The 56156-nt window shown below is 61.9% G+C and carries 57 protein-coding genes and 1 pseudogene (2 of these 58 only partly in view); 11 read left to right on the top strand and 47 right to left on the bottom strand.

From position 1 onward, the window contains the following. Positions 1-433, bottom strand: the 5' portion of a protein-coding gene (locus tag BLV09_RS05880; RefSeq protein WP_146686618.1) for a fumarylacetoacetate hydrolase family protein. 359 nt of this gene lie to the left of the window's left edge; 433 of the gene's 792 nt are visible here — the first part of the coding sequence; it begins with the start codon at positions 431-433; its stop codon lies beyond the left edge, outside the window. A gap of 189 nt (positions 434-622) precedes the next feature. After that, positions 623-1054, bottom strand: coding sequence for a DUF3597 domain-containing protein (locus BLV09_RS05875; RefSeq protein ID WP_146686617.1), 432 nt, complete (start codon positions 1052-1054; stop codon positions 623-625). Positions 1055-1431: 377 nt separating this feature from the next. Between BLV09_RS05875 and BLV09_RS05870 the strand changes: the two genes are divergently transcribed. Beyond that, entirely contained in the window at positions 1432-2346 is a 915-nt protein-coding gene (locus BLV09_RS05870) for a DUF2189 domain-containing protein (RefSeq protein ID WP_146686616.1), read from the top strand. 263 nt (positions 2347-2609) lie between these two features. Continuing rightward, positions 2610-3377, top strand: coding sequence for a lytic murein transglycosylase (locus BLV09_RS05865; protein ID WP_146690999.1), 768 nt, complete (start codon positions 2610-2612; stop codon positions 3375-3377). A gap of 72 nt (positions 3378-3449) precedes the next feature. Here BLV09_RS05865 and BLV09_RS37905 read toward each other — a convergent pair whose 3' ends face one another. Then, entirely contained in the window at positions 3450-3611 is a 162-nt protein-coding gene (locus tag BLV09_RS37905) for a hypothetical protein (RefSeq protein WP_244548974.1), read from the bottom strand. 1130 nt (positions 3612-4741) lie between these two features. Between BLV09_RS37905 and BLV09_RS05855 the strand changes: the two genes are divergently transcribed. From BLV09_RS05855 to BLV09_RS05845, 3 genes are all read left to right on the top strand, one after another. Beyond that, entirely contained in the window at positions 4742-4894 is a 153-nt protein-coding gene (locus BLV09_RS05855; protein WP_100381958.1) for a DUF1127 domain-containing protein, read from the top strand. A gap of 108 nt (positions 4895-5002) precedes the next feature. Further along, positions 5003-6436 (top strand): methylenetetrahydrofolate--tRNA-(uracil(54)-C(5))-methyltransferase (FADH(2)-oxidizing) TrmFO, encoded by a 1434-nt coding sequence (trmFO, locus tag BLV09_RS05850; protein ID WP_146686614.1) that lies wholly within the window; start codon positions 5003-5005, stop codon positions 6434-6436. Between the two features lie 7 nt (positions 6437-6443). After that, positions 6444-7547, top strand: a complete 1104-nt coding sequence (locus BLV09_RS05845; protein WP_146686613.1) for a serine/threonine protein kinase — start codon at positions 6444-6446, stop codon at positions 7545-7547. An 8-nt stretch (positions 7548-7555) separates the two neighbouring features. On the opposite strand, the gene BLV09_RS37005 is transcribed toward BLV09_RS05845, so the two are convergent. The 6 genes from BLV09_RS37005 to yajC all read right to left on the bottom strand — a co-directional run bounded on the left by BLV09_RS37005 (position 7556) and on the right by yajC (position 12174). Beyond that, positions 7556-7762, bottom strand: a complete 207-nt coding sequence (locus tag BLV09_RS37005) for a hypothetical protein (RefSeq protein ID WP_167558635.1) — start codon at positions 7760-7762, stop codon at positions 7556-7558. A 20-nt stretch (positions 7763-7782) separates the two neighbouring features. Continuing rightward, on the bottom strand, positions 7783-8646 hold the full coding sequence (locus BLV09_RS05840; protein WP_146686612.1) for a phytoene/squalene synthase family protein: 864 nt from the start codon (positions 8644-8646) through the stop codon (positions 7783-7785). Then, positions 8643-9026, bottom strand: a complete 384-nt coding sequence (locus tag BLV09_RS05835; RefSeq protein ID WP_146686611.1) for an Mth938-like domain-containing protein — start codon at positions 9024-9026, stop codon at positions 8643-8645. The genes BLV09_RS05840 and BLV09_RS05835 overlap by 4 nt, the downstream gene beginning before the upstream one ends. Positions 9027-9028: 2 nt before the next feature. Next, the gene (secF, locus tag BLV09_RS05830; RefSeq protein WP_100381963.1) at positions 9029-10045 is read right to left on the bottom strand and encodes a protein translocase subunit SecF; all 1017 of its coding nucleotides are present in this window, start codon (positions 10043-10045) and stop codon (positions 9029-9031) included. Between the two features lie 115 nt (positions 10046-10160). Further along, a complete protein-coding gene (gene secD, locus BLV09_RS05825) occupies positions 10161-11759 on the bottom strand; it encodes a protein translocase subunit SecD (RefSeq protein ID WP_100381964.1) in 1599 nt (532 codons plus the stop codon). A 55-nt stretch (positions 11760-11814) separates the two neighbouring features. Beyond that, a complete protein-coding gene (gene yajC, locus BLV09_RS05820; protein WP_100381965.1) occupies positions 11815-12174 on the bottom strand; it encodes a preprotein translocase subunit YajC in 360 nt (119 codons plus the stop codon). Between the two features lie 191 nt (positions 12175-12365). Between yajC and BLV09_RS05815 the strand changes: the two genes are divergently transcribed. Further along, entirely contained in the window at positions 12366-13349 is a 984-nt protein-coding gene (locus BLV09_RS05815) for an ATP-binding protein (RefSeq protein ID WP_146686610.1), read from the top strand. 159 nt (positions 13350-13508) lie between these two features. On the opposite strand, the gene BLV09_RS05810 is transcribed toward BLV09_RS05815, so the two are convergent. Both BLV09_RS05810 and BLV09_RS05805 read right to left on the bottom strand, forming a co-directional pair. Continuing rightward, a complete protein-coding gene (locus BLV09_RS05810) occupies positions 13509-14864 on the bottom strand; it encodes a peptidoglycan DD-metalloendopeptidase family protein (RefSeq protein WP_146686609.1) in 1356 nt (451 codons plus the stop codon). A 108-nt stretch (positions 14865-14972) separates the two neighbouring features. After that, on the bottom strand, positions 14973-15623 hold the full coding sequence (locus BLV09_RS05805; RefSeq protein ID WP_146686608.1) for a protein-L-isoaspartate(D-aspartate) O-methyltransferase: 651 nt from the start codon (positions 15621-15623) through the stop codon (positions 14973-14975). Between the two features lie 286 nt (positions 15624-15909). Here BLV09_RS05805 and BLV09_RS05800 point away from each other — a divergent pair, with 286 nt between their 5' ends. Continuing rightward, positions 15910-16287, top strand: a complete 378-nt coding sequence (locus BLV09_RS05800; RefSeq protein WP_146686607.1) for a response regulator — start codon at positions 15910-15912, stop codon at positions 16285-16287. 34 nt (positions 16288-16321) lie between these two features. On the opposite strand, the gene surE is transcribed toward BLV09_RS05800, so the two are convergent. After that, positions 16322-17089: a 5'/3'-nucleotidase SurE gene (gene surE / locus BLV09_RS05795; protein ID WP_146686606.1), complete on the bottom strand. Its 768-nt coding sequence runs from the start codon at positions 17087-17089 to the stop codon at positions 16322-16324. A 139-nt stretch (positions 17090-17228) separates the two neighbouring features. Continuing rightward, positions 17229-17630 carry a hypothetical protein gene (locus BLV09_RS05790; RefSeq protein ID WP_167558634.1) on the bottom strand — a complete coding sequence of 134 codons (402 nt, stop codon included), beginning with the start codon at positions 17628-17630 and terminating at the stop codon, positions 17229-17231. A gap of 254 nt (positions 17631-17884) precedes the next feature. Here BLV09_RS05790 and BLV09_RS37000 point away from each other — a divergent pair, with 254 nt between their 5' ends. Beyond that, the gene (locus BLV09_RS37000; RefSeq protein ID WP_167558633.1) at positions 17885-18277 is read left to right on the top strand and encodes a hypothetical protein; all 393 of its coding nucleotides are present in this window, start codon (positions 17885-17887) and stop codon (positions 18275-18277) included. 59 nt (positions 18278-18336) lie between these two features. Here the strand turns inward: BLV09_RS37000 and serS are convergent, their stop codons facing one another. From serS to BLV09_RS05740, 10 genes are all read right to left on the bottom strand, one after another. Next, positions 18337-19728: a serine--tRNA ligase gene (gene serS, locus BLV09_RS05785; RefSeq protein WP_146686604.1), complete on the bottom strand. Its 1392-nt coding sequence runs from the start codon at positions 19726-19728 to the stop codon at positions 18337-18339. Between the two features lie 249 nt (positions 19729-19977). Then, positions 19978-20799, bottom strand: coding sequence for a twin-arginine translocase subunit TatC (gene tatC / locus BLV09_RS05780; RefSeq protein ID WP_100381973.1), 822 nt, complete (start codon positions 20797-20799; stop codon positions 19978-19980). Then, a complete protein-coding gene (tatB, locus tag BLV09_RS05775) occupies positions 20796-21389 on the bottom strand; it encodes a Sec-independent protein translocase protein TatB (RefSeq protein ID WP_146686603.1) in 594 nt (197 codons plus the stop codon). Before tatB ends, tatC begins: the two co-directional genes overlap by 4 nt. Positions 21390-21448: 59 nt before the next feature. Next, entirely contained in the window at positions 21449-21685 is a 237-nt protein-coding gene (locus BLV09_RS05770) for a twin-arginine translocase TatA/TatE family subunit (RefSeq protein WP_146686602.1), read from the bottom strand. A 159-nt stretch (positions 21686-21844) separates the two neighbouring features. Then, positions 21845-22561 carry an SMC-Scp complex subunit ScpB gene (scpB, locus tag BLV09_RS05765; RefSeq protein WP_167558632.1) on the bottom strand — a complete coding sequence of 239 codons (717 nt, stop codon included), beginning with the start codon at positions 22559-22561 and terminating at the stop codon, positions 21845-21847. 21 nt (positions 22562-22582) lie between these two features. Continuing rightward, the gene (locus tag BLV09_RS05760) at positions 22583-23410 is read right to left on the bottom strand and encodes a segregation and condensation protein A (protein ID WP_100381977.1); all 828 of its coding nucleotides are present in this window, start codon (positions 23408-23410) and stop codon (positions 22583-22585) included. Beyond that, positions 23407-24435, bottom strand: a complete 1029-nt coding sequence (gene nagZ, locus BLV09_RS05755) for a beta-N-acetylhexosaminidase (RefSeq protein ID WP_146686600.1) — start codon at positions 24433-24435, stop codon at positions 23407-23409. Before nagZ ends, BLV09_RS05760 begins: the two co-directional genes overlap by 4 nt. 46 nt (positions 24436-24481) lie before the next feature. Then, positions 24482-26047 carry an SPOR domain-containing protein gene (locus BLV09_RS05750; RefSeq protein WP_146686599.1) on the bottom strand — a complete coding sequence of 522 codons (1566 nt, stop codon included), beginning with the start codon at positions 26045-26047 and terminating at the stop codon, positions 24482-24484. A 104-nt stretch (positions 26048-26151) separates the two neighbouring features. Further along, complete coding sequence (argS, locus tag BLV09_RS05745) at positions 26152-27945, bottom strand: arginine--tRNA ligase (RefSeq protein WP_146686598.1); 1794 nt, start codon at positions 27943-27945, stop codon at positions 26152-26154. Between the two features lie 10 nt (positions 27946-27955). Next, positions 27956-29170, bottom strand: coding sequence for a deoxyguanosinetriphosphate triphosphohydrolase (locus BLV09_RS05740; RefSeq protein ID WP_146686597.1), 1215 nt, complete (start codon positions 29168-29170; stop codon positions 27956-27958). 108 nt (positions 29171-29278) lie between these two features. Between BLV09_RS05740 and erpA the strand changes: the two genes are divergently transcribed. Continuing rightward, on the top strand, positions 29279-29608 hold the full coding sequence (gene erpA, locus BLV09_RS05735) for an iron-sulfur cluster insertion protein ErpA (protein ID WP_100386888.1): 330 nt from the start codon (positions 29279-29281) through the stop codon (positions 29606-29608). Positions 29609-29623: 15 nt separating this feature from the next. Then, complete coding sequence (xth, locus tag BLV09_RS05730) at positions 29624-30415, top strand: exodeoxyribonuclease III (RefSeq protein ID WP_146686596.1); 792 nt, start codon at positions 29624-29626, stop codon at positions 30413-30415. A 49-nt stretch (positions 30416-30464) separates the two neighbouring features. On the opposite strand, the gene BLV09_RS05725 is transcribed toward xth, so the two are convergent. The 18 genes from BLV09_RS05725 to eno form a co-directional block, all read right to left on the bottom strand. Then, positions 30465-31280 carry a tetratricopeptide repeat protein gene (locus BLV09_RS05725; protein ID WP_146686595.1) on the bottom strand — a complete coding sequence of 272 codons (816 nt, stop codon included), beginning with the start codon at positions 31278-31280 and terminating at the stop codon, positions 30465-30467. Continuing rightward, a complete protein-coding gene (gene ilvD, locus BLV09_RS05720; RefSeq protein WP_146686594.1) occupies positions 31267-32991 on the bottom strand; it encodes a dihydroxy-acid dehydratase in 1725 nt (574 codons plus the stop codon). Before ilvD ends, BLV09_RS05725 begins: the two co-directional genes overlap by 14 nt. 256 nt (positions 32992-33247) lie before the next feature. Continuing rightward, positions 33248-34489: a cytochrome P450 gene (locus tag BLV09_RS05715; protein WP_146686593.1), complete on the bottom strand. Its 1242-nt coding sequence runs from the start codon at positions 34487-34489 to the stop codon at positions 33248-33250. A 192-nt stretch (positions 34490-34681) separates the two neighbouring features. After that, a complete protein-coding gene (locus tag BLV09_RS05710; protein WP_146686592.1) occupies positions 34682-35653 on the bottom strand; it encodes a tripartite tricarboxylate transporter substrate binding protein BugD in 972 nt (323 codons plus the stop codon). A gap of 63 nt (positions 35654-35716) precedes the next feature. Beyond that, positions 35717-36958, bottom strand: a complete 1242-nt coding sequence (locus tag BLV09_RS05705; RefSeq protein WP_146686591.1) for a threonine synthase — start codon at positions 36956-36958, stop codon at positions 35717-35719. Positions 36959-37055: 97 nt separating this feature from the next. Then, entirely contained in the window at positions 37056-38477 is a 1422-nt protein-coding gene (gene lpdA / locus BLV09_RS05700; RefSeq protein ID WP_146686590.1) for a dihydrolipoyl dehydrogenase, read from the bottom strand. Positions 38478-38541: 64 nt separating this feature from the next. After that, entirely contained in the window at positions 38542-38970 is a 429-nt protein-coding gene (locus tag BLV09_RS05695; protein ID WP_167558631.1) for a hypothetical protein, read from the bottom strand. Between the two features lie 29 nt (positions 38971-38999). Beyond that, a complete protein-coding gene (locus tag BLV09_RS05690; RefSeq protein ID WP_146686588.1) occupies positions 39000-39380 on the bottom strand; it encodes a tautomerase family protein in 381 nt (126 codons plus the stop codon). Between the two features lie 2 nt (positions 39381-39382). Then, a complete protein-coding gene (locus BLV09_RS05685) occupies positions 39383-40735 on the bottom strand; it encodes a pyruvate dehydrogenase complex dihydrolipoamide acetyltransferase (RefSeq protein ID WP_146686587.1) in 1353 nt (450 codons plus the stop codon). A 2-nt stretch (positions 40736-40737) separates the two neighbouring features. Continuing rightward, entirely contained in the window at positions 40738-41043 is a 306-nt protein-coding gene (locus BLV09_RS05680) for a DUF5076 domain-containing protein (protein ID WP_100381991.1), read from the bottom strand. A 3-nt stretch (positions 41044-41046) separates the two neighbouring features. After that, positions 41047-42459, bottom strand: a complete 1413-nt coding sequence (locus tag BLV09_RS05675) for a pyruvate dehydrogenase complex E1 component subunit beta (protein WP_146686586.1) — start codon at positions 42457-42459, stop codon at positions 41047-41049. 27 nt (positions 42460-42486) lie between these two features. Beyond that, entirely contained in the window at positions 42487-43509 is a 1023-nt protein-coding gene (gene pdhA, locus BLV09_RS05670) for a pyruvate dehydrogenase (acetyl-transferring) E1 component subunit alpha (RefSeq protein WP_100381993.1), read from the bottom strand. A gap of 209 nt (positions 43510-43718) precedes the next feature. Then, the gene (locus BLV09_RS05665) at positions 43719-44033 is read right to left on the bottom strand and encodes an FtsB family cell division protein (RefSeq protein ID WP_100381994.1); all 315 of its coding nucleotides are present in this window, start codon (positions 44031-44033) and stop codon (positions 43719-43721) included. A 108-nt stretch (positions 44034-44141) separates the two neighbouring features. Next, positions 44142-44696 (bottom strand): NADPH-dependent FMN reductase, encoded by a 555-nt coding sequence (locus BLV09_RS05660; protein ID WP_146686585.1) that lies wholly within the window; start codon positions 44694-44696, stop codon positions 44142-44144. 162 nt (positions 44697-44858) lie between these two features. Further along, positions 44859-45854 carry an MBL fold metallo-hydrolase gene (locus BLV09_RS05655; protein WP_146686584.1) on the bottom strand — a complete coding sequence of 332 codons (996 nt, stop codon included), beginning with the start codon at positions 45852-45854 and terminating at the stop codon, positions 44859-44861. 146 nt (positions 45855-46000) lie between these two features. Continuing rightward, positions 46001-47146, bottom strand: a complete 1146-nt coding sequence (locus BLV09_RS05650; protein ID WP_146686583.1) for a zinc-binding dehydrogenase — start codon at positions 47144-47146, stop codon at positions 46001-46003. Between the two features lie 46 nt (positions 47147-47192). Continuing rightward, positions 47193-48374 carry an NADH:flavin oxidoreductase/NADH oxidase gene (locus tag BLV09_RS05645; protein WP_146686582.1) on the bottom strand — a complete coding sequence of 394 codons (1182 nt, stop codon included), beginning with the start codon at positions 48372-48374 and terminating at the stop codon, positions 47193-47195. 44 nt (positions 48375-48418) lie between these two features. Then, positions 48419-49702, bottom strand: coding sequence for a phosphopyruvate hydratase (gene eno, locus BLV09_RS05640; protein WP_146686581.1), 1284 nt, complete (start codon positions 49700-49702; stop codon positions 48419-48421). Between the two features lie 134 nt (positions 49703-49836). Here eno and queF point away from each other — a divergent pair, with 134 nt between their 5' ends. Then, positions 49837-50313, top strand: a complete 477-nt coding sequence (queF, locus tag BLV09_RS05635; RefSeq protein ID WP_146686580.1) for a preQ(1) synthase — start codon at positions 49837-49839, stop codon at positions 50311-50313. A 221-nt stretch (positions 50314-50534) separates the two neighbouring features. Here the strand turns inward: queF and BLV09_RS05630 are convergent. The 6 genes and pseudogenes from BLV09_RS05630 to secG form a co-directional block, all read right to left on the bottom strand. Continuing rightward, a pseudogene (locus BLV09_RS05630) lies at positions 50535-51760 on the bottom strand (MFS transporter). After that, positions 51760-52611 (bottom strand): 3-deoxy-8-phosphooctulonate synthase, encoded by an 852-nt coding sequence (kdsA, locus tag BLV09_RS05625; protein WP_146686579.1) that lies wholly within the window; start codon positions 52609-52611, stop codon positions 51760-51762. Before kdsA ends, BLV09_RS05630 begins: the two are co-directional and overlap by 1 nt. Positions 52612-52759: 148 nt before the next feature. After that, entirely contained in the window at positions 52760-53635 is an 876-nt protein-coding gene (locus BLV09_RS05620) for a VOC family protein (RefSeq protein ID WP_146686578.1), read from the bottom strand. 97 nt (positions 53636-53732) lie between these two features. Beyond that, positions 53733-54059 (bottom strand): NIPSNAP family protein, encoded by a 327-nt coding sequence (locus BLV09_RS05615; protein WP_100382002.1) that lies wholly within the window; start codon positions 54057-54059, stop codon positions 53733-53735. 171 nt (positions 54060-54230) lie between these two features. Further along, on the bottom strand, positions 54231-55862 hold the full coding sequence (locus tag BLV09_RS05610; RefSeq protein WP_100382003.1) for a CTP synthase: 1632 nt from the start codon (positions 55860-55862) through the stop codon (positions 54231-54233). A 165-nt stretch (positions 55863-56027) separates the two neighbouring features. Next, positions 56028-56156 carry the 3' end of a preprotein translocase subunit SecG gene (secG, locus tag BLV09_RS05605; RefSeq protein WP_146686577.1) on the bottom strand. The gene runs 264 nt beyond the window's last position, so only the last 129 of its 393 coding nucleotides appear in the window; its start codon lies beyond the right edge, outside the window; its stop codon occupies positions 56028-56030.

The raw sequence follows: 56156 nt of genomic DNA, 5'->3' as shown, positions 1-56156 counted from the left end.
CGAGCCCAAGCGCATAGCCATAGACGTGATCGAGCGCCTGTTCCGGCGCAATATTGGTGCCGCCTGATTTCAGCGCCGCCACCAGTTCGACTTCATGGTGATAGTTCTTGGTGAGCGAGGGATAGGGATGGTCGGCGACGGCGCCGATCGCGACGTTCTGGATCGCGTCGGTCGGCTTCTGGAAGAAGAACGGCGGCTCGCGGGTCGGATCGGAGCCGCGCTCCAGCGCGTGCGCGGCGTAGTTGCGTCCGATGCAATAGATGCGGCGGACCGGAAACACATCGCTCTCGCCGGCGATCGGGATCGTCGTTGACCGCACGGTAAAGATCGGTTTTGGGCCGGCCTGCGCCTCGGCACGGCCGCTTTGTACGGCGGTGCCGGCCAGCGCCAGCGCGCCGGTTGCGAGAATGGTCCTGCGATCGATCGTATCCATAGGCTGCTTCCTGTCGGCTTTTACGTTCGGCCGCTATCTAGACCGGCGCGCCCCCGACCGGCAAGACGACGATAGGCTAGAGCCTTTCTTGACGCCAGCCGGCACCCACTTGGCTCGAAAACGCGCTGGATCGAAGTCCACAAAAAAGGCCCGCGATCGTGCGGGCCTTTTCTCGCTTGCGGCGCAGGATCAGTGCTTGATTTCCGGCGGCAGCTTGCCGCCATTGGCGGCCAGCTTGGCCATCACCTGCTTGTGCAGCCAGATGTTCATGGTCGCGGAATCATTGGTATCGCCGGTGTAGCCGAGTTCCTTCGCGAGCTCCTTGCGCGCACCGAGGCTGGAATCGATGTCGAGCGCCTTCATCAGGTCGACGATCGAGGTGCGCCATGCCAGCTTTTCGCCCTTGGCTGCGGCTGCCTTGTCCACGATGGCCGCGACATCGACGCTTTGAGCGGGCGCTGCCGGCGCAGAGGACGACGAGCCGGCGGCCGCTCCGGTGCTCGCAGGCGCGCCGCCGCTCGCGGGAGCGCTGCCGCCCGGCGCCGCAGCTCCGCCGCTTGCGGGCGTGGCGCTGGCTTTGGAGCCGAAGATCGCGCCCATGATTTTTCCGAAAATGCTCATCGTTTGCTCCCAATGCAATGAAGACAAAGATCGTGTGAGGATCCGAACGGCTCTCTTGGCGCACGGGCGTGTCGACCCGATCGCTATGAAGCTTAATCGCCTCGAATTTGGTTGCCAATGCGGCACTGAGACACCGGAACGATCTTAACGGATGCGAAATGACTGGGGAATGACAGGCGCGTTTGCACTGCGACAACACCGAAGCGTGAGTGACGGCGGCCGTGATTGGAGAGTACGTTGGAGGTTCAGTTCGCGACATGGCCGGTTTGGTATCCTTGTTTTCGCGTCTGGCTTGATCGTGATCGTTTCCGCAGACGGCCTGCCTGCGCCTTCGTTTGGCGTAAGAATCCGGCCGCTGCCGCAAGGGAGACAACGACATGGCCACATCATACCCAAGCAATGTCACACCACTCGGGCCGGCCGCGCCTGATGTCGCGGCCGGCCCGATCATCCGACGCATCGGCTTGTCCGACCTGCACAGGGCGCTGCAGCTAGGCTGGGAAGACTTCAAGGCAGTTCCAAGCCACGCCATCATCCTCTGCGTCATCTATCCGATACTTGGCCTGGTGCTGGCGCGCACCGTGCTCGGCTATTCCGTACTGCCGCTCTTGTTTCCGCTCGCGGCAGGCTTTGCCCTGATCGGTCCGTTCGCAGCGCTCGGTCTCTACGAACTCAGCCGCCGCCGCGAGAGCGGCGAGCAGGCGTCGGCATGGGACGCCATCGACGTGCTGCGCTCGCCTTCGTTCGGCGCCATGCTCGGACTTGGTGTGCTGTTGCTGGCGCTGTTCGTGACCTGGGTAGCGACCGCGCAGGCGATTTATACCGCCGCATTTGGTTACGAATCTGCGGCGGAAATTCCCGACTTTGCACGACGTGTACTGACGACGTCGCAGGGATGGTGGCTGATCATCGTAGGCTGCGGCGTCGGCTTCCTGTTCGCGATCGTCGCGCTATGCATCAGCGTGGTGGCTTTCCCCCTGATGCTCGATCGTCACGCCGGGGCGGGAGAAGCCATGGTGACCTCGCTTCGGGCCGTTGCAAAAAATCCGGTGCCGATGGCGGCATGGGGATTGATCGTCGCGGTGCTGCTGGTCGCAGGATCGCTGCCGTTCTTCCTGGGCCTTGCCGTCGTCATTCCGCTGCTCGGTCACGCCACCTGGCACCTTTATCGCGCAGTGGTCGCTCCGGATCCCAATCCGCGACCGATTCCCGCCCGCCCGCGGCTTGAGCGTCGCTTTGCGGCAGACTTCCCGGCTGCCTTGTTTTCCTGGCGCCGGAAGGACGACCTATAGCCGGAAGCCAGTTGTCGAGGCCGCACGCCGGGCCCGATGACAGGCTGATCACGGTCCGATGACAAAGCGGAGAAGCAATCCAGCGCACGGATTGCTTCTCCGCGTTGCTCGTTGCAGCGGCATGAGGTAGCCTTGTTTTGGCCGCGGTTGCCGCCGACATTTCGCGGCTCCAGCCGTCATTCTTCAACAGTGAAGCGATCTCCGTGCGCCCCCTGCCGACCCCCCGGTTTCTTTTTGGAGCATTGGCGATAAGCGCCGTGCTGATGACATCTGCCGCACCAGCGATTGCGGCGTCCTGCGGCAGCGGCAGCTTTGACGCATGGCTGGCCGACTTCAAAAATGATGCTGCCGCCAAGGGCATTTCGCAGGCGGCGATCACCTCTGGCTTGAACGGCGTGACGCTGGATAAGGCGGTGATTGCCCGCGATCATTCGCAGGCGGTCTTCAATCAAAGCTTTGAGGAATTTTCCGGCCGCATGATCCCGCCCCGGCTGACGCGCGGCAGCAACATGATGAAGCAGTACGGTTCGGTGCTGGGCCGAATCGAAGAGGCCTATGGCGTGCCGGGCGAAGTGCTGGTCGCGATCTGGGGGCTGGAAACCGACTTCGGCGTCAATATCGGGAAGTTTCCCACCATCCGTTCGCTGGCAACGCTGGCTTACGATTGCCGGCGTTCAGACGAATTCCGCGCCCAGTTGCTGGACGCGCTGCGCATCATCGAGCGTGGCGATCTTGCGGCTTCGGAAATGCATGGCGCGTGGGCGGGCGAAATCGGCCAGACCCAGTTCATGCCGTCGTCCTACTTCAAATTCGCGGTCGATTTCGACGGCAATGGCCGCCGCGACCTTCTGCACAGCGCTCCCGACGTGCTGGCATCGACGGCAAATTACCTGGCCTCTTATGGCTGGCAACGCGGCAAAGGCTGGGAGCCCGGCACCCCGAACTTCAACGTGATCCAGCAATGGAACAAAAGCGAAGTCTACGCGAAAACGATTGCGTCTTTTGCAACCCAGCTCTCGCACGCGCCTTAGGATCTTTTCGGTTCTCGTCACAGGCCTAGGGCCGATCGCGACGCAACCGGCCCCCTGCCCCGGATATTCGGATTACTTCGCCGCGGTCGCCTGCAGCGCCTTGTTCAGGTGCACGGCGCAGACACCCCATTTGTTGTCAAGCAGCGCGGTCTGTGCCGCCGCGACTTCCTTTTCCGCCGCCCACTTGCTGTCACCGTCAGCCATGGTTTCGACAGACGATTCAGTCTTCGCCAAGTTTTCGCCACTGCAGCCACCTAGATGTGCGGCAGATGCGGGAACAACGTACATAACGGCGGCCATTGCGGCCGCTCCGAGTAACTTATTGACCATGTTACTTTCCAGTTCTGTCTAGAACAGATCCAACGCCATTGCCGGAATCTGTAAAATAACTGATCGCCGATTGCGGGAAACTTTCGGAATGAATTTTGCGCGAGCAAATTGTGATCATCGCGCAGCGCAGAGCGTCATGCACAGCGACGCATTTTCATTACGGCTTCGTAACTAATTTGGTTGCACTGCTGGGCTGCCATCACGACGGCTTTGGCGAGCCGGAGAGGCACTCTTCATTCGCTGAAAATTCTCCGTCACGATCGAGGCGCGCGACCTTCGGAAGGTGAAGGTATCTACTCACCCAGACGTTGCACCGGTGCGATTCGAGCGCCGCCGCGCCACTCAGGCGACCCCGACGATCGAGCTGCTTCCCTTCCGCCTCTCGACTCGACGAACCGCGAGCGGATTTTGCCCCTTGCAACCTAGGGTCTGCCTGCCGATCCGCGCTCCCTGGCCATAGGCTGGGTGTGCCAGAGCCGCCTATGGCGATCTGTGGTCCGAATCAGCGCCGTCACACCGAGGGAATAGAGCGACAGGCTTGTCCCCGTCCGGCGAATCGGTCCTTGAGGAGCTTGGGTGTGCTGAGGCTCGGAATCGGAGCGATGGGCCTAGCGAAGTACGGACCGAACTTTAAATCAAAGTGTTGATTTTAAATTCATTTTATAACCTTATGCGGCCAGCGCATGAGGAATTAGGTTTTTGTTACCCTAAAGCGTAGCTCGGAAACGCCGAGAACCCTTGATCTAGACACATAAAATCCCCATTTGGGCTGTCATGGATCGGTGTGTCATTGCGGCGACAATCCAGTGATTTCATGAAGCTTTTTCTGAGATTTGATGGTCGGGACGTTTCCGGCGATCATTGACTGGCTCAGCTATTTCCAGGGGTTAATCACTTCTTACCGTTGCCATGCGTTTTCGGCTTAGCTGCACCGCAGCATTTGAACTCCCGCAGTGCGATATTCTGATCTATATTCATTTCAACGATGAGGCGTTCCTCCAAGCGCTGAATCGTATAGACGAAGGAGAATACCCATGTTGCTCTCGCTCATCCGCATGATCCAGGCGTTCCGGGAATATCAGCGCAATGTTAGCGAACTGGCCCAGCTTAGCGATCGCGAACTGGCTGACATCGGCTTGGATCGCTCGGATATTCCGCGCGTTGCAGCCGGGACCTATAACGGCTGATCCGTTTTTGGCCGACTGAGATACGGATAACGCCCGCCTTGCTGCGGGCGTTGTCGTATCCAGCGTTCGCGCATTCCACTGCGGCTAAAAAAGCGCTAACCCTGCGCGATGACTGGCATCAAATCCTCTACTGAACCCGTGCACATCATCGGCGCGGGCCTCGCCGGCTCGGAAGCTGCCTGGCAGGTTGCCGAGACCGGCGTCCGCGTTGTGCTGCACGAGATGCGCCCCGAACGAATGACCGAAGCCCATCGCACCGATGGGCTCGCGGAGCTCGTCTGCTCCAATTCGTTTCGCTCCGACGACGCCGCCAACAATGCGGTCGGACTGCTGCACGCCGAAATGCGCCGGTTGGGCTCGCTGATCATGCGGGCGGCCGATGCCAATCAGGTTCCAGCCGGGGGCGCGTTGGCGGTCGACCGCGACGGATTTTCCGCCGCCGTCACCAAGGCTCTCTCCGAGCATCCCCTGATCGAGATTGATCGCGCCGAGGTCGGCGGCCTGCCGCCGGCAGAGTGGCGCAACGTCATTGTCGCAACCGGCCCGCTGACTTCCGCAGGCCTCGCGGACGCGATTCGCGGACTGACCGACGAGAACGCGCTGGCATTCTTCGACGCGATCGCTCCGATCGTGCATCGGGATTCCATCGATATGTCGGTGGCGTGGTTTCAGTCACGCTACGACAAGGTAGGTCCTGGTGGGACCGGCGCTGATTACATCAACTGCCCCATGACCAAGGAGCAGTACGACGCTTTCGTCGATGCACTCGTTGCCGGCGAGAAGGTCGATTTCAAGGAGTGGGAAACCAACACGCCCTATTTCGACGGCTGCCTGCCGGTCGAGGTGATGGCGGAGCGCGGCCGCGAGACGCTGCGCCACGGCCCCATGAAGCCGGTCGGGCTCACCAACCCGCACGATCCGACTGTGAAGGCCTATGCGATCGTCCAGTTGCGTCAGGACAACAAGCTCGGCACGCTCTACAACATGGTCGGCTTTCAAACCAAGCTGAAGCACGGCGCCCAGCAACGTGTGTTCCGCACTATCCCCGGGCTTGAGGGCGCCGAATTCGCCCGGCTCGGCGGACTGCACCGGAACACCTTCCTGAATTCACCGAAGCTGCTGGACACGCAGTTGCGGCTGCGTGCGCAACCACGGCTGCGCTTCGCCGGCCAGATGACCGGCTGCGAAGGCTATGTGGAATCCGCTAGCATCGGACTGATCGCCGGCCTCTATGCCGCGGCCGAGGCCTGTTCGCGGTCGCTGGCGCCGCCACCATCGACCACGGCGCTTGGCTCGCTGCTCGGCCACATCACCGGCGGCCATATCGAAACCATCGACGCCGGCCCGCGCTCGTTCCAGCCGATGAACATCAATTTCGGGCTGTTTCCGCCGCTCACCAATCCGCCGGCCAAAAAGGCTGATGGCAGCCGCTTGCGCGGCAACGAAAAGACGGTTGCGAAGAAACAGGCGATCAGTGCCCGTGCGCTGGCCGATCTCGATCGATGGATCGTGGACAACCTCCAGGCCCAGGCCGCGGCGTGAGTCCTTCATGAGCTTGCCCAGAGAGGATGCCGCTGTTCTGGCGGCGCGATGGACCGAAGGCGTGCTGCTGAAGCGCGACGTGTTTTCGACCGTCGAGCGCGGCCGTTTTCGCGAGCGCGACGGCGAAGTCGACGCGGTGCTACGACGCCTCGATCAGGTGCCGTGGTGGTCCTATGTCCTCGCGCGTCATCTGTTCATGCGCGAGCGCCGCGCCTTGGCGCTGGCGCGCGACCTCCACGTCGGGCCGGAACTATTATGGGCCGGCCGGCAGGCTCTGGTGCGCGGGTTCATCAACGGCGTGGCGCTACATCTCGCCAAACCAACCGGCGACGTCGCCTATTTCCGCTCCGCCAAGGTGGCGCTGCGCAAGCTGCATCGCGCCGGCATCTGCCACAACGACCTCGCCAAGGAGCAGAACTGGCTGCGCGGCAGTGACGGATGTGCCTATCTCACCGACTTCCAGCTCGCGGCCTGCTTCCGGAGACGAAGCCGACTGTTTCGTATCGCGGCCTATGAGGATCTCCGGCATCTGCTCAAGCACAAGCGCACCTATGCGCCGGAGGCGCTGACGCCGAAGGAACGCAAGATTCTCGCGCGGAAATCCTTCGTGGCGCGGCTCTGGCTTATGACCGGCAAAAAAGTCTACCGCGCGATTACCCGCGGCGTGTTCAACTTCACCGATCGCGAAGGCGGTGGCCGGAGGCTGGTCAATGACGCGCCAGTGCTGATCGATCTGATCAGGAAAAATCCCGCCGTCCGCGATACCGCCATTGTCGCCTTCGCCGACCGCCGCACCGGCGTCGGGCTTTATGCCTTCGTCGAAGCCGATCAGACCGCGCTCGAAAGCCAACTGCACCAGGAGTTGGCGGCGGCCAAGGGGCCGAAACCGCCCGAGCATATCCAGGTGGTACAAGCCCTGCCGCGCGACGGCGCCGGCAAACCCCGCACCGAAATCCTGCAGCTTGTTGCGATGAACCAGCTCGATCTGATCGAGCCGATGATGACCAATGACACCGATCGGGCGTTCCTGAAGAGCATCCTGGAATCGCGCAAGAATTTGCGGGACCGGTTCAATTTTGAGGCGGCGGATCTGGCGCCGCCGTCATCCTGAACGCTGAGTCAGCGGCCCGGCTTCTTGATACAGACCGGATCGCCCCTGGCCTGGGCCACGCAGTCCCAATCAGGACCAAAACCCGCACTCGCCTTTCGTTGCTGAAAATCAGGAAGATAAATCACAACGACGGCGAAGATGCAGACGATGAAACACAGGGCGAGTATAACGCCCACAATGCCATTTCGATCTGGGGTCCATCGCAGCCATTTCATGGTCGGATGGTAGCACAGCATCACGTTCGAAAAAGTCGCGTTCGCGACGCCCGCCATAGCGTCCATAGGGTCCGAAACCTCGACGGGGTGCGTGGCGTGAAGGGATCGCTGTCCGCGCGCGACATTTGCTCAAGATCGCGGCGAACCATTGCCAGCGGCAGGAATACCGGCCTCACCTCTGGCGGTACGCTCTGCAGCAGCGCGAATGCCGTCTTCAGGTGTTCGCGCGCTTCGCCGATGAGCTGATCAAGCGCCGTCCGCAGCTTCGGCGTCTGCCTGCCCGCAAACATCTCTTCCGTCCCGATACCCTGTTGCTGCAGCAATTGCAGCGGCACAAACAACTGACGCCGCGAAGCGTCGAGCGGAAGTGCCGCAATCACCTGCGCCATGCCCTGCGCCAGTCCCGCATGGCGAGCGAGGTGTTCGATGTCGGGGGATTGCCATCCGGCAATCTGTGCGCCGAGCGAAAACAACACGGAGGAAGTGTCGTCGATATAGCCTTCTAGCGCCGCCATGGTCGGCATCGGATCGTTGTAGAGATCGAACTGATGCTCATCGACCAGGCGCGACAGCCGCTCAACGGGCAGATGCGCGTTGCGGATCGCCAGCAGCAATTCCGCCGCCACCGGACTGCCCTCGACGCCGCCGTGCCCGGCGCCGGCAAGCATGTCGGTCCACCATTGCAGCCGAATTTCCCCAGATAGCGCCTGGCTCACCAGCGTGCGCACGCGGGAAATCTCGACATTGAAGGCGTAGAGCGCCAGCAGCGCGCGCCGCTGGCTAACCGGCACGAACAGCGTGGACGCGTAGCGGGTAAAATCGTGAGCACGGACCAGCTCGGCACAGTAGGCCGGCGAATCCTTGTCTGCGGCGGCGTCAGTCATGGCACCGCGATCAGCGCCGCCGCGACACGCCGCCGCTCGCCCATCATGATGTTGTAGGTGCGGACTGCCGGACCGGTCTGCATCGCGTCCAGCACCACTTTGACCGCACGCAGCGCCTCGCGAAGTTCCGATGGAGGCCGCCAGACGTCGGTGCCGGTACCGATGATCAGGGTATCGATGCCGCCTGCCGCAGCGAACACGCGCGCCAATGAAGCCTTGTCGATCTGCTCGGGTTTGCTGACTGGCCAGGCCCAGATCGCATCCGGCAGGCACAGCAACGAACCGCGATGCGACATGTCGTCAAAGGCAAACCCGCCTTTGCCGTAGGCCTCGATCGGCGCCGATCTCGGAAGATGCGGGGCGTCCGAACGATCAGGCATGGCTACTTCTTCGATGGTTTTCCCGGCGGCTTTTCCGGTGCGTCGGCCCGATGATCGCCGACGCCAAGATAGATCAGGATCGGCGCCGCGATGAAGATCGAGGTGTAGGTGCCGACCAGCACCACGCCGAACATCATGACCGCCGTGAAGCTGTGAATGGCGTTGCCGCCAAATAACAACAACGCCAGCAGCGCCAAGGTCACCGTGACGTGGGTGATGATCGAACGCGACAGTGTCGAATTGATGGATTCATTGAGCAATTCGGGCATCGGCATTTTCTTGTAACGCCGCAGCATTTCGCGAATCCGGTCATAGATCACGACCGTGTCGTTCAAGGAATATCCCAGGATCGTCAGCAGCGCCGCGATGCTGGTCAGATCAAAGTCGACCTGCGAGATCGACATGAAACCGATGGTCAGCACGATGTCGTGGACATTGGCAATCATGGCGCCCAGCGCGAACTGCCATTCGAAACGGAACCAGAGATAGATCAGGATCGAAAAGATCGCGAGCATCAGGCCCAGCATGCCGTAGGCCAGCAATTCGCCGGATACCCGCGGTCCCACCACCTCGACCCGGCGATAGTCGACGGCATCGCCAAGCGCGCCACGGACCTTCTGCACCGCTTCCTGCTGCGCGGCGTCGCCGCCGGGCTGCTCGGCAACCCGGATCAGCACCTCGTCAGGACCGCCGAACTGCTGCATCTGGATATCGCCGAGCCCAAGGGTGGATAGCGTAGCGCGCATCGTGGCGATATCGGCCGTGCCTGATTTGGCCCGGACTTCCATCAGCGTGCCGCCCTTGAAGTCGATGCCGAAATTCAGGCCGTGGGTGAAGAACAGCGTGATGGCGACAATCGAAAGAACGGCCGAAATCGGAAAGCTGATGCGGCGAAAACGCGTGAAGTCGAAATGCGTATTGTCCGGGACGATGCGTAGCGACGGCAGCCAGCCGAAACAGCTGACCACCGTCAGGGCGACGATGAGGGCGCCCAGCCCCAGAAGAACGAGATGTGTCACGACCGGCTCCGCATTCCCTGCAACATGATCCAGCCACGCTGAATCATGTGCATTTCTTTATCTTGTGAGGGCATGATCTCGTCCGAAAACCGGTATTCACTGTTCGCGATCATGCCTAGATCGGCACGCTTTGCGGCCGCTTCCAGCGCACCCAGCCCGCGACGATCAGCCGGGTCAACGTGAACGCGGTAAAGACCGTGGTGATGATGCCGATGCCGAGCGTCACGGCGAAGCCGCGCACCGGACCGGTACCGATGTAGAACAGCACCGCGGCCGCGATGAAGGTGGTGATGTTCGAATCCAGGATCGTCGACAGCGCCCGCTTGAAGCCGGCGTCGATCGCCGAAATCGCGTTGCGTCCGCCGCGCAGTTCTTCGCGGATGCGCTCATAGATCAGCACGTTGGAGTCCACGGCGATGCCGACGGTCAGCACGATGCCGGCGATGCCGGGCAACGTGAGCGTTGCGCTCAAAAGCGACAGCAAGCCGAAGATCATCGCCACGTTGATCGCGACCGCGATATTGGCGAACACGCCGAACAGCCGGTAGGTCAACAGCATGAACACAATGACCATGATCGAGCCGACGTAAGCCGCAAGTTCGCCCTTTTCGATCGAGTCCTGACCGAGGCCGGGACCGACGGTGCGTTCCTCGATGATGGTCAAGGGCGCCGGCAACGCGCCGGCGCGCAGCAGGATGGCGAGATCGTTCGCCGCCTGCACGGTGAAATTGCCGGAAATCTGCCCGGCGCCGCCGGTGATCGGCTCGCGGATCACGGGCGCGGAAATCACCTCATTGTCGAGCACGATGGCGAAGGGCTGGCCGACATTTTCGGAAGTCGCCTGCGCGAACTTGCGGGAGCCGGCGCTGTTGAAGCGGAAGCTGACGATCGGCTCGCTGGTGCGCTGGTCAAAGCCGGGTTGTGCATCGGTCAGGTCGCCGCCGGAGACCAGGACCTGCTTCTTGATGACATAGGGCACTTTCGGCGACGACGAACTCATCAGCACTTCGGAATCAGGCGGCACCCTGCCCTGCAAGGCCTGATCCGGCGGCACCGTGGTGTCGACCATCCGGAATTCCATCTTGGCGGTCTTGCCCAGAATGTTCTTCAGCTGGGTCGGATCCTGCAAGCCCGGCACCTGAACCAGAATGCGATCGGTGCCCTGGCGCTGGATCAGCGGTTCGACGGTGCCAAGTTCGTTGACGCGGCGCTCGACGATCTGGATCGACTGTTCGATCGTCTGCCGGATGCGTTCGGTGACCGCGGCCTGCGGCACGGTCAGCCGGATCAACCCGCCGCCGGCGTCGCTGACTTCCAGGCTGCGCTGGCCGCTGGAGCCAAGCAGGCCGCCGAGCGGCTGCGACAGGTCGCGCAGCTTCGCCAGTGCGTTCGGTAGATCGGTATCCTTGACCCGCACCTCGACGCTGTCGGGGCGCGAGGCAAGGCCGGTATAGCCGATCTTGGCGTCGCGCAATGTCCGGCGGACGTCATCGCGGACCTGGTCGAGCTTCTCTTTCTTGATGTAGTTGGAATCCACCTCAAGCAGCAGATAGGAGCCGCCCTGCAGATCGAGACCGAGCACCAGACGACGCTGCGCCCACGCCGGCCATTTCTTGACGGTGGCCTCCGGGAAGAAATTCGGAACGGCGCAAAGGCACACCACCAGCGCCGTCAGGATGATCGCCAGCGCCTTCCACCGCGTGAAATACAACATCGAGTTGACCCGTCAGATTCTGGCAGATTCTAAATATGCGACGTTCGAAAACGCGCTAACTCGCCGAGCTGTCTTCCTTGGCGGCATCGGCCTTGGCTGGCTCGCCCTTGGCGCGCACGCCGGAGATCATCTGGCGCATCTGCCGAACGCGGACGCCATCGGAGATTTCGAACTCGATCTGGTCGTCATCGACCACCTTGGTGACCTTGCCGACCAGGCCGCCCGTCGTCACCACGGTATCGCCGCGGCGGATGTTCTTCACGAGCTCGTTGTGGTCCTTCACCTTCTTCTGCTGCGGGCGCAGAATCAGGAAATACATGATCACGAAGATCAGCGCGAACGGCAGCAGCGACATCAACATGCTGTTGGTATCGCCAGCACCCGCGGCCTGGGCAAACGCAGGGGTAATCAGCATGCGGACAGTCCTCGTGAGGCGGGAATGAACCGGCAACGCAAAGGCGTCGGGCCGGTCCGGGCAAATTCGCGCGGACTATAGCGGCCGCGTTCCCAATTGCAACGCCGCCAAACCGCTCATTTGCCCCTCTTTTGAGTAACTTGCAGCCCTCCGAAAGGCTCGATATGGGTGCGCCATAAGGAACCGTCAAAATGTCAAAAAAACCCAATAAAACCGCCCATCGCGCCGTCTCCAAGGCAACCTCGAAGGCAGCCTCGCGGAAACCGCTGGCAACAGTGACAAAACGCCCCGCCTCGCCGCCGAAACATGGCTCCGACGATCGGATCGCACGCGCGCTCGAGGCGATCGTGGCGCACCTTGCCGCGGCCTCGCCGGGGCCCGAGGCCGCCGACCCGTTTGACAGCGCCGACGCCTTTGTCTGGCATCCAAACGGCCGTCTCTCGCCGGTGCCGCGCGTCAGCCGCGTCGACCTCGGCCTGCTCAAGGGCATCGAGCGGATGCGCGATATCCTGATCGAGAATACCGAACGCTTTGCCGATGGGCTGCCTGCCAACAACGCGCTGCTGTGGGGCGCGCGCGGCATGGGAAAATCGTCGCTGGTGAAGGCCGCGCACGCCAACATCAATATCGACCGCAAGCCGGCCGACCGCCTCAAGCTGATCGAGATTCACCGCGAGGATATCGAGAGCCTGCCCAAGCTGATGGAGCTGTTACGCAGTTCCAGCTTTCGCTTCATCGTGTTCTGCGACGATCTGTCCTTCGACGGCAATGATGCCTCCTACAAGTCGCTCAAAGCGGTGCTGGAGGGCGGCATCGAGGGGCGGCCGGACAATGTGATCCTGTACGCCACCTCCAACCGCCGTCATCTGCTGGCGCGCGAGATGATCGAGAACGAGCGCTCGACCGCGATCAATCCCGGCGAAGCGGTCGAGGAAAAAGTGTCGCTGTCCGATCGCTTCGGACTGTGGCTCGGCTTCCATCGCTGCAGCCAGGACGAATACCTCGCAATGGTCAAAGGCTATTGCAGCCATTACGGCATCAAGATCGCGGAAGACGAGCTTGAACGCGAGGCGCTGGAATGGTCGACCACCCGCGGCTCGCGTTCGGGACGCGTGGCCTGGCAATTCACGCAGGAATTGGCGGGACGGCTCGGCGTGAGGATGACGGCGAAGTAAGTGCGGTTGCGCCAAGGCGAAGAGAGCGCATGACGCCGTCCTCGGCGATGAATTGTGATATGCGGGCTCGACCCGCGTATCCTTCGATCTTCGCTCAAACGTTTTTCAGATGGATTGCCGGGTCACGCCCGGCAATGACGGGCAAAACGCTCTGACGCCTCACGCCCCGTTGAGGAATTGAAGCGGGTCGACCGGCGACGATCCCTTGCGGATCTCGAAGTGAAGTTGCGGCGACTGCACTTCACCCGACTGGCCCGATTTGGCGATGACCTGACCGCGCTTGATGGTGTCGCCGCGCTTCACCAGCAGTTCACTCGCATGGGCATATGCGGTGACGTAACCGTTGGCGTGCCGGATCAGAACCAGATTGCCGTAACCTTTGAGCTCATTGCCCGAATAGGCGACGACACCATCGTCAGCGGCCTTGATCGGAGTCCCTTCCGGGACAGCCAGATTGATACCGTCATTGGATTTGCCGTTGGCCTTGGCGCCATAGGCGGTGATGACCTTGCCGCGCACCGGCCAGCGGAACGTGGGCACGGCGCCGGTGGCTTCCGCGGCCTTGACCGGCGATTCAACCGCAGGCTCTTCGGAATTCGGCGCTGACTGTGCGAGCCGGACCTTTTGCTGGGTATCGCCCGCCACCGCAGCCACTCTGGTGACGGCCGGCACTGGTGCCGCTGCAACCGGCTGAGCCGCGGCGACAGCGACCGGCTGCGCGGCCGGTGTCAGAGCAGCCGACCTCGCGGGCACCGTGAGCTTCATGCCAAGGCCGAGCTTGGCCGAGGGATCGAGGTGGTTGGCTCTTGCCAGTTCCGCCACCGACATGTGGTTGCGGCGCGCGATGCTCGCCAATGTATCGCCGTGGTTGACGACGTGAACGTTCGGAACCGCAGCGGCGACAGCGACAGGCCTGCTTACCGGAGCAGCCAGAGCGGGAGCCGCGGCTGTTGCCATCGGCCGCGGAATGATCAGCTGCTGGCCCGGTGACAGCGCGCGCGGCCCTTTATAGCCGTTGGCCTGCATGATCGCGGCAGGCGAAACATTGTAGCGGCGCGACAATATTTCGAGCGTGTCGCTGGTGCCGACGATGATCTTGGTACCGCCCTGCTCCGGCCTGTGCGTGGCCGCGACCGAACGTGGCGCGACGCTGCCGGTCGACTCCAGCGGCTGATGGGTGGGCGGAGAATAGGAGCCTATTCCGCGACCTCCTCCGGAAACACCTTCGGCCGCCGAGTAAGAGTGCGATGCCGGATAGGATTGGGGGGCCGAGATCGGCGGCAACGCCGACGACTGATACTGCGGACGGGAATATTGCGGAAGCTCGCGGCGCTCGGCCGCTGGGACCGGCACCGAACCTGTGGCTTCCTGCGAAGCAAAGGGATTTGAGAAGGAGCTTTGCGACAGACGCGTCGACATGTCAGCGCTGCAGCCAGCAAAACCGATCGACATCAGCGCCAGTGCCGCGACCTGCGGTACGCGGCGCGAGCCAAGCAACTCGACGACACGGGACATGGTTACTCACTCGTACGCAACAAAATACTTTTTTGAGTAAACACGTCGCGAGTAAACAACCGCTTAACCCTGCGAATAAGACGTTGGCGGGACTGCCGATCCGCGCTTCTACAGTTCGCGGGCAATCCCCGGCAGCGCCGGCACAAAGCGCACGTCGACCAATTCCTTGCGCTCAAACCCGGTGTCCGTCCTGATCACCCGGATCAGGGTCTGGGTGCCATGATGCGGTCCGACCGGCGCGATCAGGATGCCGCCGGGCTCCAGCCGGTCCATGAGAGCCTCCGGGATTTGCTCCATCGCCGCGGTGACGATGACGCGGTCGAACGTGCCGGTCACCGTGACAAGGTCGAAGCCGTCTCCCAGCATCACCTCGACATTGTCGCAGCCGAGCTTCTTGAGCCGGGTTCGGGCGGTATCCGCCAGCGTCCGGTAACGCTCGACCGTCAGCACGTCCCGGCAGAGCCGCGACAGGATGGCGGCCTGGTAGCCGGAGCCGGTGCCGATCTCGAGCACCCGGTGCGGTTTCTGCAACCGCAGTTGCTCGGTCATGTAGGCCACCACAAAGGGCTGGCTGATGGTTTGCCCGCAGGCGATGCCAAGCGCGCTGTCGCGATAGGCATTGTCGCGATCGGCCGGCTCAACGAACATCTCGCGCGGGATTTCTTCCATGGTGCGCAGCACCGTCAGATCGCTGATCCCGCGTCGCCGCAGGGCAAGCTGAAACATCATCTTTTCCGGCGGATTTGGCGCAGCGGACATGGCGATCTCACAGGAAATGGCACGTTAAACCGGTTAGCGCGACTCAACCACACGAGCTTGATGCAATACGCTTTGCCCAATTAAGGAATAACTTTCCTCAAATTAGCGTTCCCGTGCCGGAACCCCTAAATGCGCCCCGGCGTTACCTTGGATTGAGCGGTCTCTGATCGATCGAACAAAATCACGTGCAATGACGGCCTTTTAGGCCGTATTCGCTCACGTTCACGTTGCGCAAACGGACGTTATTTGCGAACCTTCCGTCATGGCTGGGGGCAAGGATGTTATCATGACTGCGACGCGGTCGCCGGGCGGTTCTGTCTTCCTCGTCGAGGACGAGGTGATGATCAGGATGATGGTCGCCGATATGCTGGAGGAGTTGGGCTACAGCGTTGCGGCGGAGGCCGGCGAGATCAACGAGGCGATGAAGCTTGCCCAGTCGGCCGAGTTCGACCTCGCCATCCTCGACGTCAACGTCAACGGCAAGGTGATCTCCCCCGTGGCCGAATTGATCAAGGCGCGCAACCGTCCCTTCATCTTCGCGACCGGCTATGGCTCATCGGGCCTTCCGGAAGAATATCGCGACCGGCCCGCGCTGCAAAAGCCCTTCCAGATCGAGACGCTGGCGAAGATGATCAACACGGCGCTGACGAGACCCGCGGCTTAGCCGCCTCTCCCCCCCGTCACCAGATCTTAGATATCTACCTTAGCGTGGCCGCCAGGGCTTCCGAAAACGCCTCGTCGGTGCGATCGAGCCGTAGCGGCGTCACCGAAACATAGCGCTCGGTGAGCGCGGCGAGGTCGGTGCCCGGCGCCGGTACATCGACCTTTGCGAGGCGCTCGAACCCGATCCAAAAATACGGGTTGCCGCGGCCGTCGCGGCGCTGGTCGACTTTCAGGAACCCGAGATTGCGCTTGCCCTGCCGCGTCACCCGCACGCCCACAACCTCCTCGGGCGCGCAGGCCGGGAAGTTGACGTTGATCACGGTGTCCTTGGGGACGCCGGCGTCGATCACCTTGCGCAGGATCTCGGGGCCGAATTTCAGCGCGGTTTCCCATAGCGGCGCGTTGCGGGTCTCCATGCTGAATTCCTGCGACAGCGCAAACGACGGTAGCCCCAGGATCGTGCCTTCCAGGGCGCCGGCGATGGTGCCGGAATAGACGACGTCTTCCGCGACATTGCGGCCCTTGTTGACGCCCGACAGCACCAGGTCAGGTTTGGTCTCGCCGAGAATGTGACGCGCACCCATGATCACGCAATCGGTCGGCGTGCCCCGCACCGCGAAATGCCGCGGACCGACCTCGCGCAACCGCAACGGGTCGTTCAGCGACAGCGAGTGCGAGACCCCGGATTGATCGAGCTCCGGCGCCACCACCCAGACATCGTCGGACAGCGCACGCGCGATCTGCTCGACGATCTTGAGGCCGGGCGCATGGATGCCGTCATCGTTGGTGCAGAGAATTCGCATCCGGGTACATGCCCTTTCGATCGATTCCACCTTGGCCGATGCGTCGTCTTATCCGCCCTGCACGGTCGAGGCAAACCCTGAAAATGCAGGCAAAATCCGCGCCGGGCCTGGCCGCAGGGCGCGAACGCCCGTTCCTCCACTAACGCCGGATGCGAGCGCGCCACAGCGAGGTGAACTTCGCGGGCCAGCGTTCGACATGCAAATCGAAGGTCCGAACGGCTTGCCTTAGTGGTTCGGGTTTGAGTTCTGCTTTCGGTGGCTCAGCAACAGCGCTTTTTTCCACCGGGGAAACGACATCTTTTGTCGGCGCGGCTTGGCACGGCGGCTCTGGATACCGTGCCCGCGCAACCGACAATGCCTTGGCGAAATCCTCCGGATGGAACCACGCTTCCGCGCGCAGGCTTTCCAGAGATGCGTCATCCCAAATACGGGACGCCTCGATGTCGAAGCCGGCATGCCGCTTTTGATTGACCGCCTGCAGGCCGTAGCCGGTCACGGCCCATTGCCGGCCCACCCAAAAGATGTCGCGGTGCAAAGGCATTTTTAAAAAACTTCGTTTCCTGCAAAATTTTCACGGCAGGTACAAACGAGGATAGCGCGACGCGACGGCGTCGCAACAGTGAACCCTCGCCCGATCGAATATTGCTGAAGCTATGCGTCTTTTTTGACTGGTTCCAATCGGCTCTTCGCCGGCAGATTGTGTCACGCCCAGTTTATCGTCGAGCGCCTGAATAAGCGCGCGGCGAAAGTGTCCTTTGTCTGGGAGCGACATCGTTCCAAGAGGTGGAGGGAAATATGATGCGGAAATCGATTCTGACGCTGCTAATACTGGCAGCCGTCGGCTTGGTTCAGCCTACCGTAGCGTCTGCCCGCGGTGGCGGTGGTGGTCACGGTGGCGGCGGCGGTGGAGGCCATGGAGGTGGTGGCGGCTTTGGTGGCGGCTTCCACGGCGGTTTCGCCGGCGGCGGTTTCCACGGTGGAGGTTTCCACGGCGGAGGATTTCACGGCGGAGGATTCCATGACGGATTCCACCGGCACGCGTTCATAGGGTTCGGTTTCGGACCCTATTACGACGATTACTACCCTTACGCGTATAACGACTATTACGATGACGGCTGCTACGTCGTTCGCCGCCGCGTGCTGACACGCTATGGCTGGCGAATTCGTCCCGTTCAGCTATGCGGATAGAGCCCTGCTCGATAGCAACCCGCCGGTACACGCCGGCGGGGTCTTGTCACTCTGCGGACTTAGCCTTCCTTCGAAATTACTTTTAGACCGCCCATATAGGGCTGCAGCACGTCGGGCACGGCAATCGAGCCGTCTTCCTGCTGATAGGTCTCCATGACCGCGATCAAGGCGCGTCCAACAGCAGTACCGGAGCCGTTCAGCGTATGGACGAAACGCGGCTTGCCGTCGGGCCCGCGATAGCGCGCATCCATCCGCCGCGCCTGGAACTCGCCACAGACCGAGCAGCTCGAGATTTCGCGGTACGCCCCGCCCTCGCCCTGGCCCGGCATCCAGACCTCGATGTCGTAGGTCTTCTGCGCCGAAAAACCCATGTCGCCGGCGCACAGCGTCATCACCCGGTAATGCAGATCGAGTTGCCGCAACACTTCCTCGGCACAGGCGAGCATGCGCTCGTGCTCGTCCTTGCTGGTTTCCGGCGTGGTGATCGAGACCAGCTCGACCTTTGTAAATTGATGCTGCCGGATCATGCCGCGGGTATCGCGCCCAGCCGCGCCCGCCTCCGCGCGAAAGCACGGCGTCAGCGCGGTCAGCCGCATCGGCAATTCTTTTTCGTCGCGGATGGATTCACGGACGAGGTTGGTCAGCGGCACTTCGGCGGTAGGGATGAGGCCGAGACGCTCGCTTCTTAGTTTGCCAAGACGCCCCGCGTAAGCCGTTTGCGCCTCAAGACGGTCAACATCCGCAACAGCGCTCCCATCAACAGGAGCCAGCAATTCACCTTTGACGGCCCAGAACTGGTCGTCTTCAAACTTCGGCAATTGGCCCGTGCCGAACATCACGTCATCACGCACGAGCAACGGCGGGTTGATCTCGGTATAGCCATGCTCGTTGGTGTGGAGGTCGAGCATGAATTGCCCGATCGCGCGCTCCAGCCGCGCCAGCTTTTTCTTCAATACAACAAAGCGCGCGCCGCTTAGCTTGGCGGCAGATTCGAAATCCATATAGCCAAGCGCGCCGCCGAGATCATCATGCGGTTTCGGCGTGAATGCATAATTGCGCACCGCTCCAAAGATGTGGCGTTGCACATTGCCGTGCTCATCGACGCCCTCGGGGACATCGTCTGCCGGCAGGTTCGGGATCGCGGCGAGTTCTTTCGCAAGCTCCTCATCCACCCCCCTCGCTGTCAGTTCGAGCTGCGGCATGGTGGTCTTGAGTTCGGCAACCTCCGCCATCAGCTTGGCGGCGCGCGCATCGTCCTTTGCCTTCTTGGCGTCGCCGATCTCCTTGGATGCAGCGTTGCGCCGCGCCTGAGCCTGCTCTGAGGCCAGGATCGCCGCGCGGCGCCTTTCATCGATCGCCAGCAGCGATGCCGACAAGGCCTCCAGCCCGCGCCGCTTCAGCGCGGCGTCGAAAGCGGCGGGATTATCGCGGATCGATTTGATGTCGTGCATGGCAAATATTCCTGCGTCATGGCCGGGCTTGTCCCGGCCATCCACGTCTTTGCCGCCTTATAGCGTTTTCAAGCGAAGTGGCCACCGGTTCGCGTGAAGAAAACGCGCCAAAACAAAAGACTAGAGCCGGTTCTGATTGAATCAGAACCGGCTCTAGAACAAGTCGTGGATGCCCGGGTCAAGCCCGGGCATGACGAATCACAAGCGCGGTGCCCGGAATGATAGGTGAAACGCCGCTTTGCCGGACAGCTACTCGGCCGGATTGGCGGCTGGCGGCGGTGCGGGGGGTGGCGAAGCGGCGGCGGCTTTGGCGGCCGCGGCCCTTTTCTCCACGACGCGCACCGAGATGATCGAGCCTTCGTACAGCGCCAGCAAGGGGATCGCGAGCGAGGCCTGGCTGAGTACGTCGGGCGGCGTCAGGACGGCCGCGATGATGAAGGCGACCACGATGAAATAGCGGCGCTTGTCGCGCAGCTGCTGGGAGGTGATGATGCCGATCCGCCCCAGCAGCGTCAGGATCACCGGCAGCTGGAAAGCGATGCCGAACGCGAAGATTAGCGACATCATCAGCGACAGATATTCCCCGACCTTCGGCAGCAGCTGGATTTGCGCGCTTTCCGGGCCGCCGGCCTGCTGCATCCCGAGCGAGAAGCGGATCAGCATCGGGAACACGACGAAATAGACCAGCATCGCGCCAGCGACGAAAAAGATCGGGGTCGCGATCAGATAGGGCAGGAACGCGCCGCGCTCATGCTTGTAGAGGCCGGGCGCCACGAATTTGTAGATCTGCGTGGCCACGATCGGGAACGAGATGAAACCCGCGCCGAACAGCGCCAGCTTCAGCTGGGTGATAAAATATTCCAGCAGCGCGGTGTAGATGAATTTGGAATTTTCCGGCCCTGCGACCCAGACGAACGGCCACACCAGCACGTTGTAGATCTGCTTGGCGAAGAAGAAGCAGAAGATGAACGCAATACCGAAGCCTAGCAGCGCCTTGATCAGCCGCGAGCGCAGCTCGATCAGATGGTCCATCAGTGGCGCTTTGCTGGCCTCGATGTCTTCGGCGCTCATGACGCGCGGGCGTCCTTGAGGGCTTCAGGTTCGGCAGGCGTCGTGTCTTGCGGCACGGGTTGAGGCGCGACTTCGGGCGTAATCACCAGCGGTTCTGCCACGGCGGCGTGAGTCTCGGCCTCAACGAATGTTTCCGGCGCAGGCGCGGCCGGCGTGGTCGGAATGTCCAGCGCATCGCCATGCGATGTCGCCGGTGCGTCGCCATGCGACGTCGCGGGCGTCTCGACATTCGATGCGACGGGTGCATCGACAGCCGACGCCACCTGCGAATCCATCTGTGAGTCCATGGGCTTGTCGGCATCGTCAATGCGCAGGGCTTTGGTAACGTCCTTTTGCAGCGACGTCATGATGTTGCCGCTGCCGAGACCGCTTGCCGCTTCCCTCACCTCATCAAAGCTTTTCTTGAGGTCGGCCATTTCGGCCTCGCGCATGGCTTCCTGGAACTGGCCCTGGAATTCTGCGGCCATCCGCCGCGCCTTGCCCATCCACTGGCCGACGGTGCGCAGCACGCCCGGCAGCTCTTTCGGGCCGATGGCAATCAGCGCGACAACCGCGATGAGGGCCAGTTCACTCCACCCGATGTCAAACATGAAAATTTCCGCTCACGCGAGGCGATCACCCGCCGCGACGGCTTTGCCGCAAGTCTGACTCAGACGGCCTTGCTGCCGACATCCGACCGCGCTGCCGTGGAAGGTGTCGCGTTATGATCGATCGACTTCACGGGCTCGGGCTTTTCTGCAGCCGTATCATCGTCCTGCATGCCCTTCTTGAACGCCTTGATGCCCTGCGCGACGTCGCCCATCAGATCCGAAATCTTGCCGCGGCCGAACAACAGCAGGACGACTGCGATCACGACGATCCAGTGCCAAATGCTAAGCGAACCCATCCTGCAACCCTCCAAACATCTGGGCCAAGCGACCCAGTCTTATCTCCCCCGAAAGTAGGCTCGGGAGGTGTCAAAAACAAGGACTTAAGCCGCAGCAAATCGCTGTCGGGACTACGTACTATTGCTATTGTTAACCGAGATCGTGGCGTGGACGGGGAACTAGTTTCCCTCGCCCGTTTCAGGCTCGACGGCAGGGGCCAGCGCAAGCTCCAGATCGCCCGGCTCGAGCGGATCTTCATCCTCCCGCAACGCCGGGTCATCCGACGGATTGGGAACGCTAAAGCCGGTCGGCAGCCGCGAATCCAGCAGGCCTGTTCCCTTCAGCTCTTCCAGACCGGGCAGATCGCCCAGCGCCTCCAGGCTGAACTGCGACAGGAAACCGTCCGTGGTTCCAAATGTCAGCGGACGACCCGGAGTCTTGCGGCGGCCGCGCGGGCGAATCCACCCCGTTTCAAGCAGAACATCCAGCGTTCCCTTTGAGGTGACAACGCCACGGATTTCCTCGATCTCGGCGCGGGTCACCGGCTGATGATAGGCGATGATCGCCAGCACCTCGATGGCGGCGCGCGACAGCCGCCGCGTCTCGGTGCTCTCGCGCGTCATCAGCCACGACAGATCGCCTGCGGTGCGGAAGGTCCATTTGTTGGCGACGCGAACCAGGTTGACGCCACGCGAGGCGTAGTCGGCCTGCAACTGCGCCAATGCTACCTTGATGTCGACGCCGTCGGGCATCCGCTTGGCCAATGCCGCCTGATCGAGCGGCTCCGCCGAGGCGAACAGCAACGCTTCCAATAACCGCAATTCTTCCGGCCGCGCTTGCGGATCCGCGGGACGCTCCTCGGCATCTTCGATGCGCTTTTCCGCCAGGCTTGGCATGGCTCGGTCTCCTTCTTCCACTTACTCAGCCGTCATATCCGGCGCGGACATCGCGCTGGATGCTTGGGCCGCACGCTTTCTAAAATACAGCGGCGCGAACGCCTCTTTCTGGTTCAGTTCCATCTCGCCTTCCCGCACCAGTTCCAGTGCGGCAGCAAAGCTCGATGCGAATACCGTGGCTTTTTGCGAGGGATCGACGACGTAGTTCAGCAGATATTCATCGAGACAGCTCCAGTCCTCCGCGATACCGACCAAGCGCTCAAGCGAAGCCCGCGCCTCGGCCAGCGACCACACCGTGCGCCGGGCCAGATGCACCGTCGCCAGCACATTCTGCTGGCGCTGCGTGGCATAGGCCGTCAGCAAGTCGAACAGCGTTGCGGTGAATCTGGGATGGCGAATTTCGGCGATCGCTTCCGGATTTCCGCGCGGGAAAATATCGCGCTGAAACTGCGGACGATTCATCAGCCGGTTAGCGGCTTCCCGGATCGCTTCGAGCCGGCGCAGACGATTGGCGAGCGCAGTCGCCATCTCCTCGGCACTGGGACCATCGGGCGTTGCCGGCTCGGGCAGCAGCAGGCGCGATTTGAGATAGGCGAGCCAGGCCGCCATCACGAGATAATCGGCGGCCAATTCGAGGCGGATTTTCCGGGCCGCTTCGATGAACACGAGATACTGATCCGCCAGCGCCAGGATGGAAATCTTGGCGAGATCGACCTTCTGTTGCCGCGCCAGTGCGAGCAGCAGATCGAGCGGCCCCTCATAGCCCTCGACGTCGACGACCAGCGAGGGTTCGCTCTCGGCAAGGTCAGCCGGCCGCCCGGTTTCAAACGATAGAATTTCCGCGCTCATGCGCCCGCCATCCCTGCCCGATCAATCAACGCATCCAATTGCGTGCGCGCGGCCAGCCGGTCGAACGGCTGCGGAACCTTGCGCGACGCCAGCGCCCGCGCGGCGCGTTGCAACGCCATGCCCGACAATTCGGGGGTCTCACGCGCGACCTCCTGCATTTCATCGAGCTTGCCGTTGCAATGCAGAACCATGTCGCAGCCGGCGGTGACGATGGCCTGTGTCCGCTCGGCGATCGATCCCGCCAGTGCATTCATGGACACGTCATCACTCATCAACAAACCCTGGAACCCGATACCACCGCGAATCACCTGCTCGATGATTGTCGCAGAAGTTGTCGCCGGATGGGCGGGGTCGAGCGCGCTAAACACAACATGTGCGGTCATGGCCATCGGCAGGTCCGCCAGCGGTCGGAATGCGGCAAAATCGGTCCGTTCGAGCTCCGCTTTCGATGTATCAACCCTCGGAAGCCTGAAATGGGTATCGGCGGTGGCCCTGCCATGTCCCGGAATATGCTTGAGAACCGGCAACACGCCGCCCTGTTCCAACCCTTCCGTCACGGCGCGGGCGATCGCCGCGACCTTTCCCGGTTCGGTCCCGTAGGCGCGGTTGCCGATTACCGCATCGGCGCCTTCAACGGGCACATCCGCCAGCGGCAGGCAGTCAACGGTAATTCCAATTTCAGCCAGATCGGCCGCGATCAGCCGTGCGCTCAACCGCGCCGCCGACAGCCCGAGCGCGCGATCGAGGTCATAAAGCGCGCTGAAGATCGCCCCCGGCGGATAGGCCGGCCAGTTCGGCGGCCCCAGGCGCTGTACCCGGCCGCCCTCTTGGTCGATCAGGACAGGCGCATCGGGATTGCCGGCCACTTCCCGTAATTCTTCAACCAGTTCGGCTACTTGCCGGGGCGCCTCAACATTCCGTTTGAAGAGGATAAATCCCCACGGCCGCTCGGAACGGATGAATTCACGCTCGGCGGCGCTCAATTCCGGTCCGGAGACACCTGTGATGAAGGCGCGCGTGCTCATGCGGCGGATTAGCCCGCAAGCCGTCGAAGGGTCAAGGAAACGGCCGTTAATTCCTTTGGACGACGCACTGCCCGCCGGCCGTCTTCAGACTGCCGCAGAAGCGCGAGGCTTCTTCGGGCGACCCGAACGGACCCACCATGGCGCGGTAATAGACACCCTTCTCGCCGAGATCGGCACGCTTGATCACCGGCGTGTGCGATCCGAGTACGGTCGGGAATTTGCCCTGCAGGACCCGGTAAGAGGCCTGCGCATCGGCTTCGTTCCGCTGCGAGGAAACCTGGACCAAATAGCCGCCCCCGCCAGCGTTCTCGGTAGTGCTGGGCGTGATTGGCACCGGAGCATTCGTCGCAACCTGGGTGTGCGGCGCCGGAGCGGCTGGCGTTGGAGCGCCCTGCGGCGACAGCGACATCGGCGCATTGGCGGTCGAGGCATTGGCATTGGCGGCCGCCGTTCGCGCCGAGGGAACGGCCGGTTTCGCCGCGGGAGCCTGCTGCGGCGCCGATGCGGGCATCCCGGCGGCATCCTGCTCGTCACCCCTGACCGAGAACGTCTTGATCTTTCGCGGCTGGTTGCTCGGCATTGTGCCGTTCCCGGCGTTCGCCGACGGCATAGCGCCGGGCGCCACGCTCGCCACGGACGGCGGGTTCGCATTCTGGTTCAGTGGCGGAAACACCATTCGCGGCCCGGAATTGGCATTGGTGTTGACGTCGACCGGCGTCTCCTCGCGAGGGACGATCTTTTCCGTGCCGTCGCCTGACGGCAAGCGATCGAGTTGCTTGCCGGTCCCATCAGCGGATACCGGGACGATCTTGGTCGGGCTGGTGTCCGCCTTGATGATCGGAGGCTCCCCGCTGCGCGGCGATCCGACATAGGTGCGATAGGCGAACGCAGCGCCCGTTCCCACCACCGCCAGCGCCAGGACCACGATAACGGTGGTCAGGCCGCCTCGTCTCTGGGCCGGCTCTTCGGAGCCGTCGTCGTAACCGTCCTGATAGGCGTATTCGTCATCCGAATAGGCCGGCTCGTGCTGAGCTTGATGTCCGCCGGTATCGAGCTGGCCGAACAGCGCGTCATCATATCGCGACGGATCGAGCGGCTGCTCGGCATGCACGAAAGCGGGTGCCTGATCGTAATCCTGCACGGGCTCCGCGTGCGGGGCCGCATAACGGCGCAGCGGATGTTCGGAGCTTGGATAGTCCTGCTCCGGGTAATCCTGACCTGGATAGTCCTGACTTGGGTAATTCTGATTTGGGTAGTTCTGAGTTGGGTAGTTCTGGCTCGAATAGTCCTGATCGTGATCGGGATAATTCTGACTTGAGTAGTCCTGCTGCGGCGGCGCTTCCTGCCGTACCGCGCGCTGCATCCATGGCGGCGGACCTGCCGCAGGGACGTCATCGGGCGGCGCCGGAGAATGGTATTGCTCGCGGGGTACGCCGCGCGGCTGTGCCGGGGGATTGGCGCGTTCGGCACTGCCGAAAGGATCGGTCTGACCGATCAGGCGCGCGAGTTCGGCAAGCGGATCGCTCTCGCCCCTCGAGGACGCGTGCGGGTCATCGTTGCCGTGATAATCGTCATCGGCGGGAAAAGGTCTGTTCTGATACCGATTAGCCATCGTGATGATGCGTCCCCTTCGGGAAAGCTGCCAACCCGCTTTTACAAACGAACCAGCCGCTGCCAGATGCCTTCACAGACCCCCCTGTGAAAGTGGTGCCCCGCCTATCGCATCTCGTCCGGAGCATGGACGCCAAGAACGGCTAACCCTGATGCCAGAACCGAGACGACGCCCTGGACCATCGCCAGTCGCGCCTTGGTGATCTCTGCATCATTATTGATAATGAAGCGTAAATAGGGCAAATCGCGCCCCCTGGTCCATAGCGCGTGAAATTCGCTGGCAAGATCATACAGGTAAAAGGCGATTCGGTGGGGCTCATGTGCCGCCGCCGCCGCGTCAATCAACCGCGGATATAGGGCGAGCTGCCGCAGCAGGCCGAGTTCCGCAGGGTCGGTCAGCCGCTCTACCGCCGCATCGCGGAGGAATACCGCCCGCGCGGCGCTCTCCTCCGGCAGGTCCGGGATGACCTCGCGGGCATTGCGGAAGATCGAATATCCGCGGGCGTGCCCGTACTGGACGTAGAACACCGGATTGTCCTTGGACTGCTCGCGAACCTTGGCGAGGTCGAAATCCAGCACCGCGTCGTTCTTGCGGAACAGCATCATGAAGCGCACGGCGTCGGAACCGACCTCGTCGACCACCTCGCGCAGCGTGACGAAGTCGCCAGAGCGTTTCGACATCTTCACCGGCTCGCCGTTGCGCAACAGCTTGACGAGTTGCACGATTTTTACATCCAGCGCCGCCTTGCCCGACGTGACCGCTTTGACCGCGGCCTGCATGCGCTTGATGTAGCCGCCATGATCGGCGCCCCAGACATCGACCAGATTGCCGAAGCCGCGGTCGAACTTGTCCTTGTGATAGGCGATGTCAGAGGCAAAATAAGTGTAGCTGCCGTCGGACTTGAGCAGCGGGCGATCGACATCGTCGCCATAGGCGGTGGCGCGAAACAGCGTCTGCTCGCGGTCTTCGTAATCGTCAACCGGCGTGCCCTTGGGCGGCGGCAGGCGGCCTTCATAGACGTCGCCTTTGGAGCGCAGATAATCGATCGTTTCGGCAACGCGATTGTTTCCGGTTTCGATCAGCGACCGCTCCGAGAAGAAAACATCATGCTTGATGTTGAGGGCGGCGAGATCTTGCTTGATCATCGCCATCATCATCGCGATCGCCTTGGCCCGCACGGTCGGCAGCCATGCGGCCTCCTTCATCGACAGCAGCTTGTCGCCGTGTTCGGCGGCCAGCGCCTGTCCCACCGGCTTCAGATAATCGCCGGGATAAAGCCCTTCGGGAATCTCGCCGATGTTCTCGCCGAGCGCCTCGCGGTAGCGCAGGAACGCCGAGCGCGCGAGCACATCGACCTGGGCGCCGGCATCGTTGATGTAATATTCCCTGACCACGTCATAGCCCGCGAACGCCAGCAGGCCGGCCAGCGCATCGCCGAATACGGCGCCCCGGCAATGGCCTACATGCATCGGACCGGTCGGGTTGGCGGAAACATATTCGACGTTGATCTTCCCGGCCGCGCCTGCCGGGCTTCCGCCATAGGCATTCCCGGCGCTCAGCACTGCGCGCAACGCGTCCGACCATGCCGCAGGCTTTAGCGTGAGATTGATAAAGCCGGGTCCGGCGACCTCGACGGACGCAATCAAATCATCGGCGCGCAATTTGGTTGCGATCTGCTCGGCGAGATCGCGCGGTTTTGCTTTCGCCTCTTTGGCGAGCACCATCGCGGCATTGGTCGCCATGTCGCCATGCGCGGCGTCGCGCGGCGGCTCGACCACGACACGCGACAGATCGATGCCCGCGGGCCATCCGCTCTCCGTGGCGAGAGCGCTGCAAACCGCGTGCACGCGCGCCAGCACGTCGGCAAAAAGATGCTGTGGGGAGGGTTTTTCGGCCATGGGCCGCCGCCTAACGCAAATCCGGGGTCGAGTCAAAAAGCCGTTGATGCTCGGTCAGCGCAAAACGGTCGGTCATCCCGGCGATAAAATTGCCGATCCGCCGGGCGCGGTCGGTTTCGGTCTCGGCATCCTGGCCACCGGGCGGCAGCCATTCCGGCGGCAGATCGCCGGGCGTCTTCTGATAGCGGGCGAACAGGTCGAACAGGATGGTCTCGGCCTCGCCCATCACCCGCATCACCCGCGGATGCCGATACATGCGATGGTGCAGGAACGATTTGATCTCGGCTTCGGCCTGCGCGACGGGGGCCGAGAATGCGATCAGCATCTCGCCCTGATTGCGGACATCCTCGACCGATCGGGGTTGAGCGATATCGAGGCGCCGGCGCGTCTCCGAGACGACCCCGCCGATCAGATAGGAAATCAGCTCACGCACCAGTTCCGCGCCGCGCCGGTCGTCATCGAGATTGGGATAATCCCCGGCGATTTCGGCGATGATCTCGGCCGTGAGCGGCATCACCTTGAGATCGTCGACCCCGAACAGGCCGGCGCGCAGGCCATCGTCGATGTCGTGGGCGTCATAGGCGATGTCGTCGGCGATGGCCGCGACTTGCGCCTCCAGCGAAGCAAAGCTCCACAATTCCAGATCGTAAATCCCGACATAGTCCGAAATTCCGCAGGGGATGCCGCGTTCGCGATAGCGTCCAAATGCCGCCCCGCTTCGCGCGGTCAGCGGGCCGTTGTGCTTGACGATCCCCTCCAGCGATTCCCAGGTCAGGTTGAGCCCGTCGAACTCGGGATAGCGATGCTCCAGCGAGGTCACCACGCGCAGCGTTTGCGCGTTGTGATCGAACCCGCCATGGGCGCGCAAACAGGCATCCAGCGCCCGCTCGCCCGCGTGGCCGAACGGCGGATGGCCGAGGTCGTGCGCCAGCGCCAGCGTTTCCGTGAGATCCTCGTCGAGACCGAGCTGCCGGGCCAGCGCCCGGGCGATCTGGGCGACTTCCAGCGAATGGGTCAGCCGGGTGCGGTAATGATCGCCTTCGTGGAACACGAACACCTGGGTTTTGTACTTCAGGCGGCGAAAAGCGGTCGAATGGATCACCCGATCGCAATCCCGCCGGAACGGGCTGCGGGTCTTGCTCGGCGGCTCGTCAAATAACCGGCCGCGGCTGCGGTCGGGGTCACAGGCATAGGCCGAACGAGGAGCAGCCATTCCGACCGACACGGTATTTTAGTCCTTATCCATTTGATTCCGTGAGTTTACGCACTTAACTATGTCAGGTGCGGTATACCAAATGAATTGGGTATGACGCCGGTTACCGGAGAGCTTGCGATGACAACAGCCGTGACCATTACTGAGCGGGCAGCCCGTCGCATTGGGCAGATCCTGAAAACCGAAGGCGACGGCGCCATGCTGAGGATCAGCGTCGAGGGCGGTGGCTGCTCGGGCTTTCAGTACAAGTTCGATGTCGAGCATGCGCAGGCGGAGGACGACCTAGTGATCGCGCGCGAAAGCGCCGTGGTGCTGGTGGATCCGGCCTCGGTGCCGTTCCTGGCGGGTTCGGAAGTCGATTTCGTCGATGACCTGATCGGCGCGTCGTTCCGGGTGGTCAATCCCAATGCCACCGCGTCGTGCGGCTGCGGCACCAGCTTTTCCATCTAGAGCATCAGAGCGTTCATGCGCATCGCCACCTGGAACGTCAATTCGGTCCGGCAGCGGCTCGACCATCTCTTGACCTGGTTGAAAGAGTGCTCGCCGGACATTGTCTGCCTGCAGGAAATCAAATGCGTCGATGAGGCGTTTCCGCGCCTTGAGATCGAGTCGCTTGGCTATAACGTCGTCACCCACGGCCAGAAGACGTTTAACGGCGTGGCCCTGCTGTCGAAGCTGCCGTTTGACGAGACCAAATCGGGCCTTGCCGGCGACGACGAGGACGCCCATGCGCGGTTCCTGGAAGGGGTGGTTACGCTAAAGCACGGCGTGATGCGGATCGCGTGTCTCTATCTGCCCAACGGCAATCCGCCCGAGACCGAGAAATATCCCTACAAGCTCAAATGGATGTCGCGGCTTCTTGAGTACTCAAAGCAACGACTTAAGACGGAAGAACCGCTGGTGCTGGCCGGCGATTTCAACGTCATTCCATCAGCCCAGGACGTGCATAACCCGGCGGCCTGGATCAATGACGCGCTGTTCCGCCCGACCACCCGCGAGGCCTTCCAATCGCTGCTAGGGTTGGGACTGACGGACGCGCTGCGAGCCGTCACCGACGCCCCCCGCCAATATACGTTCTGGGATTATCAGGCCGGCGCGTGGCAGAAGAACCACGGCTTGCGCATCGACCATTTGCTGCTGTCGCCGCAGGCCAGCGACCGGCTGATCGATGTCGGGGTGGATAGTTACGTCCGCTCCTGGGAAAAGCCGTCCGACCACGTCCCGGTGTGGGCGGACTTCGATCTCGAAATAGCGTGAACTCCGGATTCTCCCCCGCTTTCAGCTTCAGGCGGGGTGAGAAAAAGCGTCAGTCCCGGCGGCCCTGCACCCAGTGCTCGAGCATTTGCAGCGCTGTCGCCCGGTCGTCATCGGACGCCTTGGTGATCGCTTTATTGTAGCTTTCCTTGATCCAGGTTTCGTCCGGCCCGGCGCTGTCACGCGCCAGCGTCAACCACATCAAGCCGCGGGCGGCCTGACGCGGTAGCTGATCACCATTGAACAGCATCTGACCGAGCAGCGCCTGCGCCTGATGCTGACCCTTTTGGGCAGCGAGGCCAAGCCAGCGGGCTCCATAACGCAGATCGTCGCGTGACGAGCCGGCGTGGAGGTATAGGCGCGCCAGATCATACTGGGCGTCCGCGTTGCCGAAATAGGATGCCGCGTAGGAGAACATTTCCCTCGCCCGTTCGGGATCCTGCTGGATCTTCGAGTTGGGGATGCCGCTGAGGTAGTACCGCCCCAACGCGACAAAGGCATTGGCGACGACCGCGGCCTGCGGAGCCGAGGGACTGTCCTCCGCATGCGCATTGGCGATACGGCTGAAATAGTCGAAGGCCCGAAGTTCGTCCTGGATGACGCCATTACCGCCGGCATACATCCGGCCCAACATCCATTGAGCCCCGGGATTGCCGCGTTCCGCTTGATATTGCAGCGCGGTCAGCGAGACATCGGGCTCTGAAGGCGGGATTGCCTTTTTCAAGGCCATCGCGGCTCCCGGCTGAGCCGCGGCGACAGGAATGGCGGCGTCCTGGTTGACCGGCGCACCATCAAAGGCGAATCCCGGCGCGGCCACCGGCGTGGCCCCTAACATCAACGCAAGAATGATACGCCTAGATGTCCGCATAACACTGTTTCTCGTGCGCACTACCTGGGTGGGTGACCGCACCACCAACCGCCGGCCCGACCTGCTGGGCATACTTCCACAGCGCACCTGACGTATGGTTGGTCTCTCGCGGCTTCCATTTGGTTCGACGATCGGCGAGCTCGGCGTCAGTCAACTTTACGTTAAGAGTCCCGACGACCGCGTCGATTTCGATGATGTCGCCGTCTTGAAGCAACGCGATCGGGCCGCCGATCGCCGCCTCCGGCCCGACATGGCCGATGCAGAAGCCACGGGTGGCCCCCGAGAACCGGCCGTCCGTAATCAGGGCAATCTTGCCGCCCATGCCCTGCCCGGTCAGCGCCGCCGTGGTCGAGAGCATCTCCCGCATACCGGGACCGCCGCGCGGCCCCTCATAGCGGATCACGATGACCTCGCCCTCTTTGTAGGTTTTCTTCTGGACCGCCTCGAAGGCGTCCTCTTCGCGATCGAAGCAACGGGCAGGACCGGTAAATTTCAGGTTCGACATACCCGCGACCTTCACGATCGCACCCTCAGGCGCGAGATTCCCCTTCAAGCCGACGACGCCACCCGTAACGGTGATCGGCTTGTCTGCGGACCGCACCACATCCTGGTGCGGATTCCATTTCACGCTTTTGAGGTTCTCGGCGATTGTGCGGCCCGTCACGGTCAAGCAATCCCCGTGCAGGTGGCCATTATCGAGCAAAGTTTTCATCAGAAGCGGTATGCCGCCAACTTCAAACATGTCTTTGGCGACATAACGGCCGCCCGGCTTCAAATCCGCGACATATGGTGTCTTTTTGAAGATTTCGGCCACGTCAAACAGATCGAACTTGATGCCGCATTCGTTGGCGATCGCCGGCAGATGCAGTGCAGCATTGGTCGAGCCACCGGACGCCGCGACCACCGCCGCCGCATTTTCCAGCGACTTGCGGGTGACGATGTCACGCGGACGGATATTTGCCGCGATCAGCTCCATGACCTTTTCGCCGGCTGCGGTGCAAAACGCGTCACGGATTTCGTAAGGCGCCGGCGCGCCGGCCGAGTACGGCAGCGCAAGCCCGATCGCCTCGGAAACGGTCGCCATGGTGTTGGCGGTGAATTGTGCACCGCAAGCGCCGGCCGACGGACAGGCGACCCGCTCGATTTCGTCCAGGTCGGCATCGGACATCTCGCCGACCGAATGCTTGCCGACGGCCTCGAACATGTCCTGCACCGTGACCTGCTGGCCGCGGAAATTGCCGGGGAGGATCGAGCCGCCATAGATGAAGATCGACGGCACGTTGAGCCGGACCATCGCCATCATCATTCCCGGGAGCGATTTGTCGCAGCCGGCAAGACCGACCAGCGCGTCGTAGGCGTGGCCGCGAATCGTCAGCTCGACCGAATCGGCGATACATTCACGTGAAGGCAGCGATGAGCGCATGCCGTCATGGCCCATCGCGATGCCGTCGGTCACGGTGATGGTGCAGAATTCGCGCGGCGTGCCACCGGCAGAGGCGACGCCCTTCTTGACCGCCTGGGCCTGACGCATCAGCGAGATGTTGCAAGGCGCAGCCTCGTTCCAGCACGACGCCACGCCGACGAACGGTTGGTGGATCTGCTGGGTGGTCAGCCCCATGGCATAGAGATACGAGCGATGGGGCGCCCGTTCCGGACCCTCGGTCACGTGACGGCTGGGCAATCTGCTTTTGATATTGGTCTTGGCGTCCATCGCGAACCTGTTTCCCCAGCCAACTCTTGTTAGACCCGGAAAATACAAACCCTGAACGAGACAGGATCTGCTTCGCCTTCGCGAGCGGTGGCCGTTAGCCTGCGAAGTATGATTTCATAGAGGGGTGTGGCTAAAAAGCGGCGGGGGCCGCGGCCAGCCTGAAAAGGGTTAAATCTTCATCTCTTGTTGCAGCCAAGCAACAATCGTGGCGCGGCGGCAACCCTTTTGCGGCAAATCTCCGGCATTCCCGGATCGATCAAGCGGCCTGTGATACCTTTGAGCTCACGCTTTCCCGGCCAGCGGCGACCGGCAGATGCTCGATCGCCCTTAGTCCCGCTCGGCGGCGCCAGGTAATTTCCGATTCGTCCGTTGCAAGCGTCAGGGCCGGCCAGCGGCGAAACAGAGATTTCAACGCGCAGCGGCCTTCGATGCGAGCGAGCTGATGGCCAAGGCAGAAATGAATTCCGGTCCCGAAGGCAACATGCCGGTTCGGCCTGCGCTGCAGGTCAAGCTGCTCGGGACGAGGATTGGCCTGAGGATCCATATTGGCGGCTGCCAGCATGGCCATGATCTTATCGCCCTTCTTGAGCCTCACTCCGCCAAGCTCGATGTCCTTCCGCACATAGCGCGGCTTGGTGAATTGCACTGGCGAGAGGAAACGCAAGAACTCCTCCACCGCGAGATCGACCCGGCTCCAATCCTGCGCGAGCCAGTCACGCAGATCGGGATTTTTCAGAAGCTCGTGGACCGATCCGCTGATCAGATGCGTGGTGGTTTCGTGCCCCGCAATCAGCAGCAGAAACACCATCGAGACGATTTCATCGCGGCTGATCCGCCCGCCGTCCCGCTCGATGCGCACGATGTCGGCAATCAGCCCTTCTCCGCCACGCTGGCGAACGGTCTCGATGTGATCTTCAAGGTATCGCCTCATCGCGAAAATGTTCGGAAGCATGCTGAGGAAGCCGAGCGAACCGGTGAAGCGCGTGAAGCCGCCAGCCCAGCGGATGAATTTCGGGCGGTCGTCGAGTGGCAGCCCAAGCAGTTCGCAGATCACCGAAAGCGGCAGCTTGCGTGCATAGCGCTCGACCAGATCGGCCGGGCTGCCATCCACGAACAATTCGTCGGCAAGCTCGTCGCCAAGAGTCTGGATGCGCGGCTCTAGCTCGAGCACGGCCCTGCGGCGAAAGGCTTCGTCGACGACGTCGCGCAATCGCTTGTGATCGGGATCGTCCATCGACAGCATGCTGTTCGCCATCGTGCGCACGATGCGCGGCATCCACCAGCGCAATCCGGTCACCGTACCGTTCTCCGTCCGGATCGTGAACGTCTCGCTGTCCTTCAGCACCTGATCCGCGAGCGCCTGTGTCGTTGTCGCCCAGACCCTGCCGATGATCGGAAAATGCACGTCTACGACCGGCCCTTGCGCGCGAACCCTCTCGATCGCGGCAGCAGGATTGCGGAAATAATCCTGGCTGGTGAAATCTACCTGAACCGTCATGAGCGAACCCTCCATTGACGATAGCGGCGCATCTCGATGTGCCGGCTTGCCCCAGCAAATGGGTGGCAGGCTCTGGAAATCCATAGGGATGCGCGCGTCAGTACATAGGCTTCCGGTAGGGAAAGCATATGTCATCATCTCGACGTTAGTTTGATGCGATCCGCAGTTCCGCGTCTTAAGCCTGCCGTGGGATCAGTCGATCTTGACGTTGGCTGCCTTGATCATCGGCCACCATTTCGCAATTTCGGTCTTCTGCCAGGCGCCGAGCGCTTCCGGCGAAAGCTGGTCTTTCGGCGGGATATCAAGCCCGAGATCGCCGAGCTTCTTGCGCACGGCCGCGTCGTTCAACGCCTCCACCGCAGCGCCGTTCAACTTCGTGATGATCTCTTTTGGCGTGCCCTTTGGCACCCACAGACCTGACCACAGCGTCATGTGAAATCCGGGCAGGCCAGCCTCGTCCGTGGTCGGAATATCCGACGCTGATTCGACCCGCTTGTCGGAGGTAACAGCGTAAGCGCGAATCGTCCCGGCGCGAACCTGGCTGATGGAATTGGAGGTCTGGTCGACAATGATATCGAGCTGTCCGGCGACGAGGTCATTGAGCGCCGGCGCCGTGCCGCGATACGGGACATATTGCAGCTTGATGCCGGTGACGTTCTCGAAATAAAGCCCGGCGATATGACTGCCCGAACCGGCCCCGGCAGTGCCGGCGATCGGCGGCGCCGGCTTGGCCCTCAGCCACGCCAGCAACTCCGGAAGGGTTTTGGCCGGCACCGCGTTCTTGCTGACGATGATCATCGGGTTGCTCGGCAACATCACCACCGGCGCGAGATCGGTCACAAGGTCGTAGCCGAGATTGTAGATCGCGCCATTGGCGACATTGGTGCCGAGATGGCCGAAGCCGACGGTGTAGCCGTCAGCGGGCGCACGCACCACGCGCCCGACCCCGAGTGATCCGCCGGCACCGGTGACGTTCTCGATCATGATGGTCTGGCCGAGCGCCCGCTGCATGCGCTCGGCCATGATCCGCGCCATCGCATCCGACGGGCCGCCCGCCGAGAACGGCACTATGATGGTGATAGGGTGAGACGGGAAATTGTCCGCGAGCGCGTTGCCAGCGAACGCAAGCAGCGCCAGAACCGCGGTGAATACCGCTCTTCGCATAGCACTCCTCCCTGGCGGCTGCGCTATCACAGCCTTGGCATCCGACGCGTTGGCTCGCGCCGCTTATAGCTTGGCGTAATCGATTGGCTGATGACGATCGAGCGTGCGCGTTACCGGCGGCAGCGGATATTTAAGCCCGGTCGCGCAATTGAACAGCATGACGCGATCGTTTTTGCTGACGCGGCCGTCGGCCAGGCTTTGCTGGTAGGCCGCATAGGTCGCAGCTCCCTCCGGGCATAACAACAGGCCTTCTTCGCGCGCGACTTCGTTGAGCGCCGCCGAGATTTTATCGTCCGATACCGCAATCGCGAAACCCTTGCTCTCGCGCACCGCGCGCAGAATAAGAAAATCCCCGACCGCCTGCGGCACGCGAATGCCGGACGCGATGGTGTGGGCATCCTCCCAGCGCGGCGCGTGCTCGGTGCCGTTCTCGAAGGCGCGGACCATCGGCGCGCAACCCGCCGCCTGCACCGCGACCATGCGCGGCCGCTTGGAGCCGATGAGGCCGATAGCCTCGAGTTCAGCGAAGGCTTTCCACATGCCGATCAGGCCAGTGCCGCCGCCGGTCGGATAGAAGATCACGTCCGGAACGTCCCAGCCGAGCTGTTCAGCGAGTTCAAGCCCCATCGTCTTCTTGCCTTCGATCCGATAGGGCTCCTTCAGCGTCGAGGTATCGAACCAGCCGGCCTTCGCCTTGCCCTCGCCAACGATCTTGCCGCAATCGTCGATCAGGCCGTTGACGCGGTAGACGGTCGCGCCCTGCAGCTCGATCTCGCTGACATTCACTTCCGGCGTATCGGCGGGACAGAAGATCGTGGTCTTGATGCCGCAACTGGTGGCGTAGGCCGCGAGCGCCGCACCGGCATTGCCATTGGTCGGCATCGCCATGTGCTTGATGCCAAGCGCCTTGCCCATCGACACTGCCATCACGAGACCACGCGCCTTGAATGAGCCGGTCGGCAGCCGCCCTTCATCCTTCACGATGATCTCGCCGCCGCCGAGTTTCTTGCCGAGCTTGGGCAGGCGGATCAGCGGCGTCGTCACTTCACCGAGGCTGACGATGTCAGCGCATTTTCGTACCGGAAGCATTTCGCGGTAGCGCCACAAATCAGCCGGGCGCTGCGCCAGCGCGTCCTTGGTCAGCGCTTTCTTCACGCCGGCCAGATCGTAACGCACCAAAAGCGGCTTGCCGGCTTTCGACAGATTGTGGATCTGGTCGGCCGCATAATGATCGCCTTCCATCGAGCATTCGAGATGGGTCACGAATGTCGGACGCTCGATCGTCAGATTGTCATTGTCTTTCACGGATTCAGTCTCGCTCGTTTGTCGTTGCGGCATGATCCTGCCGGAAACGGTTTCCTCCCCAGGCGAGGCCTGAGGCCGTGCTTTTCGGTATCGTGCCCTAAATGTTCAGGACTCGGCCATAGGCGTCCAGCACCGCTTCCTTCATCATTTCGGACAAGGTCGGGTGCGGGAACACGGTGTGCATCAGCTCTTCTTCCGTGGTCTCCAGGTTCATGGCGACCACGTAGCCCTGGATCAGCTCGGTGACTTCGGCGCCGATCATATGCGCGCCGAGCAACTGACCGGTTTTCTTGTCAAAGACCACCTTGACCAATCCCTGGTCCTCGCCCAGCGCAATCGCCTTGCCGTTGCCGACGAACGGGAAACGGCCGACGCGAATCTCGCGGCCGCCTTCTTTCGCTTTTGCTTCGGTGAGACCAACCGATGCGACCTGCGGATTGCAGTAAGTGCAGCCGGGAATCAGGAGCTTGTCCATGGCGTGCGGATGCAGGCCCTTGATGGCCTCGACGCAGATCACGCCCTCATGCTCAGCCTTATGCGCCAGCATCGGCGGGCCCGCGACATCGCCGATGGCGTAGATGCCCGGAACGTTGGTCTTGCAATAGCCGTCGATCACGATACAGCCGCGGTCGGTTTTGACGCCGAGCTTCTCCAATCCCAGATTCTCGATATTGCCGACCACGCCGACGGCCGAAATCACCCGGTCGAACTCGACCGTTTGCGGCTTGCCCTTGCCATCGTCGATGGTGGCGACGACGCTGTCGCTGTTTTTCTCGAGCTTCATCACCTTGGTGTCGGTGAGAATCTTGATGCCTTGCTTCTCGAACCGCTTGCGCGCCAGGCCCGCGATCTCGGCATCCTCGACCGGGAGGATCTGCGGCAGCACCTCGACCACCGTCACGTCGGCGCCCATGGTGTGGAAGAACGACGCGAACTCGATGCCGATCGCGCCGGAGCCCACCACCAGCAGCGACTTCGGCATCTTGTCCGGCACCATCGCTTCAAAATAGGTCCAGATCAGTTTCTTGTCGGGCTCAAGTCCCGGCAGCACGCGCGGCCGCGCACCGGTGGCGATGATGATGTGCTTGGCCTGATAGGCGCCCTCGCCCAGCGCACCCTTCGGCGCCTCGGCCGCGGATTTCTTCACCGTGATCTTGCCGGGCGCGTCGATCGAAGCGTCACCCCAGATCACCGTGACCTTGTTCTTCTTCATCAGGAAGCCGACGCCGTCGTTCAGGCGCTTCGAGACGCCGCGCGAGCGCTGCACCACCGCTTTGGGGTCGAACGACACGTTGTCGGCAGAAAGACCGTAATCCTTCGCATGCTGCATATAATGGAAAATTTCCGCTGAGCGGAGCAGCGCTTTGGTCGGGATACAGCCCCAGTTCAGGCAGATGCCTCCGAGATAGGATTTCTCGACAATCGCGGTCTTGTAGCCGAGCTGGGCTGCACGAATGGCCGTGACGTAACCGCCGGGGCCAGAACCGATGATGATGATGTCGAAGGGTGTATCGGCCATTTCAGGCTCCCGTTAGCTCAAGCGATCGTCTGCGACCGCCGCGTCGATTCAAGGTGCTCAATGCTCATGTGGAAGCGGCTTTCGCAAGCCTAGTCTGCCGCGACAGGTATATATGCAGGATCAGCCATTGTGCCAGCGCGACGCTCCACAGCGGAACGAACATCTGCACCATGCCCACGCTTTCGCGCAGCCAGTCGATGCGATGGACGCCGTTGTCGATGAGACCGAGAACGACGACCAGAAACGGCACCAGCAACAGGATATAAAGTACGCGCTTCAGCCGCCGCTCGCGATTCCGGCGCCAGACGGCAAGGCCGTAGAGGATCATTCCCAGGATCACGTAGATGGCGGTCAGCAGCAGCCGGAAGGCCTCGCCCAGGCCGCGGCCGGCGGCATCGTCCCAATCCGGCAGCAGCGACACCGCGGCATGGGCGGCCACACCGGAAATGGCGGAAATGACAAAGGCCAGGATGAAAATTCCCGCGAGCCGCATGACGCCCTTAGCAATCAACGAGGGAAGGCTCACGCATATTGCGCGATACCATTGCCGAACGACCAGTTTTCCTTGGCGACTTCAACCAGGTTGATGAAGACATCTTCTTTGCGCAGACCCGGCTCGGCCGCCAGCAATTCCGCGATGCGCGCGAACAATGCTTTCTTCTGTTCGACGGTGCGGGTGTTGTTGGCGGTAATCTGAATGATGACCAGATCGTCCGTCCGCGGGATATCGAGATAGGTCCTGCTGAACTGGAATTCACTCTCATCGTGTTGGGACACGACGACGAAGCGGTCTCCCTCCGGCACGCCAAAGCTTTCGCGCATCGCTTTGTAGACGCCCTCCCCGATCGCCCGCTTGTAGTCGGCGGACTTTCCCCGGCGCAACGCAACGCGGACGAGCGGCATCCCTACACCATCATCATGACCGGATTTTCGATCAGCATCTTGAAGGCGCCGATCAGTTCCGCGCCCAGTGCGCCGTCGACCGCGCGATGATCGCAGGACAGGGTCACGCTCATGATGTTGGCGATCTCGATCTTGCCGCCTCTCACCACCGCACGCTCCTCGCTGGTGCCCACCGCCAGGATAGTGGCGTGCGGCGGATTGATCACGGCCGTGAAATCCTTGATCCCATACATACCGAGATTGGATATCGCCGTGGTGCCACCCTGATATTCCTCGAGCTTGAGTTTGCGCGCCCTCGCCCGCGCCGCGAAATCCTTCATCTCGCCTGAAATCGTCGACAGTGATTTCGTCTCGGCGCTTCGAATGATCGGGGTGATCAGGCCGCCGGGCATCGCAACCGCGACGCCGATATCGGAATGCTTGTGCTTCAGCATGCCGCCGTCGGTCCAGCTGACGTTGCAATCGGGAATGCGTTGCAGCGCGACCGCCATCGCCTTGATGACGAAGTCGTTGACCGAAAGCTTGTAGAGCGGCTTCTTCTCCTTGTCCTTCGGCGCGGAGGCATTGATCTCCTCGCGGGCCGCCAGCAGCTTGCCGATATCGCAGTCGATCGTCAGGTAGAAATGCGGAACCGTCTGCACCGACGCCGTCAGGCGCTGGGCGATGGTGCGCCGCATGCCGTCATGCGGCACGATCTCGTAGCTGCCTGGTTCGAACAGCGCGAGAATCTGTTTGTCCGACATCGACTGCGCCAGCGCGGGTGCGCCGGCCGGTGCAGCAGCAGGTGCCTTCAGTCCCTTGCCGGATTTCGCCTCTTCGACGTCGCGCGCGATAATGCGGCCATGCGGACCGCTGCCATTGATGCGCGCAAGCTCGATGCCGGCCTCCTTGGCGAGGCGTCGGGCCAGCGGTGAGGAAAACGTGCGGTCGTGGCCGTTGGCCTGCGGCGCGGACGGCTTGGCCTGAGCCGGTGGCGCAGAAGCCGGCGCCGGTGCTTTCACCGCAGCCGGAGGCGCTTCTTGCTTCGGAGCTTCCGCTTTGGCTTCGGGCTTCGCCTCGGATTTGGCTTCGGCCTTTGGTTGGGGCGCAGCGCCTGCGGCTTTGACGTCTTCGCCATCGCCGGCGAGCACCGCGATCACGTCGTTCACGGCAACGTCCTGGGTACCTTCCGGCACGACGATCCTGGCCAGCGTGCCTTCATCGACCGCTTCGACCTCCATGGTCGCCTTGTCGGTCTCGATCTCCGCGATCACGTCGCCGGACTTGACCTTGTCGCCTTCTTTCTTGAGCCACTTGGCAAGGTTTCCCTTTTCCATCGTGGGCGACAGCGCAGGCATAAGAATGTTGGTTGGCATTGTCAGTGACCTTGTTGCGACCGCGGCGTGGTGCTGCCCGTGTCGGTCGGCCGCGCGATTTCGGCTTCGAACATGTCTACGATGCGCGTCAGCGCCTCTTCCTCGGTGTAGGCGCTCTCGCGCGCATAGGCGCGGGCGGCATGGCGTGCGACATCGACCAGAAGCAGGCCCCACATGTCCGGCTCCTCGAATGCGCGCGTGAACGCGATGGAAAGTCCGCCATCGAGGACGAATGCGCGCAGCACTTCCGTGGCATCATCGCGACCCATGACGTCTGGAGGCAATGGCTGCTCCTTGGGACCGGCCATGATTCACCGATAGCAAACGGCTTTGGCGGCTTCGACCACCTCGGCCACCGAAGGCAATGCCAGCTTTTCAAGGTTGGCCGCGTACGGCATCGGCACGTCCTTGCCCGACACCCGCGCTACCGGTGCATCGAGGTAATCGAACGCGTGCTCCATCAGGCGCGCCGCAATTTCGGCGCCGACACCGTTTTGCTGCCAGCCCTCTTCCACCGTCACCGCGCGGCCGGTCTTTTTCACGGAGGCGACGATCGTGTCGGTATCCATCGGGCGCAGCGTACGCAGGTCGACCACTTCGGCCTCGATGCCGTCCTTGGCAAGCTCTTCGGCCGCCTTCAGCGCGTAGGTCATGCCGTTCGACCACGAGATGATGGTGACGTGATTGCCGGAGCGCACCACGCGCGCCTTGCCGATCGGCACCACATAATCGTCGAGCTTCGGGACTTCGCCGGAATGGCCGTAGAGAACTTCGTTTTCGAGGAAGATCACCGGATTGGGATCGCGAATCGCGGCTTTCAGGAGGCCCTTGTAATCAGCGGCCGAGAACGGCGCGATCACCTTCAGTCCCGGAATTTGCGAATACCAGGCCGAATAATCCTGGCTGTGCTGGGCCGCGACGCGGGCCGCGGCGCCATTCGGTCCGCGGAACACGATCGAGCAGCCCATCTGTCCGCCGGACATGTACAGCGTCTTCGCCGCGGAATTGATGATCTGGTCCATCGCCTGCATGGCGAAGTTGAAGGTCATGAATTCGACGATCGGCTTTAGCCCCGACATCGCCGCGCCAATGCCGATGCCGGCAAAGCCGTGCTCGGTAATCGGCGTATCGATCACGCGCTTGGCGCCGAATTCCTCCAGCAATCCCTGGCTGATCTTGTAGGCGCCCTGATATTCCGCGACTTCCTCACCCATCAGGAACACGTCGGGGTCGCGGCGCATTTCTTCGGCCATGGCGTCGCGCAAGGCTTCGCGGATCGTCATGGTCACCATCTCGGTGCCTTCCGGCACCTCCGGATCGGGCTCGGTAACGGCCTTTGGCGCCGAGGGCGCTTTAGCCCCGGTTTGGGCGTCATCCTTGGGCTGAGGCGCTTCAGTTTTCCCATCAGTCTTGGCTGCCGCCGGCGGCGCGGACTCCGCGGCCTTTGCTGGCGCGGCCCTGCCGAGATCGGAAGCACTCTCGCCATCGGCGAGAATGGTGGCGATCGGCGTGTTGACGGCAACGTCGGCGGTGCCCTCCGGGATCAGGATCTTGCCGAGCGTACCCTCATCGGTGGCCTCGACTTCCATCGTCGCCTTGTCGGTCTCGATCTCGGCGATGACATCGCCCGACTTGATCGTCTCGCCCTCCTTCTTCAGCCACTTGGCAAGGTTGCCCTTTTCCATGGTGGGTGACAGCGCAGGCATCAGCACTTGAATTGGCATATCAGCTCCGAAAGTCAGCTTGCGCTCTTAGCGATAGATATCAGTGTAAAGTTCGGACGGCTCGGGCTCGGGATCGTGCTGCGCGAAATCTGCAGCATTGTTGACGATCTCGCGCACCTCGGCGTCGATGGCCTTCAATTCCTGCTCGCTCATGCCGGCCGCCAGCAGCCGGTTGCGAACCTGCTCGATCGGGTCCTGATCGTGACGGACCTTCTCGACCTCCTCGCGCGTGCGGTATTTCGCCGGATCCGACATCGAGTGGCCGCGATAGCGGTAGGTCTGCATTTCCAGGATAAATGGCCCCTTGCCCTCGCGGCACCAGGCGACGGCCTCGTCACCGGCGGCCTTCACCGCACGGACATCCATGCCGTCGACTTGCTTGCCCGGAATGTTGAAGGAGATGCCGCGCTTGGAGAAATCGGTCTGCGCCGAAGAGCGCGTTACCGACGTGCCCATCGCGTAGCGGTTGTTCTCGATGACATAGATCACCGGAAGCTTCCACAGCTCCGCCATGTTGAAGCTCTCGTAGACCTGACCCTGGTTCGAGGCGCCGTCGCCGAAATAGGCCAGGCTGACAAAATCATTGCCGCGGTAGCGGTTGGCGAAAGCAAGGCCGGTGCCGAGCGACACCTGCGCGCCGACGATGCCGTGGCCGCCGAAGAAATTCTTCTCCTTGCTGAACATGTGCATGGAGCCGCCCTTGCCCTTGGAATAGCCACCGTGACGGCCGGTGAGCTCGGCCATCACGCCTTTGGCCTCCATCCCGCAGGCCAACATGTGCCCGTGGTCGCGGTATCCCGTTATGACCTGATCGCCCTTTTTGAGGGCCATCTGCATGCCGACAACGACCGCTTCCTGACCGATATAGAGATGACAGAAACCGCCGATCGCTCCCATGCCGTAGAGCTGGCCGGCCTTTTCCTCAAATCGCCGGATCAGCAGCATGTCGCGCAGCGCGACCAGTTCCTGCTCTCTGGTGAATTCCGGCGGGGAGTCGCTCCCTTTGTCCTGCCCTGATTCTTTCGCGGCGGTTTTTTTGGGTGCGGCCATGGCAATTCCGGATGAGAGAGTGGATCGCCCTCTCTAACCCAACTCAAACCGCCATGAAAGGATTGCGTGCACCTGCGAAGATTTCACTATGCCGCACTGCAATGCGACGCGAAATTTTCGTGATCGATTTCGCGAAGTTTTGAAATTAGACGACTGTAACGCCTCTAAAGCGAGGCGGGACAGGTTCGCGTGAGGAGAACGCGCCGGGGCTAGTTCGGCTTGATCCGGACCAGATCGTGCGGATTGACGTAGTCGAGCTGATAGCGTGCCCGCTCGTCGAGCATGTCGGGGTCGACCCGGTCGGATCGCAGCAGCGAGACACGCTGCTCGCCCTCGGCCCGCTCCTGCTTCAGCCGCGCCAGTTCGGATGTCAGCGCGATGATTTCCTGGTCAAGTTCCTGCTGCGCGTTCAATCCGTATTTGCCGGTGTAGGCGTTGACACCGAAATAGCCGATCAGGGCTGCCGCCATCGCATAGAGGGCGAGCCCCGTGAGCACGGATTTGAGTCGGCTGCGAGAGACCATGGAGCGGAGGATGCGACGGTCCGGTTAACGGAATCCTAAAAGACGAAGCCGCCGCATACCCCATTAATCAAGCCCGAGAGGCAGGCTTCGGCGGAATACGCGCTCTGCCTACCGGTGATGCCGGCTCACGAAGGCCGCATAGGCGTCGATATATTGCTTCAGCACCGCCAGGAGCGATTCCTTGATCAGTTCGCCCTTGTCGTCGAACGCGTCGCCGACGCCGTTCAGATAGATTTCCGGCTGGCCCATGATCGGACCGGAAATACCAGGCAGGATATTCTGTAAATGCTTGGCCGCGCTGACGCCGCCGAGCGGACCCGGCGAATTGCTGATGATGCCGACCGGCTTGCCGAGGAACGAGCTTTTGCCGTAGGGGCGCGAGGCCACGTCGATGGCATTCTTCAAGACGCCGGGGATCGAACGGTTGTATTCGGGCGTGACGAACAGGACGCCGCTCGATTTCTGAATCTTCTCACGGAAAGCCACCCAATCGGCCGGCGGTGCGGATTCCAGGTCCTGATTGAAGAACGAGATGTCATGCAACGTGACCACGTCGAGCTTCAGCGTATCGGGCGCCAACTTGGTCAGCGCGTTGGCGATTTTAAGGGTGAAGCTTTCCTTGCGGAGACTGCCGGCGATAACGACGACGTGATGAGTGGCCATGAGAGATCCCCTTCAGGTGCTGAACGATTGCCGCCAACCTAGCCAAATCCAATAATGATGCAAGTGCATGAATGCCGAAATTGCTGGCGACACTTATCGCCTCCGTAAAAACAGGCCGCCCCATCGGGACGGCCTGCCCTATCAAATCTCTCGCAGCGACGATCAGATCACCGGATTCCAGGCCGACGGCACCAGACGGTACTTCGCGCCGTCCTTCTCGACATGGCCGATGCAGGGGAAGGTGAAATGGAAGCCCACCACGGTTGCTTTCTCCGCCGACGCCATGTCGTAGAATTTGTGACGGGTTTTCTGCGCCAGCTCGGGATTCTCGTCATACATCACGTGCCAATCCGGATTGCGCAGGAAGAACTCGGGAATGTTGGTGACGTCGGACTGAATCAGGATTTTCGAATTGCCGGAGGCGATTGCGAAAGCGGTATGACCGGGCGTGTGGCCCGGCGCTTCGATCGAGGTGATGCCGGGCGCAACTTCCTTGCCCCAGTCATACTTCGTCACCTTGGACTCGATGCCGGCAAAGGTCTTTTTCACATTGGCGAAATAATTCTTCATCAGATCCGACTTCGCCTTGGCGGCATTTTCATCGCTGGTCCAGAAAGCCCAGTCAACCGACGGCGCCATGATCTCGGCATTCGGGAAGGCCATCGAACCGTCGGCGGCACGGATGCCGTTGGTGTGATCCGGATGCAAATGTGACAGTAGCACGACATCGATGCTCTTGGGATCGACGCCGGCGGCGGCAAGATTTTGCAACGTGCGTCCGACCGCGCCCTTGGCCGGTTCGAGATTGGCGACACCGTTGCCGGTATCGATCAGGATCAGCTTGCTGCCGGTGTTGATTAGCTGCGGGTTGAACGGCACCGTGACCATGCCCTTCGGCATGTAAGCCTCTTCCGACGCCTCCAGCGCCTTGGCCTTTGGTACGTTGGTCACGAACGTATCGGGCATCGGAAACGACCGCGCACCGTCATTGATCGAGGTGCATTCGTAAGTCCCGACCTTGTAGCGGTAGAAACCGGGCGCTTGCGCGCCGGCGGCCGGCACCGAGGCGCGCGCAGGGGTCCCCAGCGAAGTCAAAGCACTTGCAGCACCGGCTACGGCGGCGCCGGCCAAAAGATGACGACGGTTCAGATCAGTCATAGCGAATTTCTCCCATCCTCCACGCGTTGTGTTTCGCGTGCGTTCGCGGCGCGAATGTCCCCTCGTTGCCAGCAGAACGCAAGTCGCCTCGCCCTGTGCGCGAGTAAGACTTACGTTACATGACCGGTCGCGCCGTCCGCCGAACCTCATCCGCCCTTGTTCGGATTGATCAGGTACTTTTCGCCGGTCGCACGCTTGGCATAGGCGGCGATGTTCGAAAGCTGTAGCGCCTCCTGCAGCGACACCACCTTGGTGTAATGGCTGGCAAACGTGGTCTTGAGCTCGGCGGCAACGCGCTGGCGCAGCCGCTCGCCGTCGGCGCGACCGATCTTTTGCAGGAACGGAAACAACAGCCAGCCGCCAACGCCCCAGGCCATGCCGAATGCCCTGTTCAACTCGACCGGGCCGGGATCGAGGCTGCCATAGATGTAGACCTGCTTATGCACGGTTGATCCATAACGGCTGTAGACCTTGGCGGTCTTGTTGGCGGCAATCTCCATGCAGGTGAGAATCTGGCCAGCAAGTTTGCCGCCGCCGATGGCGTCAAACGCCAGCGTCGCACCGGTCTCGACCAGAGCATTGGTCAGATCGTCCATGAAAGTGGGTGCAGAGGAGTCGACCACATATTTCGCGCCGATCTTTCGTAGAATGTCTGCCTGCTGCGAACTGCGGACGATATTGACGAGCGCGATGCCGTCCTTGATGCAGATCCTGTTGAGCATCTGCCCCAGATTGGATGCGGCCGCGGTATGCACCAGCGCCTTGTGGCCTTCCCGCCGCATGGTTTCGGTCATGCCGAGCGCGGTCAGCGGATTGACGAAACAGGAAGCGCCGTCTGCCGGCGTCGCTCCTTCCGGCAGCACCAGCACGTCGCGCGCCTTCAGGCAACGGTATTGCACGTACATTGCGCCGCCGATCATGGCGACGGTCTTGCCCATCAGGGCTTTGGCTGCATCGGACGAACCGGTCTTGATCACGACACCGGCGCCCTCATTACCGACCGGCATGGATTCATCGAGCCGTCCGGCCATGGCTTTCATCGCCGCTTCCGGGACTTTCGCGGTGACCACCGGCGCGTCTTTCGAGCCGGAGGATTTGGCCGTGGTCATATCGGCAGCGCCGATCAGAAGCCCGAGGTCTGACGGATTGATCGGCGTAGCCTCGACGCGGACGACAATTTCATCCTCCGCCGGTTCGGGCGTCGGCACGTTGGCCAAGGATATCTCGAGTTCGCCGCTCTTCTTGATCAACGAGCGTAACTGAAGTCCGGTTTGATGATTCTCGGAACTCACGGTGAACCTCCCTCTGCCCGGTCTTTGACCGGAGCGTCTATCGTTATCAAAGCTTTGTGTTGCCGCGATCTGCGAGCCCGGCAGTCCATGTCGATGGCTTGCCTTCGAAGGCCGATTTAGCGCGCTTGCCGAGCCAATAGGAATAAGGCGGCGGCACAAGATCGAAATTGGGATCGGCGCCGAGTTTCTGTGCCGCGTCCATCGGCCAGTTTGGATTGTAGATGATCTCGCGGGCGAGTGCGGTCAGGTCGGCACGGCCTTCTTGCAGGATTGCCTCCGCCTGGTCGGCGTGCACGATATGCCCGACCGCCATGGTCATGATGTCGGCCTCGTTGCGAATTTTCTCGGCATAGGGGACCTGGTAGCCGTATTTCTGGGCGCGCACGCTATCGCTGGGTGAATAGGCCAGCGTGCCGCCGGAAGAGCAATCGATCACATCGACACCCTGCGCCTTGAGCAGCTTCGCCAACCGCACGCTTTCATCCGGTCCCCAGCCTGCATCGTCCTCACAGGAAAGACGCATGAACAACGGCTTGTCCGCCGGCCAAACCGCGCGGACGCATTCGGCCACCTCGATCGCAAACCGCATGCGGTTGAGTTCGGAGCCACCATATTGGTCGGTTCTGACGTTGGCGACGGGCGACAGGAATTGATGGATCAGGTAGCCATGGGCGCCGTGAATCTCCAGCACATCGAAACCGGCTGCATCGGCGCGCGCCGCCGCCTCGCTCCACTTCACCGCGAGATCGCGTATTTCGTTATGGGACAGCGCGCGCGGGGGCGGCGATTTCTCGGTGTGCGGCACCGCGCTCGGCGCCACCAATTCCCATCCCTCCCAGTCGAAGATGCCGGGCTCATCGCCACGCAGCGGCTTGCCGCCTTCCCATGGGCGCGAAAGCCGCGCCTTGCGGCCGGCGTGACCAAGCTGGATCCCGGCAACGGCGCCGTGCGCCTTGATGAAAGCCGCGCAGCGCGCAAGGTTCGGAATAAACGCGTCATCCCAGAGCCCGACATCGCCGACGGTGCCGCAGCCGTTGCGCGCCACCTTGGTCGATTCCATGATGACGAGGCCCGCGCCGCCTTGGGCATATTTGCCGACGTTGACGAGATGCCAGTCGGTCGCAAATCCTTCAACCGCCGAATATTGATGCATCGGCGCGACCACGACGCGGTTCTTCAGGCGCACACCCCTGATATCGAGCGGAGAAAACAGCAGGGGTTGCGTCATCGCGTTTGGTCCCTCGGCCGCAATGATCGAGCGTCCTCTCCGTTCTAGGCAAGCGCTTTCAACGCCGCCCTGCCGGCATATTTCGCCTGGCTTCCCAACTCCTGCTCGATCCGCAGCAACTGGTTGTACTTGGCGGTGCGATCGGAGCGCGCCAGCGAACCGGTCTTGATCTGACCGCAGTTGGTGGCGACCGCGAGATCGGAGATGGTGGAATCCTCGGTTTCGCCGGACCGATGCGACATGACCGCAGTATAGCCGGCCTTGTAGGCCATCTCGATCGCGCTGAGTGTTTCCGTCAGCGTACCGATCTGGTTGACCTTGACCAGGATGGAGTTGGCGCGGCCGTTCTTGATGCCGTCGGCGAGCCGGATCACGTTGGTGACGAACAGATCGTCGCCGACCAGCTGACACTTATCACCGATGAGATCGGTCAGCTCTTTCCAGCCCTCCATGTCGTCTTCAGACATGCCGTCCTCGATCGAAACGATCGGATAACGCGCAGCGAGATCGGCAAGATATTTCGCCTGTTCGGAACGCGAGCGCGTCTTGTTCTCACCGCCATAGACGTAAGAACCGTCCTTGAAGAATTCGGTGGCCGCGCAATCCAGGCCCAACATGACGTCGGTGCCCGCCTTGTAGCCAGCCTTGCCGATCGCAGCCATGACGAATTCGAGCGCTGCGTCGGCGGACGGCAGGTTCGGCGCGAAGCCGCCCTCGTCGCCGACATTGGTGTTGTGACCGGCCTTTTTCAATTCACCGCGCAACGTGTGGAAAATCTCCGAGCCGCAGCGCAGCGCTTCCGCGAACGTCTTGGCGCCGACCGGCAGGATCATGAATTCCTGGAAATCGATCGGGTTGTCGGCGTGCACGCCACCGTTGATGATGTTCATCATCGGAACCGGCAAGGTCCGCGCCGAGGTGCCGCCGACATAGCGATAGAGCGGCATATCGAAGGACTCCGCTGCCGCCTTGGCGACCGCGAGCGAGACACCCAGGATGGCATTGGCGCCAAGCCGGCTCTTGTTCGGCGTGCCGTCGAGATCGATCATGACCTGGTCGATCTGCACCTGCTCCTCGGCCGCCATATCATCCAGGGCTTCAAAGATTTCGCCGTTCACGGCTTCAACGGCTTTCCGGACGCCCTTGCCGAGATAGCGATTGTTGTCGCCATCGCGCAGTTCGACCGCCTCATGGGCGCCGGTGGAAGCGCCTGACGGTACCGCCGCCCGCCCCAGCGAACCATCTTCCAGCACCACATCGACCTCGATGGTCGGATTGCCGCGGCTATCGAGAATTTCGCGGCCGATGATGTCGACGATAGCGGTCATGGGAGCCTCTTTGGAAAATGGAAGGAATGGGCGCTTGGCGCCGCTTCTACAGCAACGCACGGGTGCGGAAAAGGCCGCCTCATCGCGTGACGTTGATGTCACAATTGGCTAATACCGCGCCAACGGAGACCACCATGTCGAAAACACCGCGCAAATCGTCAAAATCGGAGGGGTTGCAGCTCGGCCGTGCCGTGGAATGGCCCGATACGCCAGAACGAGCAAAGCTCGACCGTGTTCCAAATCCACAAGCCGATACCAATTACGTGGTGCGGTTCACGGCGCCGGAATTCACCTCGCTTTGCCCTATTACCGGCCAGCCGGATTTCGCGCATCTGGTGATCGACTACGTGCCGGGCCAGTGGCTGCTGGAGTCGAAATCCCTCAAACTGTACGTCGCAAGTTTCCGCAATCACGGCGCATTCCATGAGGACTGCACGGTCGCGATCGGCAAGAGGATCTCGTCGGAAATCAAACCGAAATGGCTGCGGATTGGCGGCTACTGGTATCCGCGCGGCGGCATTCCGATCGACGTATTCTGGCAGACCGGCAGATTGCCGAAGGGCATGTGGGTGCCTGAACAGGGCGTCGCGCCCTATCGCGGGCGGGGCTGATCGCGTTCGCAGGTTTGTGCAGGTCTGCTTGGAGCCGTCGCAGGGCGGAGCGGCCATCAGACGGTCGATACGGTTGATGAACGTCGTCACGGCCCTACGCGATGATTCCGTTTTGTTCACGGAGAACGAACAGGGGGCGACTTTTGACGCTCAGACAGACCTTAACAGAATGAAAATTTTTCGCGTGAATGACACCTGGATGAGGCGGGAAATTGAGACCTCTATGGCTGAACGTCTGGCCGCTCGGCCGCGTCGGCCGGTTTCGTTTGCCGCAGCAGTCCCGCGCAGACAAATCCGAGCACGACCATGACAGCCGCACTCGTCAGCAAGGTCGGCAGTTTTCCGGCGTGCTGAATGCCGAATCCGTAAGCCATCGGACCGATGGTCTGCCCCATGAAAAAGAAGAACGAATGCAGCGAGAGCGCGGTGGCGCGGGCTTCCACCGAAAGCTCGCTGGCGAATACCTGCAGGCATCCGTGGATCATGTAGAAGCCCCAGCCCATGAACAGCAGGCTCAGCGTCTGGAGCTTCCAGGCGGGACCTAGCGCAACCATGGCGAGTTGCAGCGCCACCAGTGACGCTCCCGAGATCATCATGCCCTTGACGCCAAGCCACGGAAGAAAACGCGAAACCGTCAGCGTGTAGAACAGCCCGCCGACCGCAAAGCCGGCGATGACGATGCCGGCAATCGACAGGCTGGTTTGACCCATCTCGAACAAGAACGACGCGATGAACGGAAATAATCCGAGCACGCAGCAGCCTTCAACGAACACGGCGGAATAGCAGACGCGCGCGTTCGGGTTGGCGAAGATCGTACGGTAGCCCTGCTTGAGCGCCGACAGATTTGTTCTCGGCGGAGACTTTAGATCGGCGCCGCGAAAGCCGGCGGCCACCGCTACCGACGCCAGAATGACCAGACCGCCGAGCACGGCGAGCACGCCGCGCCAGCCAAGGAAGTCGCCGATCAGGCCGGAGGCGGACGCGCCCAACAGATTGCCGGTCATCGCACCCGCCAGCGTACGTCCGATCGCGACCTGGCGTTTATCCGGCGCGACGAGGTCGCTGGTCAGTCCCAACGCGATCGGAAACACGCCGCCTGAGCCGATACCGGCGAGAATTCGCGTTGTGACAGCAGCGAGAACGACGTCGACATCGCGCCGAGGATGCTGGCGCAGCCAAGCAACACCAGGCAGATGATCATCAGTCGCGCCTTGCCGAACAGGTCGGCGGCCGCCCCGAGCACCGGCTGCACCATGGCAAACGTAAATGCGTAGACGGATGCAAATCCGGCCGCCGCCGTCATGCTGACGCCGAATTCGTTGGCCACGTGGGGCAAAACCGGATCGAGTGCCCTCGTCGACAGGCTGGCGGAAAAGGTCGCAAGCGCAATGATGTTGAGCACCGGCGGCAGGCGTGCGTCGTGCGGCCGCAATCCGGTTTGCGGCATCAGCGCTTTAGGTTCTTCGCAACCACATCAAACGCCATCAGCGTCCGCACCAGATTTTCGAACTCTCCCAGCGGCACCATGTTGGGACCATCAGATGGTGCGTGATCGGGATCGGGATGGGTTTCAATGAACACACCGGCGACGCCGACCGCGACGGCAGCGCGCGCCAGCACCGGCACAAATTCGCGCTCGCCACCCGATGACGTACCCTGCCCGCCCGGCTGCTGCACCGAATGGGTGGCATCGAAGATCACGGGAGCGCCGGTGGTGCGCGCCAGAATCGGCAGTGCGCGCATGTCCGACACCAGGGTGTTATAGCCGAACGAAGCGCCGCGCTCGGTGACCAGCACGTTGGGATTGCCGGCGCTGGTGATCTTGGCAACCACATTCGCCATGTCCCACGGCGCCAGGAACTGTCCCTTCTTGACATTGACGACCTTGCCGGTCGCCGCCGCCGCGACCAGCAGATCAGTCTGCCGGCACAGGAAAGCCGGGATCTGCAGTACATCCACGGCCTGCGCGACCTCGGCGCATTGCGAGACCTCGTGGACGTCGGTGAGCACAGGCAGTCCGAGCGACGTGCGAATTTCGGCAAAGATCGGCAGCGCCTGTTTCAGCCCGATGCCGCGCGCCGCCGATGCGCTGGTGCGGTTGGCCTTGTCGAATGACGTCTTGTAAACAACGCCGATCTTGAGCCGCGCCGCGATCTCCTTTAGCGCACCCGCGACTTCGAGCGCGTGAGCCCGGCTCTCGAGCTGGCAGGGACCGGCGATGATCGAGATCGGCAGGTCATTGCCGAATTTGACCGATCCGGCGGAGACAATCGGGGCGGCGGAATTGTTGGCGTTCAAGACATTTCCCTTTTTCGGGACGACCATACTGGGCGTAACGGGCGCGTATTCCGCAAAGATGGCAACCGGTTTTGCGATCAGACTACGCGCAAGCCAAAAACAAAAAGCATTTTCTTACGGCAAACCTTTGCCGGAAAATGCCTTGGGATCAACCCTCTTTGGCGGCTTCGAATATCAGGGTTGCCCTATGGGCGACATCCGGAGGCACCACGAGCCTTCCGACATGGCGACGCGAAGCAATTTTATTCTGGCGGTGCAGTGTCTCGGTCTGCGCCAGATCGGCGACGACGAAACGCAACGCGTTCAGCGTCATCCCCTCGCCGCTCACTTCGGAAGAAACGTCGAACTGGTCGCGGAACGACACAGGTTCCGTGATCTCGACCACGCCGTTTTCGGTGCGGGCCTGAATCCCAATCGACGTCGAATGCAGGTCGCGCAGACCGGTGAACGCTTTCAGGAAAATATGGTGATCGGTCGGATTGTCCGCGACCATCACGGCGCCGGACACGGCTCTGGCGCCATTGGCATGGATTTGGAACGCCGGATTCCAGAAATTCTCGGGGAAATGGTGCTGGCACGCCGCAAAGCGCACATTGGGTGAAGCCTTGTCCTGTGCGAATGCCAGCGAGAACGCGAGCTTCACCACCGTGCCGTCGGGCTTTTTGCCCTCGCGCGCGAAGTCGAACACCTTGGAATTTCCTATTCCGGCGGCCTCGAAGGCGCGGGCGTCGTCGGCTGCGTTGCTGCTGTTGAGGAGCAGCATGGAAAATCCTTCACGCGCGGCGAGAAAATCGCGATTGAATGCGCCGAATGAAAACGAGCGAGCGCCGTGCGGCACGATCTTGTCCGGCTCGACGACTTCAAGCATTTCGATGTAGCAATTCTTCAGTTGCACAATTCGGTTGTGCGTGCCCCACGGATGGCGGTTGCGCGCACCGACGGTGAAGCCGGCGCTCGCGTAGAACGCCGCCGCCGCGTCGAGATCGCGGACGGCGTGCACGATATGGTCGAGACCGTGGGGCATTGGGGCGAAGCTTTCGTCGAAGCTTTCTTGGCCTTGAGCCTTGGTGTTGATTGCATCAGCACCAAGGCTCGATCCTGTCGTGTTGGGCAAACCCCGGTCACTTCACCGACGAGAACGAGGTCGGCACCAGCAACTGGTTGACGATATTGCCAACGATCTGGCCATCTTCCTCGGTCTTGGCGCGCGCCGAGATCCATTCGGGGTCGGACTGGAATGCCGTCCATTTCTTCTCGCGGTCGGCGAGCGACTCCCATGCCAGCAGGTAGGTCAATTCCTGATTGGATTCGCCAACCAGCGTGGTGAAGAAGCCGGCCTGTTTGATGCCGTGCTTTTCCCACAGTTTCAGCGTGATGGTCTCGAAGCGTTTCAGAAGCGCAGGCAGCCGGCCCGGCAGACAACGATAGACGCGTGTTTCGTAGATCATAGTTTGCTCCCTGTTCTTGCGCCGCGTTTATAGCCGGTCGACGGGAGGCTGTCTTGGGCAAGTGTGCACGTCTTTGCGACGTGAGACGCATGACTTGCTGCGTCATCCCTCGCAGAGCGGCCACGACGCCGCGTCTCGAAGGATAAAGACAGGTTGATCCGGTTTGCGGACTTAGACCAGACGGCTCTGCACCACCGCAGCCTGAATGAAGGATGCAAACAGCGGGTGCGGCTCGAAGGGCCGCGATTTCAGTTCGGGATGGAATTGCACCCCGATGAACCAGGGATGATCTTCGTATTCGACGATCTCCGGCAGCACGCCGTCGGGCGACAGGCCCGAAAACCGCAGGCCATGTTGCTCGAGCCGATCCTTGTAGGCGGTGTTGACCTCGTAGCGGTGGCGGTGGCGCTCGGAAATCTCCGTGGCGCCGCCATAGACTTCCGACACCCGGCTGCCGCGCTTGAGCGCTGCCGGATAAGCGCCAAGCCGCATGGTGCCGCCGAGATCGCCGGCCTTTGAGCGCTTCTCAAGCTCGTTGCCGCGCAGCCACTCCGTCATCAGGCCGACCAGCGGTTCGGGCGTCGCGCCGAACTCGGTCGAATTCGCATCCTCGATACCGACCAGATTGCGCGCGGCCTCGATCACGGCCATCTGCATGCCGAAGCAGATCCCGAAATACGGCACGTCCCGTTCCCGCGCGAATTGCGCCGCGCGGATCTTGCCTTCGGCACCGCGCTGGCCGAAGCCGCCGGGCACCAGAATGCCGTTGACGTGTTCGAGAAACGGCGCGGGGTCCTTGTTCTCGAACACTTCGCTCTCGATCCAGTCGAGATTGACCTTGACCTTGTTGGCGATGCCGCCATGCGACAAGGCCTCGATCAGCGATTTGTAGGCGTCCTTCATGCCGGTGTACTTGCCGACGATGGCGATGGTCACCGCGCCTTCGGGGTTGCGCACCCGCTCGTTGATGACGTGCCAGCTCTGCAGCGCCGGCGGAATCCGCGCTTCGATGCCGAATGCCGCCAGCACCTCATCGTCGAGGCCTGCGTCATGATAGGCCTCTGGCACCGCATAGATGTTGTCGACGTCGCGCGCTTCGATGACGGCGCTTTCGCGCACGTTGCAGAACAGGCCGAGCTTGCGCCGCTCTTCCTTCGGAATCGGACGGTCGGTACGACAAAGCAGGATATCCGGCTGGATGCCGATCGAGCGCAGCTCCTTGACGGAATGCTGCGTCGGCTTGGTCTTCAGTTCGCCCGCGCTTGGAATGAACGGCAACAGCGTCAGGTGAATGTAGATGGCGTGGTCGCGCGGAAGATCGTTCTTGATCTGGCGGATCGCCTCGAAGAACGGCAAGCCCTCGATATCGCCGACGGTGCCGCCGATCTCGCACAGCACGAAGTCATACTCGTCGTTGCTGTCGAGGATGAAATCCTTGATCGCATTGGTGACGTGCGGGATCACCTGGATGGTGGCGCCGAGATAATCGCCGCGCCGCTCCTTGGTGAGAATGTCCTGGTAAATCCGCCCCGTCGTGATGTTGTCGGCCTTGGTGGCCGGACGTCCGGTGAAGCGCTCGTAATGACCGAGATCGAGATCGGTCTCAGCGCCGTCATCGGTCACGAACACTTCGCCGTGCTGATACGGCGACATCGTTCCGGGGTCGAGATTGAGATAGGGATCGAGCTTGCGAAGGCGGACCTTGTAGCCCCGTGCCTGCAACAGGGCGCCGAGCGCCGCTGAAGCCAGACCTTTTCCGAGCGAGGAAACCACGCCGCCGGTGATGAAAATGTACCGCGCCATGGGACTTAACCTTTAAGCCTAGTGACGCGATTCGCAAAACGAATCGCGCGCCGCGCCAAACATTCCGCACGGCTGTGGGTGACGTGAAATCTGAAGTATTGTCAGGGAATTAATGGGGTCTGTTCATGCGGGACGCCAGATGCCGTCCTGCATGGCCACCCCGCTTTATTGGGATTGAGGCGCCTGCGGACCGGGCGGCGGAGCCTGATTCTGCTGCTGCTGGTCGGACTTCTTCAGCGAATCAAGGATGCCGCCACTGGTCGGTGGCGCGATCGGCGTCGCTCCACCCGCCGG

It is taken from the genome of Bradyrhizobium canariense, from assembly GCF_900105125.1.
In the GTDB taxonomy this organism is placed as follows: domain Bacteria; phylum Pseudomonadota; class Alphaproteobacteria; order Rhizobiales; family Xanthobacteraceae; genus Bradyrhizobium; species Bradyrhizobium canariense_A.
This window is presented reverse-complemented; position numbering and strand designations above follow the sequence as displayed.

Coding starts and splice junctions, on each gene's coding strand:
- BLV09_RS05875 (WP_146686617.1), bottom strand. CDS start 1,054: ATGAGCATTTTCGGAAAAATCATGGGCGCGATCTTCGGCTCCAAAGCC.
- BLV09_RS05870 (WP_146686616.1), top strand. CDS start 1,432: ATGGCCACATCATACCCAAGCAATGTCACACCACTCGGGCCGGCCGCG.
- BLV09_RS05865 (WP_146690999.1), top strand. CDS start 2,610: ATGACATCTGCCGCACCAGCGATTGCGGCGTCCTGCGGCAGCGGCAGC.
- BLV09_RS05855 (WP_100381958.1), top strand. CDS start 4,742: ATGTTGCTCTCGCTCATCCGCATGATCCAGGCGTTCCGGGAATATCAG.
- trmFO (WP_146686614.1), top strand. CDS start 5,003: ATGACTGGCATCAAATCCTCTACTGAACCCGTGCACATCATCGGCGCG.
- BLV09_RS05845 (WP_146686613.1), top strand. CDS start 6,444: ATGAGCTTGCCCAGAGAGGATGCCGCTGTTCTGGCGGCGCGATGGACC.
- BLV09_RS37005 (WP_167558635.1), bottom strand. CDS start 7,762: ATGAAATGGCTGCGATGGACCCCAGATCGAAATGGCATTGTGGGCGTT.
- BLV09_RS05840 (WP_146686612.1), bottom strand. CDS start 8,646: ATGACTGACGCCGCCGCAGACAAGGATTCGCCGGCCTACTGTGCCGAG.
- BLV09_RS05835 (WP_146686611.1), bottom strand. CDS start 9,026: ATGCCTGATCGTTCGGACGCCCCGCATCTTCCGAGATCGGCGCCGATC.
- secD (WP_100381964.1), bottom strand. CDS start 11,759: ATGTTGTATTTCACGCGGTGGAAGGCGCTGGCGATCATCCTGACGGCG.
- yajC (WP_100381965.1), bottom strand. CDS start 12,174: ATGCTGATTACCCCTGCGTTTGCCCAGGCCGCGGGTGCTGGCGATACC.
- BLV09_RS05815 (WP_146686610.1), top strand. CDS start 12,366: ATGTCAAAAAAACCCAATAAAACCGCCCATCGCGCCGTCTCCAAGGCA.
- BLV09_RS05810 (WP_146686609.1), bottom strand. CDS start 14,864: ATGTCCCGTGTCGTCGAGTTGCTTGGCTCGCGCCGCGTACCGCAGGTC.
- BLV09_RS05805 (WP_146686608.1), bottom strand. CDS start 15,623: ATGTCCGCTGCGCCAAATCCGCCGGAAAAGATGATGTTTCAGCTTGCC.
- BLV09_RS05800 (WP_146686607.1), top strand. CDS start 15,910: ATGACTGCGACGCGGTCGCCGGGCGGTTCTGTCTTCCTCGTCGAGGAC.
- surE (WP_146686606.1), bottom strand. CDS start 17,089: ATGCGAATTCTCTGCACCAACGATGACGGCATCCATGCGCCCGGCCTC.
- BLV09_RS05790 (WP_167558634.1), bottom strand. CDS start 17,630: ATGCCTTTGCACCGCGACATCTTTTGGGTGGGCCGGCAATGGGCCGTG.
- BLV09_RS37000 (WP_167558633.1), top strand. CDS start 17,885: ATGATGCGGAAATCGATTCTGACGCTGCTAATACTGGCAGCCGTCGGC.
- serS (WP_146686604.1), bottom strand. CDS start 19,728: ATGCACGACATCAAATCGATCCGCGATAATCCCGCCGCTTTCGACGCC.
- tatC (WP_100381973.1), bottom strand. CDS start 20,799: ATGAGCGCCGAAGACATCGAGGCCAGCAAAGCGCCACTGATGGACCAT.
- tatB (WP_146686603.1), bottom strand. CDS start 21,389: ATGTTTGACATCGGGTGGAGTGAACTGGCCCTCATCGCGGTTGTCGCG.
- BLV09_RS05770 (WP_146686602.1), bottom strand. CDS start 21,685: ATGGGTTCGCTTAGCATTTGGCACTGGATCGTCGTGATCGCAGTCGTC.
- scpB (WP_167558632.1), bottom strand. CDS start 22,561: ATGCCAAGCCTGGCGGAAAAGCGCATCGAAGATGCCGAGGAGCGTCCC.
- BLV09_RS05760 (WP_100381977.1), bottom strand. CDS start 23,410: ATGAGCGCGGAAATTCTATCGTTTGAAACCGGGCGGCCGGCTGACCTT.
- nagZ (WP_146686600.1), bottom strand. CDS start 24,435: ATGAGCACGCGCGCCTTCATCACAGGTGTCTCCGGACCGGAATTGAGC.
- BLV09_RS05750 (WP_146686599.1), bottom strand. CDS start 26,047: ATGGCTAATCGGTATCAGAACAGACCTTTTCCCGCCGATGACGATTAT.
- argS (WP_146686598.1), bottom strand. CDS start 27,945: ATGGCCGAAAAACCCTCCCCACAGCATCTTTTTGCCGACGTGCTGGCG.
- erpA (WP_100386888.1), top strand. CDS start 29,279: ATGACAACAGCCGTGACCATTACTGAGCGGGCAGCCCGTCGCATTGGG.
- xth (WP_146686596.1), top strand. CDS start 29,624: ATGCGCATCGCCACCTGGAACGTCAATTCGGTCCGGCAGCGGCTCGAC.
- BLV09_RS05725 (WP_146686595.1), bottom strand. CDS start 31,280: ATGCGGACATCTAGGCGTATCATTCTTGCGTTGATGTTAGGGGCCACG.
- ilvD (WP_146686594.1), bottom strand. CDS start 32,991: ATGGACGCCAAGACCAATATCAAAAGCAGATTGCCCAGCCGTCACGTG.
- BLV09_RS05715 (WP_146686593.1), bottom strand. CDS start 34,489: ATGACGGTTCAGGTAGATTTCACCAGCCAGGATTATTTCCGCAATCCT.
- BLV09_RS05710 (WP_146686592.1), bottom strand. CDS start 35,653: ATGCGAAGAGCGGTATTCACCGCGGTTCTGGCGCTGCTTGCGTTCGCT.
- lpdA (WP_146686590.1), bottom strand. CDS start 38,477: ATGGCCGATACACCCTTCGACATCATCATCATCGGTTCTGGCCCCGGC.
- BLV09_RS05695 (WP_167558631.1), bottom strand. CDS start 38,970: ATGCGGCTCGCGGGAATTTTCATCCTGGCCTTTGTCATTTCCGCCATT.
- BLV09_RS05690 (WP_146686588.1), bottom strand. CDS start 39,380: ATGCCGCTCGTCCGCGTTGCGTTGCGCCGGGGAAAGTCCGCCGACTAC.
- BLV09_RS05685 (WP_146686587.1), bottom strand. CDS start 40,735: ATGCCAACCAACATTCTTATGCCTGCGCTGTCGCCCACGATGGAAAAG.
- BLV09_RS05680 (WP_100381991.1), bottom strand. CDS start 41,043: ATGGCCGGTCCCAAGGAGCAGCCATTGCCTCCAGACGTCATGGGTCGC.
- BLV09_RS05675 (WP_146686586.1), bottom strand. CDS start 42,459: ATGCCAATTCAAGTGCTGATGCCTGCGCTGTCACCCACCATGGAAAAG.
- pdhA (WP_100381993.1), bottom strand. CDS start 43,509: ATGGCCGCACCCAAAAAAACCGCCGCGAAAGAATCAGGGCAGGACAAA.
- BLV09_RS05665 (WP_100381994.1), bottom strand. CDS start 44,033: ATGGTCTCTCGCAGCCGACTCAAATCCGTGCTCACGGGGCTCGCCCTC.
- BLV09_RS05660 (WP_146686585.1), bottom strand. CDS start 44,696: ATGGCCACTCATCACGTCGTCGTTATCGCCGGCAGTCTCCGCAAGGAA.
- BLV09_RS05655 (WP_146686584.1), bottom strand. CDS start 45,854: ATGACTGATCTGAACCGTCGTCATCTTTTGGCCGGCGCCGCCGTAGCC.
- BLV09_RS05645 (WP_146686582.1), bottom strand. CDS start 48,374: ATGACGCAACCCCTGCTGTTTTCTCCGCTCGATATCAGGGGTGTGCGC.
- eno (WP_146686581.1), bottom strand. CDS start 49,702: ATGACCGCTATCGTCGACATCATCGGCCGCGAAATTCTCGATAGCCGC.
- queF (WP_146686580.1), top strand. CDS start 49,837: ATGTCGAAAACACCGCGCAAATCGTCAAAATCGGAGGGGTTGCAGCTC.
- BLV09_RS05620 (WP_146686578.1), bottom strand. CDS start 53,635: ATGCCCCACGGTCTCGACCATATCGTGCACGCCGTCCGCGATCTCGAC.
- BLV09_RS05615 (WP_100382002.1), bottom strand. CDS start 54,059: ATGATCTACGAAACACGCGTCTATCGTTGTCTGCCGGGCCGGCTGCCT.
- BLV09_RS05610 (WP_100382003.1), bottom strand. CDS start 55,862: ATGGCGCGGTACATTTTCATCACCGGCGGCGTGGTTTCCTCGCTCGGA.